Annotated in this window: 51 protein-coding genes and 1 other annotated feature (1 of these 52 running past the window's edge); of the genes, 38 read left to right on the forward strand and 13 right to left on the reverse strand. The window is 36.8% G+C overall.

Annotation, left to right across the window (positions count from 1 at the left end):
- Positions 1-408 (forward strand): group II intron maturase-specific domain-containing protein (locus tag WQ54_RS13450; protein WP_046517383.1); only part of this gene is annotated, 408 nt, incomplete at its 5' end.
- 73 nt (positions 409-481) lie between these two features.
- Here WQ54_RS13450 and cysK read toward each other — a convergent pair.
- Positions 482-1,408: a cysteine synthase A gene (cysK, locus tag WQ54_RS13455; protein WP_046517385.1), complete on the reverse strand. Its 927-nt coding sequence runs from the start codon at positions 1,406-1,408 to the stop codon at positions 482-484.
- 271 nt (positions 1,409-1,679) lie between these two features.
- On the opposite strand from cysK, the gene thpR reads away from it, so the two are divergent.
- The 4 genes from thpR (at position 1,680) to WQ54_RS13475 (ending at position 4,173) form a co-directional block, all read left to right on the forward strand.
- Positions 1,680-2,255 (forward strand): RNA 2',3'-cyclic phosphodiesterase, encoded by a 576-nt coding sequence (thpR, locus tag WQ54_RS13460; RefSeq protein WP_046517387.1) that lies wholly within the window; start codon positions 1,680-1,682, stop codon positions 2,253-2,255.
- Positions 2,255-2,641 carry a CidA/LrgA family protein gene (locus WQ54_RS13465; RefSeq protein ID WP_046517389.1) on the forward strand — a complete coding sequence of 129 codons (387 nt, stop codon included), beginning with the start codon at positions 2,255-2,257 and terminating at the stop codon, positions 2,639-2,641. Before thpR ends, WQ54_RS13465 begins: the two co-directional genes overlap by 1 nt.
- A complete protein-coding gene (locus WQ54_RS13470) occupies positions 2,638-3,327 on the forward strand; it encodes an LrgB family protein (RefSeq protein ID WP_046517390.1) in 690 nt (229 codons plus the stop codon). The genes WQ54_RS13465 and WQ54_RS13470 overlap by 4 nt, the downstream gene beginning before the upstream one ends.
- 177 nt (positions 3,328-3,504) lie before the next feature.
- A complete protein-coding gene (locus tag WQ54_RS13475) occupies positions 3,505-4,173 on the forward strand; it encodes a hypothetical protein (protein WP_052737786.1) in 669 nt (222 codons plus the stop codon).
- An 85-nt stretch (positions 4,174-4,258) separates the two neighbouring features.
- Here WQ54_RS13475 and WQ54_RS33600 read toward each other — a convergent pair whose 3' ends face one another.
- Positions 4,259-4,429, reverse strand: a complete 171-nt coding sequence (locus tag WQ54_RS33600; protein WP_156177945.1) for a hypothetical protein — start codon at positions 4,427-4,429, stop codon at positions 4,259-4,261.
- Between the two features lie 608 nt (positions 4,430-5,037).
- Between WQ54_RS33600 and WQ54_RS34720 the strand changes: the two genes are divergently transcribed.
- The 3 genes from WQ54_RS34720 (at position 5,038) to WQ54_RS13490 (ending at position 8,651) form a co-directional block, all read left to right on the forward strand.
- Complete coding sequence (locus WQ54_RS34720; protein WP_231597528.1) at positions 5,038-5,457, forward strand: hypothetical protein; 420 nt, start codon at positions 5,038-5,040, stop codon at positions 5,455-5,457.
- Between the two features lie 36 nt (positions 5,458-5,493).
- On the forward strand, positions 5,494-7,617 hold the full coding sequence (gene pulA, locus WQ54_RS13485; RefSeq protein ID WP_046517394.1) for a type I pullulanase: 2,124 nt from the start codon (positions 5,494-5,496) through the stop codon (positions 7,615-7,617).
- A 233-nt stretch (positions 7,618-7,850) separates the two neighbouring features.
- Complete coding sequence (locus WQ54_RS13490; RefSeq protein ID WP_084822048.1) at positions 7,851-8,651, forward strand: phosphotransferase family protein; 801 nt, start codon at positions 7,851-7,853, stop codon at positions 8,649-8,651.
- On the opposite strand, the gene WQ54_RS13495 is transcribed toward WQ54_RS13490, so the two are convergent.
- On the reverse strand, positions 8,648-8,926 hold the full coding sequence (locus WQ54_RS13495; protein ID WP_046517397.1) for a YtzH-like family protein: 279 nt from the start codon (positions 8,924-8,926) through the stop codon (positions 8,648-8,650). The two genes, WQ54_RS13490 and WQ54_RS13495, sit on opposite strands and share 4 nt — an antisense overlap.
- 469 nt (positions 8,927-9,395) lie before the next feature.
- On the opposite strand from WQ54_RS13495, the gene trmB reads away from it, so the two are divergent.
- The gene (gene trmB / locus WQ54_RS13500) at positions 9,396-10,046 is read left to right on the forward strand and encodes a tRNA (guanosine(46)-N7)-methyltransferase TrmB (RefSeq protein WP_046517399.1); all 651 of its coding nucleotides are present in this window, start codon (positions 9,396-9,398) and stop codon (positions 10,044-10,046) included.
- Between the two features lie 279 nt (positions 10,047-10,325).
- The gene (locus WQ54_RS13505) at positions 10,326-11,174 is read left to right on the forward strand and encodes an MBL fold metallo-hydrolase (RefSeq protein WP_046517401.1); all 849 of its coding nucleotides are present in this window, start codon (positions 10,326-10,328) and stop codon (positions 11,172-11,174) included.
- A 230-nt stretch (positions 11,175-11,404) separates the two neighbouring features.
- On the opposite strand, the gene WQ54_RS13510 is transcribed toward WQ54_RS13505, so the two are convergent.
- Positions 11,405-11,716, reverse strand: coding sequence for a PepSY domain-containing protein (locus tag WQ54_RS13510; RefSeq protein ID WP_046517402.1), 312 nt, complete (start codon positions 11,714-11,716; stop codon positions 11,405-11,407).
- Between the two features lie 170 nt (positions 11,717-11,886).
- Between WQ54_RS13510 and WQ54_RS13515 the strand changes: the two genes are divergently transcribed.
- From WQ54_RS13515 to murC, 8 genes are all read left to right on the forward strand, one after another.
- Positions 11,887-12,960: a M42 family metallopeptidase gene (locus tag WQ54_RS13515; RefSeq protein ID WP_046517404.1), complete on the forward strand. Its 1,074-nt coding sequence runs from the start codon at positions 11,887-11,889 to the stop codon at positions 12,958-12,960.
- Positions 12,961-12,978: 18 nt separating this feature from the next.
- On the forward strand, positions 12,979-13,506 hold the full coding sequence (locus WQ54_RS13520; RefSeq protein WP_046517406.1) for a DUF84 family protein: 528 nt from the start codon (positions 12,979-12,981) through the stop codon (positions 13,504-13,506).
- Between the two features lie 241 nt (positions 13,507-13,747).
- Complete coding sequence (locus WQ54_RS13525; protein WP_046517464.1) at positions 13,748-14,245, forward strand: hypothetical protein; 498 nt, start codon at positions 13,748-13,750, stop codon at positions 14,243-14,245.
- Positions 14,246-14,548: 303 nt separating this feature from the next.
- The gene (locus tag WQ54_RS13530) at positions 14,549-14,866 is read left to right on the forward strand and encodes a thioredoxin family protein (protein WP_046517466.1); all 318 of its coding nucleotides are present in this window, start codon (positions 14,549-14,551) and stop codon (positions 14,864-14,866) included.
- Between the two features lie 35 nt (positions 14,867-14,901).
- Positions 14,902-15,705: a DUF1444 domain-containing protein gene (locus WQ54_RS13535; RefSeq protein ID WP_046517407.1), complete on the forward strand. Its 804-nt coding sequence runs from the start codon at positions 14,902-14,904 to the stop codon at positions 15,703-15,705.
- Between the two features lie 538 nt (positions 15,706-16,243).
- Positions 16,244-19,417, forward strand: coding sequence for a DNA translocase FtsK (locus WQ54_RS35285; protein ID WP_046517410.1), 3,174 nt, complete (start codon positions 16,244-16,246; stop codon positions 19,415-19,417).
- Between the two features lie 39 nt (positions 19,418-19,456).
- Positions 19,457-20,110: a hypothetical protein gene (locus WQ54_RS13545; RefSeq protein WP_046517412.1), complete on the forward strand. Its 654-nt coding sequence runs from the start codon at positions 19,457-19,459 to the stop codon at positions 20,108-20,110.
- A 326-nt stretch (positions 20,111-20,436) separates the two neighbouring features.
- Positions 20,437-21,735: a UDP-N-acetylmuramate--L-alanine ligase gene (gene murC, locus WQ54_RS13550; RefSeq protein ID WP_046517413.1), complete on the forward strand. Its 1,299-nt coding sequence runs from the start codon at positions 20,437-20,439 to the stop codon at positions 21,733-21,735.
- Positions 21,736-21,802: 67 nt separating this feature from the next.
- Here the strand turns inward: murC and WQ54_RS13555 are convergent, their stop codons facing one another.
- Complete coding sequence (locus tag WQ54_RS13555) at positions 21,803-22,477, reverse strand: FHA domain-containing protein (RefSeq protein ID WP_052737787.1); 675 nt, start codon at positions 22,475-22,477, stop codon at positions 21,803-21,805.
- A gap of 120 nt (positions 22,478-22,597) precedes the next feature.
- Here WQ54_RS13555 and WQ54_RS13560 point away from each other — a divergent pair, with 120 nt between their 5' ends.
- The 3 genes from WQ54_RS13560 to WQ54_RS13570 are packed head-to-tail and all read left to right on the forward strand — an operon-like array spanning position 22,598 to position 25,293.
- Positions 22,598-23,578, forward strand: coding sequence for a glycerophosphodiester phosphodiesterase family protein (locus tag WQ54_RS13560; RefSeq protein ID WP_046517415.1), 981 nt, complete (start codon positions 22,598-22,600; stop codon positions 23,576-23,578).
- 24 nt (positions 23,579-23,602) lie between these two features.
- Positions 23,603-24,529: an ABC transporter ATP-binding protein gene (locus tag WQ54_RS13565; protein ID WP_046517417.1), complete on the forward strand. Its 927-nt coding sequence runs from the start codon at positions 23,603-23,605 to the stop codon at positions 24,527-24,529.
- Complete coding sequence (locus WQ54_RS13570; protein ID WP_046517419.1) at positions 24,529-25,293, forward strand: ABC transporter permease; 765 nt, start codon at positions 24,529-24,531, stop codon at positions 25,291-25,293. Before WQ54_RS13565 ends, WQ54_RS13570 begins: the two co-directional genes overlap by 1 nt.
- A 180-nt stretch (positions 25,294-25,473) precedes the next feature.
- Here the strand turns inward: WQ54_RS13570 and WQ54_RS13575 are convergent, their stop codons facing one another.
- Positions 25,474-26,589 (reverse strand): aminopeptidase, encoded by a 1,116-nt coding sequence (locus WQ54_RS13575; RefSeq protein WP_046517421.1) that lies wholly within the window; start codon positions 26,587-26,589, stop codon positions 25,474-25,476.
- 371 nt (positions 26,590-26,960) lie between these two features.
- Between WQ54_RS13575 and WQ54_RS13580 the strand changes: the two genes are divergently transcribed.
- From WQ54_RS13580 to WQ54_RS13605, 6 genes are all read left to right on the forward strand, one after another.
- Positions 26,961-27,389 (forward strand): DUF948 domain-containing protein, encoded by a 429-nt coding sequence (locus WQ54_RS13580; protein WP_046517423.1) that lies wholly within the window; start codon positions 26,961-26,963, stop codon positions 27,387-27,389.
- Positions 27,390-27,422: 33 nt separating this feature from the next.
- A complete protein-coding gene (locus WQ54_RS13585; RefSeq protein WP_046517425.1) occupies positions 27,423-27,932 on the forward strand; it encodes a YtxH domain-containing protein in 510 nt (169 codons plus the stop codon).
- Positions 27,933-27,974: 42 nt separating this feature from the next.
- Positions 27,975-28,304 (forward strand): bacillithiol system redox-active protein YtxJ, encoded by a 330-nt coding sequence (gene ytxJ / locus WQ54_RS13590; RefSeq protein WP_046517426.1) that lies wholly within the window; start codon positions 27,975-27,977, stop codon positions 28,302-28,304.
- Between the two features lie 384 nt (positions 28,305-28,688).
- On the forward strand, positions 28,689-29,765 hold the full coding sequence (locus WQ54_RS13595; RefSeq protein WP_046517428.1) for a bifunctional 3-deoxy-7-phosphoheptulonate synthase/chorismate mutase: 1,077 nt from the start codon (positions 28,689-28,691) through the stop codon (positions 29,763-29,765).
- Between the two features lie 405 nt (positions 29,766-30,170).
- Complete coding sequence (gene ccpA / locus WQ54_RS13600; RefSeq protein ID WP_046517430.1) at positions 30,171-31,172, forward strand: catabolite control protein A; 1,002 nt, start codon at positions 30,171-30,173, stop codon at positions 31,170-31,172.
- A 96-nt stretch (positions 31,173-31,268) separates the two neighbouring features.
- Positions 31,269-33,095 (forward strand): dihydroorotate dehydrogenase, encoded by a 1,827-nt coding sequence (locus WQ54_RS13605; RefSeq protein ID WP_046517431.1) that lies wholly within the window; start codon positions 31,269-31,271, stop codon positions 33,093-33,095.
- A gap of 75 nt (positions 33,096-33,170) precedes the next feature.
- On the opposite strand, the gene WQ54_RS13610 is transcribed toward WQ54_RS13605, so the two are convergent.
- Positions 33,171-34,325, reverse strand: coding sequence for an acetoin utilization protein AcuC (locus tag WQ54_RS13610; RefSeq protein WP_046517433.1), 1,155 nt, complete (start codon positions 34,323-34,325; stop codon positions 33,171-33,173).
- 156 nt (positions 34,326-34,481) lie between these two features.
- Positions 34,482-35,114, reverse strand: a complete 633-nt coding sequence (locus tag WQ54_RS13615) for a GNAT family N-acetyltransferase (RefSeq protein ID WP_046517435.1) — start codon at positions 35,112-35,114, stop codon at positions 34,482-34,484.
- 430 nt (positions 35,115-35,544) lie between these two features.
- Here WQ54_RS13615 and acsA point away from each other — a divergent pair, with 430 nt between their 5' ends.
- On the forward strand, positions 35,545-37,260 hold the full coding sequence (gene acsA, locus WQ54_RS13620; protein ID WP_046517437.1) for an acetate--CoA ligase: 1,716 nt from the start codon (positions 35,545-35,547) through the stop codon (positions 37,258-37,260).
- Between the two features lie 164 nt (positions 37,261-37,424).
- Here the strand turns inward: acsA and WQ54_RS13625 are convergent, their stop codons facing one another.
- Positions 37,425-40,328 carry a transglycosylase domain-containing protein gene (locus WQ54_RS13625; RefSeq protein WP_046517439.1) on the reverse strand — a complete coding sequence of 968 codons (2,904 nt, stop codon included), beginning with the start codon at positions 40,326-40,328 and terminating at the stop codon, positions 37,425-37,427.
- 314 nt (positions 40,329-40,642) lie between these two features.
- Positions 40,643-40,865, forward strand: a binding site (T-box leader).
- Between the two features lie 75 nt (positions 40,866-40,940).
- Between WQ54_RS13625 and tyrS the strand changes: the two genes are divergently transcribed.
- On the forward strand, positions 40,941-42,203 hold the full coding sequence (tyrS, locus tag WQ54_RS13630) for a tyrosine--tRNA ligase (RefSeq protein WP_046517441.1): 1,263 nt from the start codon (positions 40,941-40,943) through the stop codon (positions 42,201-42,203).
- Positions 42,204-42,399: 196 nt separating this feature from the next.
- Here tyrS and rpsD read toward each other — a convergent pair whose 3' ends face one another.
- Positions 42,400-43,002 (reverse strand): 30S ribosomal protein S4, encoded by a 603-nt coding sequence (gene rpsD, locus WQ54_RS13635; RefSeq protein WP_046517442.1) that lies wholly within the window; start codon positions 43,000-43,002, stop codon positions 42,400-42,402.
- A 431-nt stretch (positions 43,003-43,433) separates the two neighbouring features.
- Here rpsD and WQ54_RS13640 point away from each other — a divergent pair, with 431 nt between their 5' ends.
- Entirely contained in the window at positions 43,434-45,239 is a 1,806-nt protein-coding gene (locus WQ54_RS13640; RefSeq protein ID WP_046517444.1) for a GGDEF domain-containing protein, read from the forward strand.
- 180 nt (positions 45,240-45,419) lie between these two features.
- On the opposite strand, the gene WQ54_RS13645 is transcribed toward WQ54_RS13640, so the two are convergent.
- Positions 45,420-45,899 carry a GAF domain-containing protein gene (locus tag WQ54_RS13645; RefSeq protein WP_046517446.1) on the reverse strand — a complete coding sequence of 160 codons (480 nt, stop codon included), beginning with the start codon at positions 45,897-45,899 and terminating at the stop codon, positions 45,420-45,422.
- Positions 45,900-46,019: 120 nt separating this feature from the next.
- Here WQ54_RS13645 and refZ point away from each other — a divergent pair, with 120 nt between their 5' ends.
- Positions 46,020-46,670: a forespore capture DNA-binding protein RefZ gene (refZ, locus tag WQ54_RS13650; protein WP_046517447.1), complete on the forward strand. Its 651-nt coding sequence runs from the start codon at positions 46,020-46,022 to the stop codon at positions 46,668-46,670.
- Here the strand turns inward: refZ and hisJ are convergent.
- Positions 46,653-47,462, reverse strand: a complete 810-nt coding sequence (hisJ, locus tag WQ54_RS13655; protein ID WP_046517449.1) for a histidinol-phosphatase HisJ — start codon at positions 47,460-47,462, stop codon at positions 46,653-46,655. The two genes, refZ and hisJ, sit on opposite strands and share 18 nt — an antisense overlap.
- Positions 47,463-47,854: 392 nt before the next feature.
- Here hisJ and ezrA point away from each other — a divergent pair, with 392 nt between their 5' ends.
- The 6 genes from ezrA (at position 47,855) to WQ54_RS13685 (ending at position 56,216) form a co-directional block, all read left to right on the forward strand.
- A complete protein-coding gene (gene ezrA / locus WQ54_RS13660; RefSeq protein ID WP_046517451.1) occupies positions 47,855-49,552 on the forward strand; it encodes a septation ring formation regulator EzrA in 1,698 nt (565 codons plus the stop codon).
- A gap of 358 nt (positions 49,553-49,910) precedes the next feature.
- Positions 49,911-51,056, forward strand: coding sequence for a cysteine desulfurase family protein (locus WQ54_RS13665; RefSeq protein WP_046517452.1), 1,146 nt, complete (start codon positions 49,911-49,913; stop codon positions 51,054-51,056).
- A 4-nt stretch (positions 51,057-51,060) separates the two neighbouring features.
- On the forward strand, positions 51,061-52,260 hold the full coding sequence (gene thiI, locus WQ54_RS13670; RefSeq protein ID WP_046517454.1) for a tRNA uracil 4-sulfurtransferase ThiI: 1,200 nt from the start codon (positions 51,061-51,063) through the stop codon (positions 52,258-52,260).
- An 88-nt stretch (positions 52,261-52,348) separates the two neighbouring features.
- On the forward strand, positions 52,349-52,561 hold the full coding sequence (locus WQ54_RS13675; protein WP_046517455.1) for an alpha/beta-type small acid-soluble spore protein: 213 nt from the start codon (positions 52,349-52,351) through the stop codon (positions 52,559-52,561).
- Between the two features lie 335 nt (positions 52,562-52,896).
- Positions 52,897-54,480: an acyl-CoA synthetase MbcS gene (locus tag WQ54_RS13680; protein ID WP_046517457.1), complete on the forward strand. Its 1,584-nt coding sequence runs from the start codon at positions 52,897-52,899 to the stop codon at positions 54,478-54,480.
- A 137-nt stretch (positions 54,481-54,617) separates the two neighbouring features.
- On the forward strand, positions 54,618-56,216 hold the full coding sequence (locus WQ54_RS13685; RefSeq protein WP_046517459.1) for an amidohydrolase: 1,599 nt from the start codon (positions 54,618-54,620) through the stop codon (positions 56,214-56,216).
- Between the two features lie 220 nt (positions 56,217-56,436).
- Here the strand turns inward: WQ54_RS13685 and WQ54_RS13690 are convergent, their stop codons facing one another.
- Entirely contained in the window at positions 56,437-57,237 is an 801-nt protein-coding gene (locus WQ54_RS13690; protein WP_046517461.1) for an NAD kinase, read from the reverse strand.
- A gap of 156 nt (positions 57,238-57,393) precedes the next feature.
- Between WQ54_RS13690 and sppA the strand changes: the two genes are divergently transcribed.
- Positions 57,394-57,671 carry the 5' end (the start) of a signal peptide peptidase SppA gene (gene sppA, locus WQ54_RS13695; protein WP_046517462.1) on the forward strand. 727 nt of this gene lie beyond the right edge of the window, so the window shows 278 of its 1,005 coding nt (coding positions 1-278); its start codon is at positions 57,394-57,396; its stop codon lies off the right edge, out of view.

Consider the following 57,671-nt stretch of genomic DNA (forward strand, 5'->3'; position numbering starts at 1 on the left):
AATGAAAGTATCAAAAGACTAAAGTCTAGGATAAGACAGATCACATCTCGTTCAAAACCTAGTCCTATGGAAGTTAGAATTGAAAAACTAAACCAATATCTAACAGGGTGGTGTGGATACTTCGCTTTAGCTGATACACCAAGTAAGTTCAAAGAATTTGAAGAGTGGATAAGAAGAAGACTTCGTATGGTTGAATGGAAACAATGGAAAACACCTAAAACAAGAGTTAGAAAACTAAAAGGTTTAGGTGTTCCTGATAACAAGGCATACGAATGGGGAAACTCAAGAAAGAAATATTGGAGAATCGCCTGTAGTCCAATTCTACACAAAACCCTTGATAACTCCTATTGGAGTTCCCGTGGGCTTAAAAGTTTATATCAAAGATATGAATTTCTACGTCAAACTTAATTGAACCGCCGTATACCGAACGGTACGTACGGTGGTGTGAGAGGTCGGGGGTTAGTCACCCCCTCCTACTCGATTAATGAAACACATCACTTGATAAATAACGCTCACCTGTATCAGCAATCATACATACAACAACATCTTCAGGTGTTAATCGTTTTGCGACTTCAATTGCTCCATAGCAGGCAGCACCTGAAGAAGGGCCAACTAAAATTCCCTCCTCACTTGCAAGCCTTCTAGTTATTTCATATGCTTGTTCGTCCTCGATTTTCAGAATTTCATCATATACCTTCTGATTTAAAATGGAAGGAATAAAGCCTGGGCTTGTCCCGACTAATTTGTGCCTTCCCGGTTTACCTCCTGAAAGTACTGGTGAACCTGCTGGCTCAACAACATGAACTTTTAGGTGCTTAAAATGCTGCTTTAATGCTTCGCCTGTTCCGGTTATCGTTCCTCCAGTTCCTGCAGTCGAAATAAAAGCTGATAGCGGTTTGCCGATCTCAGCCATCGCCTCAATAATCTCCTTTGCCGTCGTCTTGCGATGTGCATCAGGATTTGCTTTGTTATCAAACTGCATAGGCATAAAAGCATTTGGTATTTCTTTTGTTAGCTGCTCAGCCTTTCTGATTGAACCTGGCATCTTTTCGTCACCAGGTGTCAATACAACCTCTGCACCATATGCCTTTAGTAGGTTTATCCTTTCTAGAGTCATTGTATCAGGCATAACAAGAATGGCTTTATATCCCCGAGCTGCTGCATTCATAGCAATCCCGATTCCAGTATTTCCGCTTGTTGGTTCAATGATGGTTGAATTCGGTTTTAAGTATCCTTGCTTTTCTGCCTCAATAATCATATTATAGGCCGCACGGTCTTTTACACTTCCGCTGGGATTAAAATATTCAAGCTTTAAGTAAACTGCTGCACCACCTTTTGGCTGCAGTCGATTTAATTTAATCAAAGGAGTATTTCCAATTAGATCTGCTACATTGTTTACTACTTTCAATTCTGGTCACTTCCTTTTTTTGCTTAGGAAATTATCCTTACTAAAGGAGCTTTCGCCATTGTTCATCCTTTATTAAAAATCATAGCATACCAAGATCGATATTCCTATTTTATTAGTAGGATATCTTCATTTCTGAGAATAAATTATTTAACAATCACTGATCGCTTATTTGACCCTTACAAGAAGAGGGGGTTTTACTGCAAGTTAATGTGGGATAGAATAAATATTAAAGATTAACGGTTGCCGCATTCGGATATTAGGGGGGAACTTATTGAACACTCAAACACATTTTTTTATTGCTGTACCTATTGAAACTGAACAAAAAAAACGTATTCACCATTGGGTTACCGAAAATAGGAACAATCTTCCATTTAAATCATGGGTCCATCCAGAAGATTATCATATTACCTTAGCATTTTTAGGTCATGTTGAATCAAAGGATCAACTTAGCCAGTTATCAAAACGTGTAAGTGAAAAAACAGAAGACATCCAGCCATTTACTCTTTCTTTAAAAGGATTGGATACTTTTGGAAAAAAAGATTCACCGAGAATCTTTTGGGCTGGAGTTGAAGAATCTTCTTCTCTTCATTATGTGCAAAAACAAGTTTTTCAAGCTTGTAAGGATGCTGGATTTAAGCTTGATACAAAACCGTTCCGTCCTCACATCACTCTTGCTAGACGATGGAAGACTGAGACCCCATTTATTAAGCCTGAAGCTTTCGAACATACATTTAGAGATGACAGCAATACGTTTACGGTGCAAAAGATACACTTATATCAGACACACCTCGATCGTGTTCCAAAGTATGAAACCGTAGGACAATTTGCGCTTTATGGTGTGTTGTGATGAAGTTTGTAAAAATAGCATTTCAAATTTTATGTTTATATACGATATATTTAATAGGAGTTTATATAAAATCAGTTTTTGATTTGTTTGTTCCTGGTAGTATTATTGGGATGATTTTATTATTTGGAGCACTTCATTTCCAATTATTAAAGCATGAATGGTTTTTAATGGGAGGTTCCCTCCTATTAAAGCATCTCCCGCTATTATTTATCCCGGCAACAGTTGGAATTATCGATTATCTTGATATATTCAAGGGGAGCGGGGTTATCACGATAGGAATTGTCTTAATAAGTACATGTATTGTTATGGCTGTTTCTGCCTTGATTAGTGATTGTTTAGTTGAAAGAAGTCAGGCAGTGAATAAAGATAAGGGGTTACACTTATGAATATGTTTCTGCCGATCTTATTTATCTTTATTACGATTTTAATCTATATAGTAATGAAGCATTTTTATCATGGAGTCAAACATCCATTACTTGTTCCAATTTTTACTTCAAGTCTGCTCGTTGCAGTCTTATTACTTTTAACAAAAACTCCATATGGCACTTATATGAGCGGTGCCAAGTGGATAGATGAGCTGCTCGGTCCGGCAGTAGTGGCATTAGCTATCCCGCTATATGAGAATCGGGAAACTATAAAGAGAAACATGCTTACCATTTTGCTAAGTGTTTTTATAGGTTCAATTGTTGGAATGATTAGCGGAATTGCTTTAAGTATGGTTATACATGTTCAAAACGAGCTGATTTATTCATTGGCTCCAAAATCTGTTACAACGCCAATTGCTATGGAAATAAGTGAAATTGTAGGGGGAGCACCTGCTCTTGCAGCTGTTTATGTAATGATTGCCGGTATTTCCGGTGCCATGTTTGGTCCCTTTTTAATGAGGGTATGTCGGATTAAACATCCAATTTCAAGAGGGATAGGCTTTGGTACAGCCTCTCACGGAATTGGAACCGCGAGAGCTTTGGAAATGGGAAATGTCGAGGGTGCCCTTAGTTCAATTGCTATGACTCTAAGTGCTGTAGTCACAAGTTTTCTATGTCCTGTCATTTTATCGATGTTTTTATCCTAATCTTTACGGGCATAAAATCACTGCTTCAAGTTCCAAGAGAGGCTAAGGTGATTGTAGGAGGATAACTACCAGTAAAGACCAAACAAGGGATTGGTGGACATGTCAGACAAGCCATAAGGTTGTATGGGGGAAGCGTGATAAGTCTAGCTTTATAAGTAAAAAGGAGCTGATAAATGGTTGGCACAATTAATTAAACTCTACGATTATATTTCACTCTATGAACATGATGTTTATCGATATCCAAGTCAATTTATCCATTTGAAAAAACAACAATGGGACAAGGTTTCATCAGCTTGGGAAAATGATTCTTCCCATTCAGTTATGAAAGTTAGTCATGCTCCTGATCTTAACACTGAAGATGGGAATGAAAAAAAGCCTTTCCTAAAGAGATTTAAATCAAAAAGAATCAAAGCTGGAGAAGAAACGCCTAAGCTAAACCCTCTTGTGAATGACACTGCTATTGAAGATGAAGAATTGCAATTTCCCTTTACTACGATTCCAAAAACAATGGAAGATCTTAAGCTTTTGTTCCTTGATTATATTTATCGTTTTCAAATTCGTTGGGCAAGTTCAACACTAAGGGAGAAATCAATTGTTGATCAATCGGTTTATCGAGACCAACTGCTGAGGAATTTTGTACAGCGTCTTCCTGATCATTATCTTTTGCTGTATCGGCCAGTTTTTCAGTTGAAAAATGCTCAGGTTGAACTGGATATCATCCTTATTGGAACGGCAGAAATTTATTGTATAACACTTATTGAGGAACTAGATGATACAGTTTTTACCGGGTCAAAGGAAAAGTTTTGGGTTGCCCGAAGAGGGGATCACGAGAAAAAATCTGCTTAACCCCATTTTAAGCTTAAATCGTACGGGTACTGTTGTTCAAAAGCTCATATCGGGCAAGTAGAGAGTCCTGTTAGAAAGTTCATTATCAGCCGGAACGGATATATAGATTATCCTTTTGCTCCTTACGATATAACCATCCTTGATAAACGAACATTTGATCAATGGTTTCAGCACTTAAGAAAAGGATCTGCTCCACTATAACATATTCAATTAAAGGCAGCTCAGGTGCTGCTTTCTCATTGTTTAGCAACTTCATATTACCGTTCAGAATGGAAAGCGGAATCGGATGAGTAGGGGAAGAGACCTAAGGTTAGTCTTTTTTATTATTGCCGCTCATCTTCATAGAACACAATAGACATACGTACATAAACTAGTAGTGATAACGGAGCTTTGGGTATAAAAGATTCTTCTTTATTGTAAATCCAGCTGCTTGCCAGGGAACAACAATGAAAATGTAGAAGAAGGTTAAAAAAGAGCTTGTGAGAAAGACTGTTTCGGATCGTACGTTTTTAACAGATTAGCCAGATGATGCATAACTTCTTGGAAGACAAATTGCAACCATACAAAATGACCAATTAAAAACTGTCGTTTGTGCAGGTGGCGATGGAACGAAAATGGATTGTATTTGGTCTGAGTTCTTTTCGAAAAATTCAAACAGGTTTTATAAATACAGGAACTGGGAATTACTTTGCTAAGGGAAATCAACTCTTTCTCAATCTGTTAAGACAATAGGGAAAATCTAGAAAAATATAAATAAGGCTATTCAGAAAGCTGCCATCAATGAGATTCAGCTTGAGGGAAAGTAAAATAGTCAATATTATATCAATTATTTCGTTGACTATCTAAAAAACATTTAGAACTGAATTGTTCCTTATTGATTTTTTTAAAACAGTCTCACAATATCAACCCGCATCATTAAAAATAAGCGTTAATGAGGAGTTTGCAACGTATAATAAAGTATGGTTTATAACGACAACCCATTCATCGAAAAATCAAGGGAATTCGTTAAAGTTGAGCTCGAATTGTACTGGAAATGAAGGATGTCTTGAGGTGACAATTGTGTTTACAATTAGTCGCTTTGAACTTGTTATGTCTGTGATTTTTAATCCGGCAGTAAGAAAAACAAGAAAAAATGTGATTCATACTTTTTACTGTGAATCACTTTCCATTACTTCAAACAACCCGGCAACTATCCATGTTGATGGAGAAAATGCGGGGGAACGACCAGTTACAGTTAAATTAAGAAAATCTCGTGTTGCCCTTATAACAAAATATCATTTCTAAATGAAAGAAAAAGACATCCATATGGGGGTGGCTAGATTGTTAAAAATAAATCGGCAGTTTGAAGCTTTTTTAGATCAAATTGATGAAATCGCTATCCTTTTTCCGAAGAGTTTGGATAAAGAGGGTAAAGCGTTTTATATAGAAAATGACAATACCAATCAACTTAAAATAAAACAAAAATTAAATATTGGCAGTCATATGAAATATGTTTGCCAGCTTACGAGTGACATCGAGTTTGGAAAAACCTATACCATTTTAGATGAAACAGATATGAAGACAGATTTACAAATTGGCTCAGTTATCCGTTCAAACATTTTTGATGAGCTATTTGCCTATCATGGAAATGATCTGGGAATCGCTTATTACAAAGATCATACAGCTTTTAAAGTATGGGCACCTACGGCAACAATCGTAAAACTAAGATTATACCACCAAGATAAAACCGAATTTCAAACATTTACCATGATAAGAGGAGAAAGAGGAGTCTGGTCTATTTCAATAGAAGGTGATTTTGAAGGCTTTTTTTATACCTATCTTGCATGCGTAAATTTGGTGTGGCGTGAAGCCGTTGACCCTTATGCAACTGCGGTCTCAATAAATGGTGAATATGGTGTTATTATTAATAAACAAAATACAGCGGTTCCTGCAGTGAAGCTTCAGCCTTTTGCAAATAAAACTGATGCAATCATTTATGAAGCACATATCCGCGATTTTTCCATCCACGAAGATAGCGGCTTGAATAATAAAGGGAAATATGATGCCTGGTCAGAAACCAATACAATGAATAAGCAGGGTGATTCAACTGGAATTACCTATCTAACTGAGCTGGGAGTAACACATATAGAGCTATTGCCTGTAAACGATTATGAAGAAGTGGATGAAAGGAAACCATTTGAAGCCTACAATTGGGGCTATAATCCATTGCACTTTTTTGCGCCGGAAGGGAGTTACTCCAAGCAGCCAACAGATCCTTATAAGCGGATAATTGAATTAAAGTCCTTGGTGCAGTCCCTTCACCGACATCAATTAAGAGTGATTTTAGATGTTGTTTTTAATCATGTATATTCTAAAGAGGACTCTTCCTTTGAAAAGCTTGTGCCAGGATATTATTTTAGATATGATGCAAATGGAATTCCATCCAATGGCACAGGAGTCGGTAATGATCTTGCCTCAGAGAGATATATGGTAAGAAAATTTATTATCGATTGTGCAACTTACTGGATAAATGAATTTAATGTTGATGGCTTCCGTTTTGACTTGATGGGAATACTTGACATCGATACAATGCAGCAATTACAAGAAAGAATATATTCAATAAAACCGGATGCGATTTTATTAGGAGAGGGTTGGAATCTAAATACCCCTTTACCAATTGAGAAGAAAGCAATTATTCAAAATGCTAACAAGATACCTTCCATTGGATTTTTTAATGATCAGTTTCGCGATATTATAAAAGGAAGTACATTTAGTGTTCAAGATTGTGGATTTGTCTACACTAATTTAGAAAAAAATGAACGTTTAAAGCTGTTAATAAGTGGATCGCCACACATGTTTTCGGAACCGCACCAATCAATTAACTATGTGGAATCACATGATAATCATACAATGTGGGATCGATTCTATTCTTTTTCTCCTTATGAAGAGAATGGGATTAGAATGGCACGACATCGATTAGCAACTAGTATTGTCATTCTTTCACAAGGAATACCGTTTCTCCATGCTGGGCAAGAATTCTTTCGAACAAAAAATAATGTTGAAAATAGTTATAATTCTCCAGATGAAATAAACTGGATTGATTGGAGAAGACGTTCCAGCTTCAAGGAAAATGTTGAATATATAAAAGGATTAATTCACTTGAGAAAGCTTCATGCAGCCTTTCGTTTACCTACCTCTCAATTGATTCAAAAGCATGTCATATTCAATGCCGATCATCCACAACTGTTTTCCTATAGATTAGAGAGCGTTGGTCATCTAGGTCCTTGGAGCACAATTTATGTTGTTCATAATAATCATTTCCATCAAACGTTTACATTTTCCTTGCCTAACGGAGATTGGCAGATGGTAGTGAACTCTGAGAAAATTATCTTAGAAGATCCAAAAATTGTAAAAAATAGTGTGGAAATTTCAAAAATAGGAACGTATGTTTTTTGTAAAAACTAGGTTTTTTAGTTTTTCTTGACTAGTCTTATCATATGGGGATAAAATTTAGTAGGATGGCTATTGTGCAAGCTTCTATCATCACGAATAGCTATCCTTTTTATTTCAAAATAAAATGTTGATCATGACACATCTAGATTTGGTCTATAGTCATTGCAAACCATACCTGAAAAACGGGTATAAGTTGCGCTTGGCTTTTCTAAATACTTTTATGAAATGTTGGGTTGAAATTGAAGGTGAACTGGTTGGAACAAGTATTAGGTAGTGAGTGGAAAATTACACCGGCTGGAGGAGCAACAGGTGATGCTTATTTCGCAGAGCGTGATGGACAGGAGCTTTTTTTAAAGCGAAACAGTTCACCGTTTTTAGCTGTGCTTTCTGCAGAAGGAATCGTTCCAAAGCTGGTTTGGACAAAGCGGATGGAAAATGGTGATGTCATTACTGCACAACACCGTTTAAACGGCAAGGAGCTAAAACCGATAGATATGAACGGTTCAAATGTGGCTCAGCTGCTGCAAAAGATTCATCGCTCCAAGGAACTATTGGATATGTTAAAAAGATTAGGAAAGCAACCGCTCACTCCTAACTCCATAATTGAAGATATACAGCAAGCAGTTGCTTTTGAAAGGATTGAGCAGCCGGAAATACATCAGGCAATTGCCTTATTACTTAGCCAGCTTCCAGAGGTTCAATGTGATGAATTTGTTGTTTGTCATTGTGATGTTAACCATAATAATTGGCTTTTATCAGAAACAAATCAATTATATTTAATTGATTGGGACGGTGCGATGATAGCTGACCCAGCTATTGATATCGGGATTCTTTTATATTGGTACATAGATGAAGCCGATTGGGAAGACTGGCTTGCTTCGTATGGCCTTGAGTTAAACGAGCGTTTGCTGACAAGAATTTACTGGTATGTGCTTTTGCAGGCTTTAACCTCATATCTATGGTACCATGCAAAACAAAATAAAAAAGAAAAGCACGACTGGCTTGAGCATATAAGAATGATGTTAATTAAAATGAATGGTAATTAAGAGAAAGAATCAATATCCTGAATCCATTGTGACAATTGGTTCTGGTGTGACTCGATATGCTGATCAAGTGAGGCAGAGTTTATTCCAGCTTGACTATAAGAATAAATATTTTCAAGAATTCCCTTTACGTTTTGATCAATGTTTGTATTAACCATTAGGGATTTAATTAATCTTTCAAGCTGTTCACATTCTGCAACTGTTCCACAGCACTCACTTTGATGTTCAGATAAGATATCTTTTAATAAATTAACTTGATCATGGTATTGAATAGGCAAATTAATCACTTCCTTTTATAAAGTGAGACTTCCATCAGTGGGGATTCTTCATCCCCGCTGAGACTTAGCGAAAATTATTAAAGCTTAATCGACCACCTCGTGTGGCTTTCTCATGACTTGGACAACAACAATTTCTTGTATAATCTAATCTTTCTTGGCAGTTACCCCACTAATCTTTTAAGTTTTTGTTGAATTTAGAAGAAGTGGTATTACTGCCTTTATGATTTGGTTGAGCGCCAAAATTAAACGTCCTGCAGCGATGGCAATATTGCTGTAAACCATATAACTATAACTTGTCTTTTATAAAGATGAATTATTCTAAGGCTGACATAAAAGGTAAAAATCCTTTTGTCAGCCTTTTGTATTTACTTTTCATCTTATTTTCGCTTTTTGACCTTTACAAAGTCTTGCATGCTTACTTATTTCATGATATTGTTTAGAGCGATATTAAATCGATAGAGGTGTCTTCATGCGTTTACGTAATAAACCTTGGGCAAAGGATTTTATTGCCGAGAATTCACAATATGTAATAGCTAATCCTGAAGAATGTAAAGGAAAGTGGCACGAGGTATTCGGTAATGATCATCCCATTCATATAGAAGTTGGTACTGGGAAAGGACAATTTTTAGCAGGTATGTCCGTACAAAATCCTGGGGTAAATTATATAGGAATTGAACTTTTTGATAGCGTGATTGTTGCTGCATTACAAAAAATTGTCGACCAAAAGCTTCCTAATATGAAGCTTCTTAATGTAAATGCAAATAATTTAGCCGACTATTTTGATGACAATGAAATTGAACGAGTATATTTAAACTTTTCAGATCCTTGGCCAAAATCACGTCATAGTAAAAGACGCCTTACGTACAAAAGCTTTTTAGAATTATATGAAAGAATTTTGGTGAAAGGCGGAGAAATCCATTTTAAAACAGATAATCAAGGGTTATTTGAATTTTCATTAATAAGTTTTTCTGAATATGGAATGCGCCTGAAATTCTTAAGTCTCGACCTCCATAATAGTAATTTCGAAGGAAATATCATGACAGAATATGAAGAGAAATTCTCTGCAAAAGGCCAAAGAATTTACCGCGTTGAAGCGAAGTTTATGAACGAAGAAGAATAGACAATATAAAGGATCATAGTAAATAAGAAATGAACAAGGAAAATGACCAGAGAATGTCATTTTCTTTTTTTTGCCCGTGAAATGTTAAAATGCTTTAAACTTTGGATATATGCTTACGTCCAACTCTAGGGGCTAGCTCATTTGGAATAGAATGCAAAGAACGTATTCTATTCCAAATGATTCTGTTTAAGGAGCTTACGCTTTTATTCATGTAAGCCTCTTCTTTGCCATACGAGTTTATTCTTATGTTAAAATAATAGTAATGTGGGAGGGATGAAATTGGATACACTTCAATTTGGTGAAACAAAAATTACTTGGTTAAATGGAGGGGTAACACATTTAGATGGGGGAGCAATGTTTGGAGTTGTTCCAAAGCCGCTATGGTCCAAAAAGTATCCTGTTAACGAACAAAATCAGATTGAGTTAAGAACAGATCCTATGCTTATTCAGAAGGACGGTTTAAATATTCTAATTGAATCAGGAATAGGCTCTGGTAAATTAAATGAAAAACAGTTAAGAAATTTTGGTGTGACAGAGGAATCAGCTATTGAACAATCTTTGCATGAGCTTGGGCTATCGCCTGGAGATATTCAAATTATCTTGATGACACATATGCATTTTGATCATGCCTGCGGGTTGACTAAATGGGAGGGGAATAGGCTCATATCGGTATTCCCTAACGCAAAAATTATAACCTCTTCTATCGAATGGGAAGAAATGAAGAAACCAAATATTCGCTCGCGAAATACATATTGGAAAGAAAATTGGGAAGCCATTGAGGAGCAGGTGTCAACATTTGAAAAATCGCTAGAAGTTATTAAAGGTCTTGAAATACACCATACAGGCGGTCATAGTGAAGGCCACAGTATTGTCATCTTGCAAGATGGCGGAGAAATGGCTGTACATATGGCAGATTTAATGCCAACACATGCGCATAAAAATCCATTATGGGTGTTAGCATATGATGATTATCCGATGACCTCAATTGAAAAAAAGCTAAATTGGCTAAATATTGGAGAAACTCATCATGCATGGTTTATCTTTTATCATGATGCCTATTATCGGGGAATAAAATGGAATGATCAAGGTGATATTGTAGAAAAGGTCTTACGTGAAAAGCGAAAATGAGTGATAAGAAAACAGTGGGACTGCAATAAGTAGGAGTTTTAGGTGAGAGAGATCGGGGCTTTTGACATTCAATGCCCTTCATACTTGATCCCAATTTTAACGGGCAGTGAAAACCCATTTCAAGATTCTGTAGAAATGGGGTGAACTGCCCGTAATGATCTGACGAAGGACCGGACATCCATGTCAAGACACACTTAAGGATTTGGCGGTTAAGCGTAATAAGTTTCACATTATGCAATTTTTTCAACATGGACAATGGCACCTGTCTTTGTATCAACAAAGGCTTCATATTGCTCAAGATGATCATTTACTGTACGAGAAATGCCAGTTTTATAAACTTGATAGGACAAATGGTCATTTGAGAAGGTTTCAGGTATGGTATAAATCCAGGAACCATCAATTGGGCCCTTCTCTTTAAATGCTTTTTTAACAAGTTCCAAAGCTCTATCAGAAGAGATTGGACACTGCTTTAATTGACTGCTTAACAGGTAAGTCGAAGCAATACCGAGCCCTAAGCCAAGCAAGAAATATTTCCCCTTCACATTGTCACCCCTTAATCGAATAAAGTAACAAACACAGTTGATTTTCTTACATATTTAGTATACAAAAACCATTATAGCATATAAGCAGACATGCTTTTAAATGCTTCATTTTAATCATATTAATAAGCTAATAGAAAAAGACGCAGAGTGCGTGGAAATGAGGGAATCAAATGAATAACGAAACATTAGAGTTATTTAAAACATTAACAGAGCTCCCAGGTGCATCTGGAAATGAACATCAAGTAAGGGCGTTTATGAAAAGTCAGCTTGAACAATATTCCGATGAGCTGGTTCAGGATAAGCTGGGCAGTATTTTTGGTGTTCGCCACGGAAAGGCAGACGATCCAACAATCATGGTAGCTGGTCATATGGATGAAGTTGGTTTTATGGTTACCGCAATTACTGATAATGGGATGGTTCGTTTTCAACCGCTTGGAGGTTGGTGGAGTCAAGTATTGCTCGCGCAAAGGGTGCAAATCATAACTAAAAATGGTCCTGTTATTGGTGTAATTGGCTCAATTCCTCCGCATTTGTTAAGTGAGGCTCAACGCTCAAAACCAATGGAAATAAAAAATATGTTAATTGATATCGGGGCAGATGATAAAAATGATGCAAAACAGCTGGGAATTAGACCAGGCCAGCAGATTGTACCGATTTGTCCATTTACACCGTTAGCAAATCCCCAAAAAATCCTTGCAAAGGCTTGGGATAACCGCTACGGCTGCGGCCTTGCAATCGAGCTTCTTAAGGAATTAAAAGATGAAACGCTGCCAAATACACTTTATTCAGGCGCAACCGTTCAGGAAGAGGTTGGCTTGCGTGGGGCACAAACAGCAGCTACCATGATAAATCCTGATATTTTCTTTGCCTTAGATGCTGGCCCTGCCAATGATATGAGCGGTGATAAAAAAGAGTTTGGGCAGCTTGGGAAAGGTGCAGTATTGCGTATTTATGACCGGTCAATGGTTACACATCGCGGCATGAGGGAATTTATTCTCGATATGGCTGAATCTCATGATATCCCTTACCAATATTTTGTCTCACAAGGCGGCACTGATGCAGGGCGTGTCCATGTATCAAACCAAGGAGTACCATCAGCTGTTATTGGGGTATGCTCACGTTATATCCATACGTCAGGATCCATTATGCATGTTGATGATTATGCTGCGGCAAAAGAACTTCTAATTCGTCTAGTAAAGGCATGTGATGCAGCAACCGTTGAAACAATAAAAAGCAATTCGTAAGTTTAGAGGAGAGTAGAAATGAAGATTGCCATTGGAACAAAAAATCCTACAAAGGTGAATGCTGTAAAAGCAGCCTTTGCTTCCCACTTGCCAGGTGAATTTAGATCAATAAACGTCCCATCTCATGTTTCAGCACAGCCTTTGACTGATGATGAAACGATGACCGGTGCGATAAATCGTGCAAAAAATGCTCTTGAAGCAGAAGAGGCTGACATTGGCGTCGGTTTAGAAGGCGGTCTTATCAAGACAGAGCATGGCTACTTTTTATGTAATTGGGGTGCGCTTATTTGTAAGCAAATGAAACCGATTGTAGCTGGCGGTGCGAGAATCATTGTCCCAGATGAAATTGGAAGAGACGTATTCAATGGAACTGAGCTAGGTGATGTAATGGATCAATATGTGAAAAAACATAATGTTCGTCATCACCAAGGAGCAATTGGAATCTTTACCAATGGCCTTGTCGACAGAACGGAAATGTTCACCCAGCTTTCCCGGCTCTTAGTTGGTCAATATCTTTATCAGAAGAAAATAAAAAAGCAGCTGTAAAGTATTTTTAGGTACGTAAGTAAACATTCATATAAATAGGACCACATCTCTACAAAGTGGTCCTATTTTTTATGGTTTCCCCTTTTATTCAAATCAGCAATCTCACGGTATCAGCACATCCCTCTATTTCCCAGTATTAACAATGTTAACCTTTAGTCTTATTTTCCTTGTCAAGGAAAAAACAATAGAGTTATTATAAATAAAGTCCTATGTATCTAGTAAATTTGTGAGGGGGATTGATTTGAAGCAAGTATCTTTTGTATTAATTGTTTTGGTAACGCTTTTTTTAGCAGGCTGTACAATATCAGATGAAGAGTTAACGAAAACGACAATAGATGCAACAAAGCAGTCATTTGAAGGCAAATCGATGAATGTAAACGAAAAAACAGCGTTATTCTCATATTATTTGCCTGAAAAATTCTCAGTGAAGGAAACAAAAAAATATAATATTTTGCTTGAAAAAGGGAATCAAAGCTATATTTTATTTGTTAATCAAAACGAAGAAGCAACAAGTGAAGTTTCATATGAGGCTTTAGCTAAACAATACAAAAATCCATTTATCTCTGAAACCTTTAAAGATTCTAAACGTTTCGGCTATCTAAATGTTAATAAACTTGAAAAAAATAGTTACGAGGTTACAGTTGGGATCGGTGGTACAAAATTAACAACTGAAGCAAAAGCGAATGATGTTGCTGAGGATGCAAAACACATGATGGACATTGTTGCATCAGTTCAATAAAATAGTAAAAAAAGCTGAAATCAAAGGGGAAAGTGAAGACTTTGATTTCAGCTTTTTTTACTATTTAGGAAATGATTAAATTCTAGAAATGTTGATAGTGCTTGGATTTCAAGCTCCAAATCACAAGACATGCAAATTCAGTCAGCCGCTGAACGTCGTATTTGTTTTAGGCTGATCAAGGCGTCCTGAGCTTTTGCTTTTGGGAAAGATTTTTGCTTATATAAGCTGGCAAAGTGGAAACCTGATATGGAATCATATAAACTAGAGTGGAAAACAGCAGAGAGAAAGATGGAGGTCTTATTTATGAAAAAACTCAATTCTATTGATGAATATAAACAAATCATTCAAAAAGAAAATGTGATCCTCATGTTTTCAGCAGATTGGTGTCCCGATTGCCGTGTCATAGAACCGGTTTTACCCGAGATTGAAAAAGAAAATAGCATGTACACATTTTTTTATGTCGATCGTGACGAATTCATTGATTTATGCGGTGAATTAAATGTGTTTGGAATCCCGAGCTTTGTTGCCTTTAACAAGGGAGAAGAAACAGGTCGATTTGTTAGCAAGGATCGAAAAACACAGGAAGAAATACAAGATTTTATTGATAGCCTTAAAAGCTAAAAGCTTTATTTTCACCAGGAAGGAGGGGGATGATAATGAAAATGACTTCAAGAAAAATGGCAGAGCTTTTAAAAGGAAAATTGAATAATCCTGAGTGGCGCTTTGATTTTGATCGGGAAAAGGATTCCCTTCGAATAGAGGATTTCAATACTAAGAAGGGTGTGACACTGTCACTTCCAGGCATTATTGCAAAATGGGAGACCTTAAAAGATAAGGCAATAGATGAAGTGGTCTATTATGTAGAAGAAGCGCTGACAGTTATGAATAAAAAACAAGAGTTAACAGGGAAGGAGAAATCCATTTTTCCTGTTATCCGATCAACTTCATTTCCTTCTGAGAGCAATGAGGGGATCCCGCTATGCTTTAGTGAGCACACTGCTGAAACAAGGGTCTATTATGCACTAGATTTAGGCAAGACGTATCGTCTTATTGATGAGAAAATGATGGAAAAAGAAGGATGGACAAGAGAGCAATTAAAAGAAGTTTCATCCTTTAATATAAGATCATTAAAGACTAAAGTAAACGAAGATAAGGTTGCCGGAAACATTTTTTATTTCTTTAATGCAAATGATGGCTATGATGCCAGCAGAATATTGGATGAAAGTTTATTACATTCTTTCGCAGCAAAGATCGAAGGGAAAATGGCGATTGCTGTTCCACATCAGGATGTACTTATTATTGCCGATATTCGCAATCATACTGGCTATGATATTCTTGCGCAATTAACAATGAGTTTCTTCGCGAGCGGTACTGTACCAATTACTGCATTATCGTTTTTATATGAAGATTATAAGCTTGAACCCATTTTTATTTTAGGGAAAAATAAACCTGTAAATTAATCTAGTGGTACTCTCTACTACCACATATCCCCATAAATCGATAAAAGGAACCGTACAGTTTAAGTGAAAATAAAAGAGGATGCTGATTTAATTTCCATGAATCGGTAACCCTCTTTTTTATTTTTATTCTAACTTAATGGCAAGTAAACTCTCACTTCAAGCTTTAAAAGATGTAAGGATATAGAGGGAATAACTGGTTCGTAAAGACCAATAAAGGATTGTTGTCCAAGTTCGGCGAGACATTAGGATATAACGGTCTAAGAGTGAGAAGTTTTGCAAACTTTCAGTGGGGAATGCTGAGCACCACCGCCATTGGATTTCACGTTATATGCAATATTAGGAATAGGGGCTCTTTCGAAGAAAAAATTAGAAGAAAACGCAGAAGAAGGATATAAAGGTGTAAAACCTTTTACCTACTATGGTGATGTGTCAAAATAAGGATTTGTTTATGAGTCACATTGAATTTATCTACAAATCCAGACATTTATTGATACAATAGTGTTAAAGAAATCTTTGAAATTTGAAAGAGTGATGAAAGATGAATTGGATAACAAAATTAATGTCCTTTCTTACTGGAGAAGAAGATAAGGAATATGAAAACAGCCAAAATCAACCGCAAAACGATCATATAGCCCGAAACGTTATGAGCAATCCCTCAAGCGCTGAAGGACAAACTCATCGTAAAAACATAGCAGAAGCAAGAGTTGCCTATCAGTACCCAAAAGGCAACTTCAGGTTTCCGATTATTCCAGATGAGAAACGATCAAGCATTGAGGATCGTCCTAGAAGCATAACACGTACATATGAACAAAAGACTCATAAGAAAGAGTCAGTGAATACTCAGCGGCAAAAACAACAAATCAATAAGCCGAGAGTAAAAGCCCGTCAAACGGAAGAGGAGAAACCAAAACGTCCTTTTAGTCCGTCAGCCATCCCGTCACCAGTATTTGGCTTTCAGCCGAGGGAAGAAAGTATGCTGTATCATCGCAGATTGGAAAAAATTCAAACAGAAGAGATGTTAAATTCTAATAAAGGCGAGATGAATGTATCTGATACAACAGCAGAATTAGATCATACAGTTAAACAAGTATCGGTCATTAGAAATAATCATATTGATATAGAAAAGCAAAAGCAACAACAAGCAAGTCTTTTAACGAATGGACATGTATCAGCAGCACATACTGCTGAGAATCCGCAAATAAAGGTTTCGGCAAATGAAGGACAGCTTGATAAAGATGTTAATCAATTGACCCGTATGCTTGAGGAAGATTGGCCAAACGAGAAGGTTAAAAATCCAGCAGAATCAAAATGGACATTAGAGAATGAAAACACGCTTGAGTTCTCTCAAAACGATCAACAGGCTGAAACGATAAAGGATGCCGAAGAAGTCCATGAAGTGAGAAGCCCTTCTATTTGGCAGCGCCTTTTAGCTTATGATCCCAATGAGACTCAACAGCCTGCAAACCATCGTCAAGAAGAACAATCTGCGGTGACAGAACTAAAATTTGAAGTGGCTGGTCAAGATGAACAAGTAAAAGAACTGCAACAAGAATTGAATAAGCCTGAACAAGAGGAAGAACGTGAAGAAGCAGAACGAGAACTACAGGATTATATTCAAGAAGAACAACATAGTGAAATAGACCAAGAACCAGACCTTCAATCTCATGAGGGTCAATTGAAAGAACCGGAACTAGAATCAGTTCACCTCGGTCATGATGAAGAACAAAAGGAAGTAGAGCAAGAATTGGGGCAGCATAGTCAAGAGGAAGTACACCAAGATATAGGCCAAGAATCAGTTCTTATTGGTGATGAGGAACAGCGAACAGAACCAGTTCAAGAAAGAACTTATCAAGGTCAAGAGGAAGTACGCCAAGATATTGGTCAAGAACCAGTTCTTCTTGCAAATGAGGAACAGCTAACAGAATCAGAACAAGGATTAACTTATCAAGAGAAAGAACGAAATGAAATAGACCAAGAACCAGATCTTATTGGACAAGAGTATCAGCGAAATGAATCAGAACAAAAATTAGTTCATCTAAATCAAGTAGAAGTACGAGAAGAGATAAAGCTAGAATTAGAAGATCAGAATCAAGATGGACAGCAAAAAGTGCTGCAACAAGAACCAGTTCATGCTGGTCAAGTTGAACATCGAAAAGAACCGGATCTTCCACATCAAGAAGAGCGTTCAAAGGAAGAGAATCAGCAAGTAAGTAAAAGAGTAAATTCAGGAAACAAGACATTGCCGTTCAATGTGATGATGCTTGGGCGTGATAAGCAGCGGATGAGAGCTAGAGAAACTAGCTATCAATTTCCATCACTGGTTTATTTGAATATACCAGAGAAAGAAGTTTCAGAGGATCGATCATGGTTGAATGATCAAAGAGAGCTCTTAGATGTAACCTTCAAAAATTTCAATGTTCGTGCCAGTGTCGTTAATGTGACGCAAGGTCCTGCTGTTACAAGGTTTGAGGTTCATCCTGAGCCTGGTGTAAAAGTAAACAAGATTACTAACCTTAGCGATGATATTAAATTAAGCTTAGCGGCAAAGGATATTAGAATTGAAGCGCCTATACCCGGAAAAAATACCATCGGAATAGAAGTGCCAAATAAGGTAAGTAAGATGGTTTATTTACGTGAAATTTTACGTAGTTCAGAATTTAGAACAAATCTATCACCAATGACGGCAGTATTAGGGTTAGACATCTCAGGACAGCCTGTTGTCACAGATCTCAAGAAAATGCCGCATGGCCTTATTGCAGGTGCTACAGGGTCAGGGAAAAGTGTTTGTATTAATACAATTCTTGTAAGTTTGCTTTATAAGGCAGCTCCACAGGAAGTCAAGCTGATGCTGATTGACCCGAAGATGGTTGAGCTAGCACCTTATAATAATATTCCGCATCTAGTAAGCCCTGTTATTACCGATGTAAAAGCGGCGACCGCTGCATTAAAATGGGCAGTAGAGGAAATGGAACGTCGCTATGAATTATTCGCCCGTTCAGGAACAAGAGAAATTACGAGGTATAATCAGCTTGTCAACGAACATAAACAAGGTGAGCATTTACCATATTTAGTGATTGTGATCGATGAGTTAGCTGACTTAATGATGGTTGCACCGAATGATGTCGAAGAAGCAATTTGCCGTATTGCACAAAAAGCGCGGGCATGCGGTATTCATTTAATCGTGGCAACACAACGTCCCTCTGTTGATGTCATTACAGGATTAATCAAAGCGAACATCCCAACAAGAATTGCCTTTTCGGTTTCATCCCAAGTGGACTCAAGAACGATTATTGATGTAAGCGGAGCTGAGAAGCTGCTTGGAAAAGGGGATATGTTATTTTTAGAAAATGGTTCATCAAAAGCTGTTAGGCTGCAAGGGACGTTTGTATCTGATGAAGAAATCGAACGAGTCGTTAAACATGTGAAGCTCCAAGCTAAACCTAATTATTTATTCCATCAGGATGAATTGGTGAAAAAAGCAACGATCCAAACCGAGGAAGATGAACTCTTTTTAGAAGCTTGTGAATTTGTGGTAAATCAAGGTGGAGCATCAACATCCCTTCTTCAAAGACGTTTTCGAATCGGCTATAACCGGGCAGCCAGATTAATAGATATGATGGAAGAGCAAGGGATTATTTCAGAAAATCGTGGCAGCAAACCAAGGGATATTTTAATCTCTGAGGAAGAATTAGAAACGATTCATGGAGAATAGATAAAGAAAATAGTATGATATGATAAAAAAGAGGTAAATTTGGCAACCATGAATAATATTATTCATTTTCAAGCGCTGCGTAAAGAAAAGGAAAAACAGCTTTCCAGTTTCATTTGTCAACATGCTGCTTCTCTTCATCACTATGTTGCGCGTGATGTCAACATTAGGGAGAAAGTAAAGGCTAAGCATATTTTTAGTGAAAAAGTCGGATGTGTCCCTACTTCTATTTTCTCTAAAATGGAGGAGCAGCTTTTTCTTGATTGGTTTGCATATGACTATGCAACCATTCGAGGAATAACCATTTATCAAACATTTGTCGAGCAATTAAGTAAGAAGGGACATCCTTTAGACAGGATCGTTCATGCGCTTTTTATGGCTAGTGTACTTGAACCGTTTAAAGTAATAAAATGTGATGGAAATCATATATATGCAGAGAAATTAATTACTGGTGAAAAATGCACTATAAAAAGCGCGGCCAATAAATATGTGGCACAAGAAGAAATCATTTTTTTACGTTCTATCCCAGTATTTGACCAGCTTTTATGTATAAGTGACCTTTATGTTCAGCGGGATCAAAAATCAATTGTCAGCATGCTTCAGCATTTTGAAGGAAGTTCGAATAGTTGGCGTACATTTTTGAAGAAATTTGCCATAAACTATAGTTGGACCAGTCAACCGCTAAAAGAAAAATAAATATCTAATTACCGAAGGGTTTCCACTATTTTCATGGTCAATCTAAATGGCAAGTGATATAATATACAACCGTAAGCTTATACATATGTTTATGAAAAATAAGGAAGTATAAGTGTAAAACGAATTTTCGCTTCCTTGAATGCAGGTGCTGCTGTGCAAAAACCTGATTCAATGCAGAGAGTGGAGTCTTTCTCCAAAGCGAATTTGTTGCTTAGCCACCGGTTAGGAAACTGTGCTTTTCTTATTCGATTCATATAGATGGGTTGCAAATCTAGATGAGCGTCATATACTGTCAATCAGATAGACGTTTGTTGGAGGTTCTAATTATGACTGTTTATCATTTTGTTGGAATTAAAGGGACTGGAATGAGTGCCCTTGCACAGATTTTACATGATATGAATTACGTCGTTCAGGGTTCGGATATTGAAAAGAAGGTTTTTACTCAAAAAGCTCTGGAAGCTCGTAACATAAAAATATTACCCTTTGCTAAGGAGAATATTAGAGAAGGTTTAACTGTTATTGCAGGAAATGCTTTTCCTGATACACATCCGGAAATTGAAGAAGCTAATAGCCTTGGATTGCCTGTCATACGTTATCATCGATTCCTGGGTGAATTTATGCAAATGTATACAAGCATTGCGATAACAGGTGTTCATGGAAAAACATCTACAACCGGATTATTATCACATGTAATCCAAGGTGCTGAGCCAACTTCTTATTTAATTGGTGACGGAACAGGAAATGGGATTCCTAATAGTAAATATTTTGTTTTTGAAGCATGTGAATATCGCAGACATTTCTTATCGTACAAACCAGACTATGCGATCATGACAAACATTGATTTTGATCATCCGGATTATTTTTCGAATATTGAAGATGTCTTTAGCGCGTTTCAAGAGATGGCTCTTCAAGTGAATAAAGGGATTATAGCTTGTGGTGATGATGAGCAGCTTCAGCAAATACAAGCTAAGGTACCTGTTGTTTATTATGGCTTTGGGGATGACAATGACTTTCAGGCGAGAAATGTTGTGAAATCTACGGATGGCACTTCATTTGATGTGTTTGTACGAAACACTTTTTATGCCTCTTTCAAAATCACGACATATGGCGATCACAGTGTATTAAATGCCCTATCTGTTATCGCACTTTGTCACTATGAAGGAATTGATGTTGAGATTATTCAACAAAGGCTGCAAACTTTTGAAGGTGTGAAACGACGCTTTAATGAAAAAAGAGTCGGCGATCAAATCATTATTGATGATTATGCCCATCATCCAACTGAGATTAAAGCAACAATTGATGCAGCAAGACAAAAGTTTCCTGACAGAGACATTGTCGCTGTATTCCAACCTCACACCTTTACAAGAACTCAATCTTTTTTAGATGAGTTTGCAGAAAGCTTGCAAAAAGCAGATTATATTTATCTATGTGATATTTTTGGCTCTGCCAGAGAGAATGTTGGAAAATTGACCATTAATAATTTAATTGAGAAAATAGAAAATTCCCACCTTATTAATGAAGATGATACGTCTGTCTTAAAAGCACATAAACGTGCCGTTTTAGTATTTATGGGAGCAGGGGATATTCAAAAATACCAGGAAGCATATGAAAAGGTTTTAGCGTAATAAAAAAAGCTGACCATAAATAAGAACATTTTTTGAATGAATGTTTCTTATTTAAGTCAGCTTTTTATTATGTTTTTAAATAGTAGCCTTTTCCCCTAATGGTTTCAATAACAAGAGTTTCTGGCAGTTTCTTTCTTAATCGGTAGACGAGAGCATTTATTTCCTCTAGACTTACCATTGGCTCCATCGTATTGGAAGAGAACCTTTCAGACCAAACATATTGAATAACTTCCTCCTTAGAAACGAATTGATTATTTTGAAGCAATAGCTCTATAAATTTATACTCCTTTTCTGTGAGAGTATAACAATTGCAATCAACTACCACCTGTTGTTTCAAGCGGTCGAGAGTAGGTGTTGCTGAATTACATTGAATGTCATCGAGAGTAATGGGTAAAAAATCACTAGTTTCTTCAAAGTTATTTATCGAGAATGTCATTAGGACTAAATCTTTTGCGAATGAAATTTTGTCATTTGCACGAAGTTTTTTCTGTTTATGGGGTTCTAGTTTTTTACCATTAATAAATGTGCCATGCTTACTTTGTAAATCTTTTATGAAGAAGGCATTAGTGTCAAAATAAATCGTAAAGTGCTTCCGCGACACAAAAATATTATTGAATGTAATATCGGGTTTCCAATCTATTGACTCCCTGCCAAAAACCATTTTTGTGTTCTTTAATGGCAGAATATCTCCTGGTTGATAGTATGGCGCTTGTTCAATGACAAGAAACGAAGAAATATCCATACGTTAACTCCTTACTTCCTGCATTATCAGAATCTTATCATTTAATTATTATCTCATAGCTATTGTTTGCCGACAATGAAATGAATAAGATAGGTGTGAAAAAAGAAATGGAGGTATAGAGTGAAAACTAGGAAAAAGAGAACTAAAAACCTTCTTGTATTTTTTATCATCCTGTTATTATTCGTCGTACTAAATAATACAGATCTATTTTCAAGGCAAGCAACAAGTGGTCCTAAGTTACTTGCTCATCGGGGAATGGGACAAACTTTTGATATAAAACATGTAGAAAATGATACTTGTACTGCAAAAATGATTTATAAACCAGAGCATTCCTTCTTAGAAAATACGATTCCATCTATGGAGGCAGCGTTTAAGAATGGGGCAGATTTGGTAGAATTTGATATTAAACCAACAAAAGATGGACAGTTTGCAGTATTTCACGATTGGACGTTAGAATGCCGCACAAATGTACAAGGTAAAACAATTGACTATACGATGGCTGAGCTTAAAAAGGTTGACATTGGTTATGGCTATACATACGATAATGGGAAAACATATCCTTTTCGTGGCAAAGGGATAGGCTTAATGCCATCCCTTCAGGAAGTATTAAGCTTTTTTCCAGAGAAGCCCTTCTTAATTCATATTAAAAGTAATGATACTGAGGAAGGGGTGCAGTTAGCTAAAGTTCTCGCAAAACTTCCGAAAGAACGCTTAAGTCTTCTAACAGTTTATGGAGGAGATAAGCCAATTAAATCTTTAAAAGAGAATTTACCTGAGGTTCGGGTTATGTCAAAGGAGAAAATGAAAAGCTGCCTTATTCCCTATATAATAGTTGGGTGGACTGGTTTTGTTTCTGGTACATGTAAAAATACGCAGGTACATATTCCTGAAAAAATTGCTCCCTTTTTATGGGGTTGGACGGGAAAATATATAAATCGTATGGAGAAAGCAAATACAAGAGTAGTAGTTGTAGCCGGTGGAGGAGGTTTTTCTGAGGGATTTGATACATTAGAGGATCTCAAACGGCTACCGAAGAATTATTCAGGCTGGATTTGGACAAATCAAATTGATAAAATTGCACCTATTATCAAGAATAAATAAAAGAGTCAGGTGAAATGTATTGTTATGATAAACAATGAAGTAGTATTAAAAGTAAACAATTTAAGTAAAAAAATCGGGAAAATATCCATTATTAAAGATGTTAGCTTCGAACTGAACCGGGGAGAAATTCTTGGTTTACTTGGACCGAATGGTTCAGGAAAAACAACGATATTAAAAATGTTAGTTGGCCTCATTAAGCCGACACATGGGACAATTTACATAGAAAATATGAATTTGAATAAAGAATTTGAAAAGGCGATTACAAATGTTGGAGCCATTATTGAAAATCCTGTCATGTATGATTATTTAACCGGGTATGATAACCTGCTCCATTTTTTCCGAATGACAGATCATTTTTCATACCAACGTATGGATGAGGTCATTGAGCTCCTTGGAATGGAAGGATATATTTCAGATAAAGTGTTTACCTATTCATTAGGGATGAGGCAAAGATTGGGATTGGGTCAGGCCATCCTTCATCAGCCCTCCATTCTATTTTTAGATGAACCGACAAATGGATTGGATCCTGAAGGAATCATCAGTTTAAGGAAGATATTAAAAAAGCTTTCAACAGAAAAAGACGTCTCCATCATCATCTCAAGTCATTTATTGGCAGAAATAGAATTGATTTGTGATAGCGTATTGGTAATAAATGATGGAACATGCATCGAACGTGGCTCGTTGAGTGATTTACAAAATGGGTCAACTAAAAAGCAGACTTATTCCTTTAGAATAATAAATGTTGGAAAAGCAAAATCCTTTTTAATAAACCAACCTGATTTAGAGATCACCGAATTACATTCCAGCGGGTTTTCCATTAAATTAGAGACACAGCAAGTAGCAGATGTAAATAGACTGCTTGTTGAAGCTGGAATAGATGTTGTCGGAATCGAACGTCTAGGCAGTCCGCTTGAAGAGATGTTTCTACATAAATTGCGAGGTGAAGAATAATGGTGCCATTTCTTCATTTAATTAAAAATGAACACATGAAGCTCTTCAAGCGCCCTCGAATCTGGATCATGATCGGCATAATGGGAATCATGAATCTTATTGTCAGTATCTTTTTTATGTTTCTATTCAAAGGAATTGAATTTACGTTTTGGGATTATATCCAAGTAAGCTCATACTTACTGCTAGTGATTCAATTAATGTGTATCGTTATTGCCGGTGATATGGTTTCCAGTGAATTCGAAAAAGGGACAATTAAGTTTTTGTTTACACGTCCGGTCAAAAGGGTTAAAATTTTACTTTCAAAATATATAGTTGTGGTATATACGATTATTTTCCTTGTCTTATTACAACTATTTATGTCTGTGCTTCTTGGGATTGTTTTTTATATGGATACAGTTTTTAATCTTGATCATCGAGTTTTAGTTGGTTTAGGAGGCTATTTTTTTCAATTAATTGAAATTTTCGTGATGGGGACGATCGCTTTTAGCTTTTCTGCGTTAACAAGAAGCAGTGTGTTTTCCATTTCCGTGCCCTTCTTTCTTGTCTTTACATCAGATGTAGTGATCACTCTATTAGAACATTATCAATATGAGGCAGGAAAGTATTTGTTATTTACGAATACGAATTTAATGCCTTATTTCTTCGGAGAACCTTTGTTCGAAGGGATGACATTATCTTTTTCTATAATAAATGTTGTTATTCATTTGGTATTTTTTCTAGTTATATCTTCTTTAACGTTCACTAAAAGAGATGTACACGTATAAATATAGCCATACTAAAATGACGCTTGGGAACAAAGAATCCAAGCGTCATTTCTTTATAATTCTTGCTTTATCCCCATCTTAACGGGCAGTAAAACCCCAATAACTGCCCGTAAAGATCCGATAAGTCTCAGCACAACCATTAGTGGGGATGAAGAAAACCCGCACCAATGGAGTCTCGCTTTATTTTAAGTTTTCTGGATTCAGGCTTTCCAGTTCAGAAATGACAAAGCGGCCGTCTTTTCGGATCAGCACATCATCAAAATAAATCTCACCGCCTCCATATTCAGGACGCTGAATCATGACCATATCCCAATGGATGTTAGAGTTATTGCCGTTATATGCATCATCATATGCCTGCCCTGGTGTAAAGTGGAAGCTTCCATCAATTTTTTCGTCAAAAAGAATGTCTTGCATAGGATGAAGAATATATGGATTGACCCCAATTGCAAATTCTCCAATATACCTTGCACCTTCATCGGTATCAAATATTTTGTTGATTCGTTCGCTGTCATTTGCTGTTGCTTCTATAATTTTTCCATTCTTAAAGGTTAATTGAACATTTTCAAAGGTAAATCCGTTATAAGGTGACGGTGTATTATATGTAATTTGTCCGTTAACTGAATCACGAACAGGTGCAGTATAAACTTCACCGTCTGGAATATTCATTTGCCCGGAGCATTTGATAGCCGAAATGTTTTTTATGGAGAAGGTTAAATCTGTACCTTTACCAGTTAATCGAACTTTATCTGTTCGATTCATTAAATCAACTAAAGGATCCATTGCCTTATCCATTTTGCTGTAATTCAAATTACATACATCGAAATAAAAGTCTTCAAATTGCTCTGTACTCATTTTTGCAAGCTGTGCCATCGATGTAGTTGGATATCGTAAGACAACCCATTTTGTTTTTGGAACACGAATTTCGCGATGTACCTTTTGACCGACTGTTTGTCCATGCAACTTCATTTTTTCATCAGGTATGTCAGCAAATTCATTTATGTTATTACCGGATCTTAAACCTATGTATGCATCCATTTTCTTCATTACTTCTGCTTCAAAGTCAGCAATCATATGATACTGTTCTTCTTGTCCCCCCATCATTAAAGCCCGATCAACCTGATGATCCTTTAACGAAACAAATGGGAAACCTCCTGCTGCATAGGCTTCTTTTACAAGCTCAATAACCAGCTCTTTTTGTAAGCCGAAATTTTCAATTAAGACCTTTTCTCCCTTTTGCAACCGGATTGAGTAATTAATTAAATTCTTTGCTAATGTTTCAATACGTGGATCCTTCAAAAGAAATCCCCCTGTCCTTATAATATTTTTGCGCTTTTAAACGTGCCTTGTCCGTTTCAGGAGCTCAGCTATAGCGAGTGTGGTTATTAAGCATCCTTAACGTTTCACACCTAATGCTCCAATCGGCAAAGTTTACAAAAATCAACAATGAGCTTTTTCATTGCTAACCTTTAATACTCTTATTGTACCCGAACCTAATAAAGAAACGTCATAATTTATCTTCATCAAATTGAAACATTCTTTTATTCTTTTTGCAAAAATTGACAAAGGGAATGTCAAATTGAATGGAGAATTTAGCTATAATGTAAATTTTATGTTTATAATAGAATATAATGGGTAATTGTACAGTATTGATTTAGGAGGTGTTAGACATGATTATCATTTTATACTTAAGTATTGCGCTAATCGCAATCGCTTTTACGATTTTAGTTGTGTACGTGTCAAAAACATTGAAGGCCTTGCAGGAAACGTTAACAAATGTAGCAAGTACTTTATCAGGGCTTGAAAAGCAAATGACAGGGATCACGACGGAAACAACATTATTACTACATAAAACAAATGAACTTGCAGAAGATATTCAACATAAGTCAGAAAAATTAAATTCGGTTGTCGAATCGGTAAAGGATGTTGGAACAACAATTCAACAGCTGAATCAATCTGTTAAAAAAGTGACAACCTCTGTTTCAACAAATTTGGAACAGAATCAAGATAAAGTAAATCAAGTTGTTCAATGGAGTAATGCCGCAATGGAAATCTGGGCAAAATGGAAGCAAAAGAATGAAAAAAAGACATCCATTTAAGACAATGTCTATATTTACAGGAGGTAGATCAAAATGGCAAAAAATAATAAGGATTTTCTAATGGGTTCACTTATCGGAGGATTAGTAGGTGCAGCAGCAGCTTTATTTTTAGCACCTAAATCAGGGAAGGAAATTCGCGAAAACCTTGGACAACAGGCAAATGTCATGCGTGACCGTACTGGCAAATTTACTAGTCAAACGTTAGAAAAAGGCACAGGTCTTGCAAATGTTGCGAAAGAAAAAACGGCTTCTTTATCTCAAGTGGTAACTGAGCAGTCTTCACAAATCATGAATAAGGTCCGCGACATTACAAGTGCCTCAAAAGGGCAATCTGAAGTGGTTCAAAAGGAAGTAGCGGAGGCTTTAGAACAAGTTTCCGATGGTGCATCAGCTCCTCAAGGTGATGGAAAAATGAATGATGAAGCTATTTCAGCTTCTATTGCAGAAGCAGTTGATGCGATTGAGCAGGACGAAAACAAGGACAAGGAACAATCTGCGGGTGTCAATACAGTGATAAGAGACGAAGTAAATACAAACTCATAACATTGAAAAGCAGGCAGTATTCTGGATGAAAAGGTGAAAAACGTGAGTAAACAAACAATTGAAACAATCGAACAATTTGAAGAATTATTTAATAAACATGAACAATTTCTGTTTGTAAAAAACAGCTTAACCTGTCCAATTAGTCAGGCTGCGTTCGAGGAATATCAAGAATTTGCAGAAAAACATCAAAACTTTCCGAGTTATCATTTGCATGTTCAAGAGTCCAGACCGTTATCTACTTATATTGCTGAAACGTTTGGAATTAAACATGAATCTCCACAAGCGCTTTTATTTAAGGGGCGGGAAGTAGTGTGGAATGCCTCGCATTGGAAGATCACAAACGAAGCATTGGAAAAAGAGATCACACAGTAAAATGTGAAGGTGTTTGAGCTTCATTTCAAGAGGCCAAACACCTTTTTCTTTAATTTACATAGAAAATAGAGGAGAATTAATGTATCTTTTCATGTTATAATGAATGATACTTTATCACTTAAAAGCTTAAAAGCTTAAAAGCGTTTAAATGTTAAAGTTTTTCGTGACAAGAGGAATTTTATCGTTTATAATTACAACTAATTAAAGAAACAGCTCCACACTTTTCATGAATGATAATATTGATAAAGAATCTTCGTCTATTACATTATAGACTCCTAACTTTTTATGTTAGTATTCTGTGATTTTATTATTCTTATTTCAAGTTTATTCAATGAGATGTGGGTTAGTGATTTTCGATATTTTACTTCGGAAGGGATGAGAGAGATGAGTAATGCAGAATTAGAAGCATTGAGAGAGAGAGTAGATGAGATTAATTTACAAATTCTAAAGCTGATTAATGAGCGTGGAAGACTTGTACAAGAGATTGGAAAAGCGAAGGAAGCACAAGGTGTCAACCGATATGATCCAGTTCGTGAACGCAAAATGTTAAACAGCATTAAAGAATATAATGATGGCCCATTTTTAGATTCAACCCTGCAACATATTTTTAAGGAAATTTTTAAAGCTGGCCTAGAATTGCAAGAAGATGACCACAGCAAGGCATTGCTTGTTTCCCGTAAGAAAAAGCCTGAAGATACAATTGTTGAGGTTAACGGTGTGAAAATTGGTGATGGAAGCCAATCGTTTATCATTGGTCCTTGTGCAGTTGAAAGCTATGAGCAGGTTGCAGCTGTAGCTGAACAAGCAGTTAAACAAGGAATTAAAATTTTACGCGGCGGCGCTTTTAAACCGCGTACAAGTCCTTACGACTTCCAGGGTCTTGGTCTTGAAGGGTTGAAAATATTAAGAAAAGTTGGAGATGAGTACGGGTTAGCGATCATAAGTGAAATTGTAAATCCTGCTGATATCGAAGTTGCGTTGGATTATGTTGACATCATTCAAATCGGTGCACGTAATATGCAAAACTTTGAACTATTAAAAGCGGCAGGTGCTGTTAGAAAGCCGGTTCTTCTAAAACGCGGATTAGCGGCAACAATTGACGAGTTCGTAAATGCAGCAGAATACATTATCTCACAAGGAAATGACCAAATTATCCTTTGTGAGCGCGGTATTCGTACGTATGAGCGTGCAACCAGAAATACATTAGATATTTCTGCAGTACCAATTTTAAAACAAGAAACACACTTACCGGTATTTGTGGATGTTACACACTCAACAGGCAGAAGAGACTTATTAGTTCCAACAGCTAAGGCTGCTTTAGCTATAGGTGCCGATGGTGTAATGGCTGAGGTTCATCCTGATCCAGCTGTTGCTTTATCTGACTCAGCACAGCAAATGGACTTTGAACAATTTGATCAGTTTATTACTGAATTAAAGCCTTTAGTGAAAGTGAACGTATAACCTAATTGTCATCAACTTAAGGTTGGCTCACTGGATTTTCTTAAAAACTCATCTAAATGATGAAGGAAAATCTGGAAAATGGGCCAATCTTTTTATTTGTTTGTTTTTTATAAATAAATGTTATATTTTATGGTTAAAATATTTGTATAAAGCATTTTAAGGATAGGATTTATTTATAAGCTTATAAAAAGTGTTTGTGAAAAAATGAACAAAATGTGACAACAAGGTAAAAATCGATTGAAATTGATTGCAGACGAATTCAGAGTATCGTATGATAAGTTTACATAGAACGCGCTTAAATCTGGCTATTTGACAAGAGAAACCAATTTTCTACATAAAATATAGCGAAATTTAAAGTGGAAATTTTAAATAAACGTCTTGAAAGTATTTGAAGGAGTGTTCAAAATGACAAGTGTAACAATATATGATGTTGCCCGTGAGGCAAATGTATCGATGGCAACTGTTTCTCGTGTAGTAAACGGTAATCCTAATGTAAAGCCAACTACAAGAAAAAAAGTATTGGATGCTATTGAGAGATTAGGATATCGTCCTAACGCAGTTGCAAGAGGATTAGCGAGCAAGAAAACAACAACGGTCGGGGTTATCATCCCTGATATTTCGAGTATCTTTTATTCAGAGCTTGCTCGAGGAATCGAAGATATTGCGACAATGTATAAATACAACATCATCCTAAGCAACTCTGACCAAAATAAAGACAAGGAGCTTCATCTTTTAAACACTATGCTCGGAAAACAGGTTGATGGTATTGTTTTCATGAGTGGAAATGTAACAGAAGAGCTTGTCGATCAATTTAAGCGTTCACCAGTTCCAATCGTGTTAGCTGCTTCTGTGGATTTAACAGAAACAACACCTTCTGTAAATATTAATTATGAACAAGCTGCATTTGACGTGACTTCAATGCTAATTGAAAAAGGTCATAAAAAAATCGCATATGTTGAGGGACCTGCTGAAGAGCCGGTAAATCGATTGAAAAAGTCTGTAGGTTATAGAAGAGCTTTAGAGGAAGCAGGTATTGCTTTTGATGAGGCATTGGTAGTTGAAGGTGATTATACGTACGATTCAGGAATTGAAGCCTTTGAAAAAATCGATGAATTGAGTGAAAAACCAACAGCTATTTTCGTTGGAACAGATGAAATGGCATTAGGTGTCATCCACGCTGCACAAGACAGAAATTACTCAATCCCATCTGATTTTGAAATTGTTGGTTTTGATAATACCCGTCTTGCGACAATGGTGCGCCCAACCCTTACAACAGTCGTGCAACCAACTTATGATATAGGTGCTGTTGCGATGAGATTACTTACAAAATTAATGAACAAAGAAGAAGTCGATAATCATATCGTCGAGCTTCCTCATCGAATTGAGTATAGACAATCAACGAAATAATCAAAAAACGAGCGAGCCTGTCAAAGGTCAGCTCGTTTTTTCTTTGTTATGGTATGATGTAGGAAAGGAAAAACATGACAGTAAAGGTGATGAAGAATGCCTGATTGGTCTTACCATCCATTATTTCGACCTCTTTTTTGCAAATTACCAGGACATATTAGTCGTGAGCTAATCCATAAAAGCATGAGCATGATTGCTTCGGTTTCAGGAGGAAAACAGCTTATAAGGTTCTTAGGCCACATCGAAACAGCACCGGAAGTTGAAGTGAAAGCTGGTGATTTGATTTTTTCATCTCCAGTAGGATTGAGTGGCAAGGTTGATCCAAATTTATCGGGAACCGCAGCCTTCGTCAATTTAGGTTTTAGTTTCATTGAAATTGGCCCAGTAACCATGAATCCTTCTCATTCAAATGTGAAGCCGTATTATAATCGTCAGGAACAGCGTATTACATTCCCTGCTGAAGCAGAAACACTAGGATTAAAGAAAACAGTTGAGAAGTTAGAGCAGTTTTCGTCATTGTCAATGAAAAAAATCATTCGCATAAAAGGATCGGAGAGCGAAATGGTTGAATTGGCTGCAGCATTAGGAATGTACGGTGATATCATTGTGTTGGAATATTCGGAAGCCTTACGTCCAGAGCTTATATCAAAAATTCAGAAGCAGCTCGCTGGTAAAAAGATTTTTTTATCTGTACAGACTGACCTACTTAAAGAGGCCTGCTCTACATTTCTATCTTTTTTTTATAGTAATAATCTTGATGGAGTTATTTTAGATGAAGACAAATCAAATAATCCGTTTCTAGATTTATTAACTAGCTTGAAAATCCTTAGAATGGAAATGGATAAAACAGTACCTATTATAACATCTGGTGGTGTTCATGAACCAAAGGACGCGATTGCTCTTTTAGACAGCGGGGCAACACTGCTTTTATTATCCTCCGGATATATTACAGCAGGACCTGGTTTACCGAAGCGAATAGGGGAATGTTTATATAATCTTATGGATGGCATTAACCAAACGATATTTCCTGGATGGCGCTGGTATTGGTTATTTGGTTTATGTATTTTAATAGGTGGCTTGCTGGCACTTTTTTTTAGCATGACAAGAGTTGTTTTGCCCTATGATGAAGCTTTTCTTGGAATCACAAGAGCAGATTTGCTTGCTTTTAACGAGAATATTTTATATTTTATGGCACATGATAGAATGACCCTTTCAGGTACGATGATATCTGGAGGAATACTATATATGAATTTAGCGAAGCATGGCATTAAGTACGGAATTCACTGGTGTAGAAAAATTTTTAATATTGCAGGGATTACCGGGTTTTTAGGGATACTGCTTTTTATCGGATATGGTTATTTTGATTGGCTTCATGGACTTTTTTGGCTTATTTTACTGCCTTTGTTTATGACAGGTTATATAAAAACCAAAGAAGCAGTCGATACACCAAAATCACGAAATGATTCAAATCATTTTGCATGGAAACTTTCTTTGTATGGACAGCTTGCATTTATTATTCTAGGTGCAGCTTTTAGCGTTGGAGGTATTGTCATTTCCTATTTAGGGGCTACATCGGTATTTGTTTCTACTGATATAGGTTATTTATGTCTCACATCTGAAATGCTTACTCAATATAATGAAGAATTAATCCCTGTTATTGCCCATGACCGTGCAGGCTTTGGCAGTGCCCTGTTAAGTGTAGGCCTACTTGTATTCTTACTCTCAATATGGGGATTCCGTGAAGGAGAAAAATGGGTGTGGTGGAGTCTATTTATTGGCGGAATTCCGGCTTTTTTAGCAGGTATTATCACTCATTTTGTTATTGGATATACGACATTTATTCATTTATTGCCTGCGTATATAGCTATTATTTTATATGTTTTTGGCTTAATACTGTCTTTTCCATATCTAATGAGAAGATAAATTATATGGTTATTAAAAAATAGCAACCTTTCTGCTAAAACAGTAGGTTGCTATACTAATAGACTTAGTTTATTCTTAATTTTGCCGAATGGAATATAGAGCTTTTGCAACAGTTGCTGCATTTTTTTCTTCTATCTCTTGCTTACGGGGAATTGGCTTGTATAGGTCGGCAGCGTCATACCAGTTCTCAGGAAGAGTTACAGGAGCCTCCGTTTGCCATTTCTCAATCCAAGACTTTGGCAGTTTATTTGGTGCTTTCATGTTGATCATTTCAAGCCAAACCAAGCTCCAAGCTCTAGGAACAACCCGCCAAATGTCATAGCCTCCGCCACCAACTGCAATCCAGCGTCCATCACAATATTTATGAGCTAATTCATGTGCAAGACGTGGGATTTCATGGTAAATCGCCATTGATGCTGATAAATGTGTTAATGGGTCAAAATAATGTGCATCAGTCCCATGTTGCGTGAGAATGATATCAGGTTTGAAAAAAGCTGCAACCTCTTTTGCAGATGTACGGTAGGCATGAAGCCATGATTCATCCTCTGTAAAAGCGTCCAATGGAATATTAAATGAATAGCCATATCCTTTGCCGGAGCCTCGCTCGGTGATATTCCCGGTCCCTGGAAATAAATATCGCCCTGTTTCATGAATGGAGAGTGTACAGACAGTTGGATCATCATAAAATGTCCACTGAACTCCATCACCGTGATGGGCATCAGTATCAATATATAACACTCTTGCACCATATTTTTCTTGTAAATATTTAATGGCTACAGAGCAATCATTATAAATGCAAAATCCTGATGCTTTACCGCGAAAACCGTGATGCAGACCGCCTCCGAAGTTAGCAGCATGCTTTGCTTTCCCTTTCATTACATATTCGACAGCCGTTAAGGTTCCGCCTACCAAGAGGGAGCTTGCCTCATGCATATTTGTAAAAATGGGCGTATCCTCAGTTCCGATTCCATAATTAAGTGCTTCTTCTTCATTTAATTGTCCTTGTCCAGCTCGTTTAATTGTTTGAATATACCTCTTATCATGGACAAGTGCTAATTCATCCTCTGAAGCGATCTTAGGTGTTATGATGTCTTTATCCTCTATGGCATTCATTTGTTTCAATAAGTCAAAGGTAAGTTCAACTCGTAACTGATTAAAGGGATGATCTTGATGAAACTTATAAGCTTGATATTGAGGAGAATAGATAAATACGGTGTCATTTACTGCCATTTACTGTTCCCCGCTATTTTGGGCCATATAGCTAAAATTCCTAAAGCTCGTAAATTAGTCAACATCATCAACGAAACGGTTGTTATTTTCATGTAAGCACGCCTCCTCAACATTAACGAATATTCCCTTATTAAAATTGGTAAAAGTAGATAGATATTAGTACATAAAACGGTTTTGAAAGCGTAGACGATCAAATTGTTCAATCGATTCAGGTTTAACTCTTTTTCCGATTCTCGCCATTAAGCAGTTAGCAGGGTGTGAACTGATTTCCGGATCATCTGTTGCATACCATTCTAAGCCGCCTGCATTCATCATTTTTTCCATAATTTTCCTGTATTCCCATACATTTAAACCAGAGCCTTTTAGGTCCCAATGCCAATAATATTCTGTTGTAATAATAATGTAGTCTTCCATGGCATCATCCATCATAGAAACCTTTAGCAGATTTTTTCCTACTGAATAACCGCGATATTCAGTTGCCACCTCTATGGCTCCTAATTCTATTAGCTCTTTCATATTTCCTTCAGACCATCGTTCTAATGGGTCTGGATACAAATAGGTGACATAGCCAACAATTACATCTTGGACTCTAGCAATAATGATTCTACCTTCAGGAAGTCCTGCTATTTCAACCAAGGCCTTATGCTGCTGTTTTGGCTGCCTAAATGCTACTAAACCTTCATGAAAATCATAGCTAGCCAGTTTTTCTTGAGAGACCGGCCCTTCAATAAAAATACTTCCATTCTGTGTTTTAATTTCTTTTGCATTATATGTTTTAAGGTGTATCATTAGGTCACCGCCTTTAAAGAGTAAGAAAGTATGTAGTCAATTTTATCCCAATCATAACGGGCAGTAAAACCCCTGCATCAAAGCGAAGCATGGGGATAATTGCCCGCAGTGACCCGACGAGGGATAGTTTGTCCCAGTCAGGCGCAAACCACAGGATATGGCGCTTTAAGCATAAAAAGTCTCACCTTATTTTATTGTTCATAGATATACTGAAAAAAATAGTCTTTTATCAAGCCATATCTGTTTAATATAATAATAGATACTATGAAAGGTGTACAATTGCAGGAAGACCTGTAACTCTATTATACAAGATTATTTACAAAATGAAGCGATTACATTATGATTAAATTATATAAATTTCAAAAATTGAGAAAAATGAAGTATTGTAATATAATAGTCTTATCAAGACTTACATAAGGGGGAGTATATGATGAAATTGGAAGCGTTACCATCCGTGAAGGGGAATTTTAATTTGCATGATTATGATGCTGTCTATCATTCATTTGATTGGTCAGAGGTAGAGAAGAATTTTACTTGGTCTGAAACTGGCCGTATGAATGCAGCATATGAAGCCATTGATAAGCATGCAGAAACATTTCGTAAAAATAAAATCGCCCTTTATTATCGCGACCCTGAACGTGAAGAAAAATTCACGTTTAAAGAAATGAAGGAACTTTCTAATAAAGCAGCAAATGTTCTTAAAACAACTGCTGATGTTGAAAAGGGAGACCGCTTATTTGTTTTTATGCCGAGAACGCCTGAATTGTATTTTGTCATTTTAGGTGCTGTAAAACTTGGGGCAATTGTAGGTCCTTTATTTGAAGCATTTATGGAAGGTGCGGTAAAAGATCGTCTTGAGGACAGTGATGCAAAAGTTATTGTCACAACTCCTGAATTACTTGAAAGAATCCCAGTAAGTGAATTGCCATCATTAAAACATGTCGTTGTCGTTGGTAACTCTGTTGATACCTCAAAGCATATTGACTTTTTAGCTGAAATGAAAACAGCTAGCAAGGAACTTGAGATTGAATGGGTCGAGAAGACAGATGGACTGCTGCTGCACTATACATCTGGTTCAACTGGCAAACCAAAGGGAGTCCTGCATGTCCACCAGGCAATGGTTCAGCATTACCAAACGGCTCAATGGGTATTGGATTTGCAGGAGGATGACGTATACTGGTGTACGGCTGACCCAGGCTGGGTAACCGGAACGGTTTATGGGATTTTCGGACCTTGGTTATCTGGTGCATCCAATGTGATCGTTGGCGGACGATTCAGTCCTGATAATTGGTATCAAACAATTGAGGATTATGGTGTAACAGTATGGTATAGTGCACCAACAGCTTTTAGAATGCTGATGGGCGCAGGTGATGAGCTTGTAAAACAATACGACACCAGCTCCCTTAGACATGTTCTAAGTGTTGGTGAGCCATTAAACCCTGAGGTTGTACGCTGGGGAGTGAAAGTATTTAATAAACGCATTCATGATACTTGGTGGATGACAGAGACTGGTGCACAGCTTATTTGTAATTACCCATGTATGGAAATTAAGCCAGGATCTATGGGAAAACCAATTCCAGGAGTAGAAGCTGCGATCGTTGATGATCAAGGCAACGAGCTGCCTCCTTATCGAATGGGGAATTTAGCGATTAAAAAAGGCTGGCCATCCATGATGTATACAATTTGGAATAACCCGGAAAAATATGAATCGTATTTTATGCCAGGGGATTGGTATGTATCAGGTGATTCAGCGTATATGGATGAGGATGGCTACTTCTGGTTCCAAGGAAGAATTGATGATGTCATTATGACGTCAGGCGAGCGCGTTGGTCCATTTGAAGTTGAGAGTAAGCTTATCGAACATCCGGCAATAGCAGAAGCAGGAGTTATTGGTAAACCTGACCCGGTAAGGGGAGAAATCATCAAAGCATTTGTTGCGCTTCGTGAAGGATATGAAGCATCTGATGAGTTAAAAGAGGAAATACGCACATTTGTGAAAAAAGGGTTAGCAGCCCATGCTGCACCACGAGAAATTGAGTTCCGTGATAAGCTTCCTAAAACACGAAGCGGAAAAATTATGCGCCGTGTCTTAAAGGCTTGGGAGCTTGATTTGCCGACAGGCGACCTTTCAACAATGGAAGATTAATATAAAAACAGTAACCTAAATAAAAAGGCCAAAGATGATCACAGAATATCTTCGGCCTTTTTATATTTGATTAGATAGCAGACCTAACATTTTAGGATGGAATGCTGGTAGAACCTATGTTTACATAATAAGACAGCCTTGATGGCTGTCTTATTGTGTTTGGACTATGTCTCACTAGGCTTGTTATCAGCAGGAGCTGGTTTTGTATCAACAGGAGCCGGCTTGGTATCAGGCTCTTCTTTTTTTGGTGGTGCAGGTTTGTTGTTTTCCTTTGTTTCTTTATTAGCAGGACTAGTGTTTGCTGGGACAGAAGCAGGTTTTTTCTCAGCGTATTCCCCAATTTTGATAATGTTTGATGGTGCCGATTCGCGGCCAGCCACATCGACTGCAACAACATAATATGCCGCTGGTGATTGACCGACTGTTACAGCTAAGGAATTTGAGGCTGGAACACTAGCAACCTTCTTATAATTTGTTGAATAATTTGATGCTGCATATACACGATAGCCAATAACATCATTGTCAGGGTTAGCCTTCCAGCTTAGTTTCGAATCACTTGCAGAAATCCCGCCGACCTTTGTTGGAGATGCCCCATTATCAGCTATTTCATTTCCTTCAGTTATCACAAGATTTCCTAATTTTGATGAACTTGGCAATAATCGTTTTAAGTCACCAAGACTTGATATACCGTGCTTCTTAAGGATTTCCTTCTTCAGCATAACACCTTGCTGAACAAATTCTGCCGGTGCTGATGAAGGGACCTTATAAGCTCGATCTTTTACGACTACATATTTCCCGCTTGTTAAGCTATCATCTACTGTTCTCGGAACATATTTAACATTAAATAGGTCTGTTGCCACTAAGCCTGCTTTTTGGCAAAGTTCTGACGGCAATTCACCTGTTAATGTGCAATACGATCTCGAAACAATTCCATCCGGCCTTTGGAAACGAGTTTTTGGAGCAACCAATTCTGGATTCGCATCATAAGCAGCATTCATTAATTTAGCCCATAATAGAATGTTGCGTTTACTGTATGACATACCTTTGTAATTTTGCTCCAGCGATTTAGGTGTATCATAACCAATCCAGGTTCCAAAAGTTACATTTGGATTGGTGGCAACGAACCATGCATCTTGATAATCTTGACCAGTTCCGGTTTTTCCAGCCCAGTCAGCACTGAATGATAGATAGCCATTTAATGAAGCTGCTGTTCCGCTGCTAATAACATCACGCATCATATCGAGCGTTAAATAAGCAGTTTGCGCGGAAAATACATCCGTTTCTGTTTTTTCATGCTGATAGATCATTTTCCCGTCATTTGTTTCAATCTTTTCAATCATATAAGCATCGATAAATTTCCCTTTATTCGCAAAGGTTGTGTAAGCATTTACGTTTTCTTCAACCGTCACACCAATTGTCATTCCGCCTAAACTTAATGAAGGAGCTCCATAATCTTTTTCATGGAGAGTTGTAAAACCCATTTTTTCTAAGTAACTTAACGGCTTTTGATCCATAATTGTTAAATATGTTTTAACAGCTGGAATGTTATAGGACTGCTTTAAGGCTGTTCTGGCACTTGTTAATCCATGGTAGCCGCCGCCATAGTTTTGCGGTCTCCATGATCCTAATGAAAATGGAACATCTGCAATCACAGACCCAGGTTGTGATTTTCCTAATTCCATTGCAGGTGCATATACAAGTAATGGTTTCATTGTAGAACCATTTGGCCGTTCAGCACGTGTAGCATGATTTAAATTTTCCCGATCAAAATCACGTCCTCCCACGAAACTGATAATCCTTCCGGTGTTATTTTCAATTAATACTCCGCCGGTTTCGACTGGTTCCTGGATCACTTTTGTTTTTCCTGTATCAGGGTCTTTAATATTTTCGGGCTTGTCACTGCCGTAATACTTGTAATTTGCCACAACATCCTGCATCTTGTCGTAGATGTCTTTATTGATTGTTGTGTGAATACGGTACCCTTTATGTCGAATTGCTTGGTCAGCTAAAGCATAGTATTGGTTTTTTAGCTCTTCATCCTTATTCAGTTCTTCCTTTGTATACCCATCCTTATTCGCAAGCTGTGCCATGATAATTTCCTTTGCACGGGCCTCAACTTCATATGTTAGAAAAGGATATTGTTCAATTGAGGAAGGTTTTTTAGGTGTTAAATTGGCCCTTAGATCATAGGACAAGGCCTCCTCGTATTCTGCCTTTGTAATATATCCTCCAGAATACATCCGGTTTAAAACTGTTTTCATTCGGTTAATACCAGGATTAAGGTTCTCCTTAACAGTACCGCCATCATTGGAGAATGGCGTGTAGCCGAACGGGCTTTGCGGCAAGCCTGCAATAAACGCAGATTGAGGAATATTTAAATCCTTTGCTTCAACTCCAAAAATACCTTTAGCAGCAGCCTGGACTCCTGCAATGTTTCGGCCATTTGAATTACGTCCAAAATCTGTTACATTTAAATATGCTTCAATAATTTCATCTTTTTTAAAGAATTTTTCTAGACGTAATGCAAGCAGAATTTCTTTTGCTTTTCTGTCAAAAGATACCTCATTTGTTAAGATTTGATTTTTGATTAACTGCTGTGTAAGTGTGCTTCCGCCTGTTTGCACTGCTGCATTTGTAAACTCCTGAAACAGCGCTCGCATGATCGCTTTGGGCACAACGCCATCATGCTCATAAAAAAGCTCATCCTCAGTGGCGATAACAGCATCAACCAAATGCGGTGATACATCTTCTAATTTTACCTCTTCACGATCAATGTCTGCTCTTAATTTTCCAAGATAGACATTGTTTGCGAAATAAATCTCTGATGTTTCTTCATAATTGTATATATCGTTCTTCAATGCTTCATACGAACGAATTGGTTCTTCCTTAACTAATGAAGCAAAATATCCAGCACCAACACCCCCGGCAAAGCAAATACCAATGAGCCCAATCACAAGGAATAATAAGAGAAGGTTTCCGATAACGTTATAGGATATCCGAAAGCTTCTAGCTAAATCTTTGTTCATGAAAGGTGAGAAGCGCCTAAGTTTTTCATCCTTTTTTTTCATTATGCAATCCCCCCGAATCTTAAATATTATACCATAAGAAAACGCAAAATTTGTATGGTTTTGTCATAAAGTGAGACTTCCATCAGTGGAGACGTACTATCCCCACTGATGGTTAGCGAAACTTATCGGATCATTACGGGCAGTGATTCTTACTAATCCTGATAGCTTTGCATAATTTTTGAACTGGATAAAGGAGTGGTTGATGTCTATTTGTCTGCTAAGAAGATATATGGTTTTCTTCTTCGGTGTTTCACTCTCAGTATTGACTTTCGGTGTAGATTATGGGTAAAATGCATGTAGTTAATTCCATATAAGATATGGCTAAGATTGGTTTTAGTAGTGGTGATCTCCCTTTTATAGAGAGCTGATGGTTGGTGGAAATCAGCATAAAGATTATCCATGAATTACGTCCATGAGCTTCTTTTTTGAAAGGGAATCCTGAGTAGAAAAAGACGGTTAAACCGTTAAAGAACCGAGTGAGGATTAGTAATGACACAATCCTAAGTAGGGTGGTACCGCGAAACTTTCGCCCCTTCAGTATTGAAGGGGCTTTTTGGCGTCCATTCTATAATAGGGTTGAAACAAGAATAAATTAACAAAGGAGATCCAAAAATGAGTGAATTATTAGGTGATTTACAATTTAGAGGCTTGATCAACCAGGTTACAGATGAGGAGGGTCTTGCCAAATCATTAGACGAGGGGAAAATTAAGCTCTATTCCGGCTTTGATCCTACAGCAGATAGCCTTCATATTGGTCATTTACTTCCTGTATTAACGCTTAGACGTTTTCAACAGCATGGTCATCATCCAATTGCACTTGTCGGCGGTGCTACGGGATTGATTGGTGATCCAAGCGGGAAGAAAGCTGAGCGTACATTAAATACCGCAGATATCGTAAAGGAATGGTCAGATCGAATTAAAGGACAATTATCAAGATTCCTTGATTTTGAGGCTGAGTCAAATCCAGCTATTATCGTGAATAACTATGATTGGATTGGCAGTCTTGATGTTATTTCATTCCTGCGTGATGTTGGGAAAAACTTTGGAATAAATTACATGCTTGCAAAAGATTCAGTTCAAACACGAATTGAATCAGGGATTTCCTTTACAGAATTTAGCTACATGATTTTACAATCGTTTGATTTCTTAAAGTTATATCAAAACAATGATTGTAAACTGCAAATTGGCGGAAGTGATCAGTGGGGGAATATTACAGCTGGATTGGAGCTAATCCGTAAATCAGAAGAAAATGCGAAGGCGTATGGTTTAACAATCCCTCTTGTAACAAAGGCTGATGGTACAAAATTCGGTAAAACCGAAGGCGGAGCGATTTGGTTAGATCGTGAAAAAACATCACCATATGAATTTTATCAATTTTGGATTAATACAGATGACCGTGATGTAGTGAAATACTTAAAATACTTCACGTTCCTTTCCAAACACGAAATTGAGGAATTAGAACAAGAAGTAAAAAATGCACCAGAAAAACGCCTTGCGCAAAAAGCGCTAGCTGAAGAAGTAACCAAGCTTGTCCATGGTGAAGAGGCATTAGAACAAGCAATTAAGATTTCTGCAGCATTATTCAGCGGGGATATTAAACAATTAACAGGCAATGAAATTTTAGAAGGATTTAAGGATGTTCCATCTACAAACATTGAAGAAAAAGAATTGGGTATAGTAGATTTGCTGATCCAAGCGAAAATCTCACCTTCAAAGCGTCAAGCAAGAGAGGACATTACAAATGGGGCTATTTATATTAATGGTGAGCGAGTTCAAGATCTGGCGAAAATTCTTTCAGAGGAAGATAAAATTGATGGGCAGTTTACTGTCATCCGCAGAGGGAAGAAAAAGTATTTCCTTATCCGTTATGTATAAATTGACGATTAATGAGAAGAGGGCTGTCTCAATAGGGACAGTTCTTTTTTGCTGCATAGGTAATGATAATTCGCTTTAAACTGTGAAGAAGTGTGCTGATCCAGCTCCTGCGCTTAGCCGCTCATGGGTGATTTAATTGTCCTAGCCGCTTTTGCTAATAAAAAAATCCTGGACCAAATGGCCAGGATTTTTCTTATTAACGAGAGTAGAACTCAACGATAAGAGCTTCATTAATTTCAGCAGGTAATTCAGAACGTTCAGGTAAACGAGTGAATGTACCTTCTAATTTGTCTGCGTCGAATGTTAGGTAATCAGGTACGAAGTTGTTTACTTCGATTGCTTCCTTAACAATGTCAAGGTTGCGAGATTTTTCACGTAAAGTGATCGTTTGACCAGGTTTTACTTGGTAAGATGGGATATCTACACGTCCGCCATCTACAAGGATATGACCGTGATTAACGATTTGACGTGCTTGACGGCGAGTACGAGCTAAACCTAAACGGTACACTACGTTATCAAGACGAGAATCAAGAAGGATCATGAAGTTCTCACCATGTTTACCAGCCATTTTGCCAGCTTTATCAAATAGGTTACGGAATTGGCGCTCATTTACACCATACATATGACGAAGCTTTTGCTTCTCTTGTAATTGTAAACCATATTCAGAGATTTTTTTGCGTTGTCCCGGACCGTGTTGTCCTGGAGCATATGGACGCTTTTCTAATTCCTTACCTGTACCGCTTAATGAAATACCTAAACGACGAGAGAGTTTCCAGCTTGAGCCTGTATAACGAGCCATGCTAACTCCTCCTTTATGTTTTTATTTTGCATAAAATAAAAACCAGACTGACTGCACAATTTTGCACATTTTGTTTTCATGTATCCTCGCTCCAGCAGCATAGAGTTACTCGATACACCTCCTTTATTAAAAAAGGGGAACAAAATGAAATCAAGATTGCTTCATCAATAGGCTGCATATTTTATACACAACGAACATTATATGATCTTCCATGTATAAAGTCAAGAGCCTTTACATAAAGGAATAAAAATAATCATAATTAAAGGTTCGTTCTTAAAAGCTAGTTATTGATTAATAGGAAATACGATGGAGGACAAACTTTCCAACTTTATACAAAAATGAACGGATTTTATGATATAATGAAATAGAAATTCTTTTGTTTGTAGTAAAAAAGTCACGTGTTTTGCAACTTGATAGTGTGGGTGAGAGATATGGATGATCATGATCAATTCGTTATAATGTCAATAAAAAGTGCCTTCTTTGAATATTTAAGGAACGATCACCAACAGCATTCAGTAAACGAAATAATTGAAAAACTGACATTTGTTATAAAAAAGGAACTATCAATTGAACAAGCTGTGTTTATTCCAAAAGATAATCTACCAAGGTATGTATTACCATTTATGAAAATAAACAACGAAGAATTTTCCTCTTTAAAACACAATTTTATAGAAGGGAAATGTTATCTTTTTGGAGAGCAAGCTTTTATTCCAGTTTATTACCAGAATGTGCTGCATGGTATAATCCATTTAAATGGATTAGAAGCCAGTCAATTTTCTAGCGCGGTATTAGACGAAATGGCAAAATCGTGTTCATTTTTCTATAGCCATAGTTTAAATTTAATAGAAGTCATTCAAAATGAACAAAAGTATGAACTGCTATATCATTTAACCGATAAACTGCATTCACTTATGAATAAAGATGCAGTTCTTACTGAACTGATTACGGTTTTACAAAAGATGTTTTCTGACTATCATTTTTATTTGTTTTTATCACAGGATCATGAAAACATTCGTGATTTGCCGATTAAAAACTTGGATTTTGATTATCAAACAGGTAATGAGCTGGCAATGGAGGCTTATGTTACTGGAATTGCCCAGCTGACAAGGGATAATAAACAGAGTCAAACAAAGCTCTATACCCCATTAAACGGAAAACAAGGGGTATATGGTGTCTTACAGGTTATTGCAACTAACGGACTGGAGCTAAGTGATAAAAATGGAAATTTTATCACAATGCTAGCAAACGGAGCAAGTAAAGCATTAGAAAATGCTCACTTATATGAGCAGTCCAAACGACTAATAAAGGATTTGCAGCTTATTAATGAAACGTCTCATCGCTTAAATAAGAATTTAAGATTAACAGACACGATGACTTATATGTCATTAAGTATTATGAATTCATTTAATGCTGATGAGGTGGGGTTTTTTTATCTTGATTCAAATCGATCGGTACATATCTTTCCAGGAAGTACGGGTTTTTTTCATACAGATGCTGCTGAGACCTACATTGAGTACGTTCGGGAAAAAATCGAAAAGGATTTAGAAGGATTATTCATCGGTAATATAACAACTTCTATAAAGACTGCTTTATTTTCCTCCGTAATGGCTGTACCGATGGTTCAAAGTGAGAATCTTAAAGGATGTGCACTGGTTCTTCACAAGGAGCCATATCATTTCTCATTTGATATGTTTAAGTTACTGCAATCACTTATACATCATTCAACACTTGCTCTTACTAATTCTTTGTTAAGAGAAGAACTGGAAACAATGGTTAAAACTGATCATTTAACACAGCTTTATTCTCGCAATTATTTTACTAGTTTTATAGAGAATTCCATGAAAATGGATCGCCAAGGAACCTTTGTTTTAATTGATATTGATAATTTTAAAATGATCAATGACACATATGGTCACCAAATTGGGGATGATGTTCTCGTCCAGGTCGCAAATACTATAAAGCTTAATATACGCGAGAATGATATTGGAGCAAGGTGGGGCGGTGAAGAACTGGCAATTTATCTTCCGCAAGTAAATTTGCAAGCAGGAATAACGGTAGCGGACAGAATCGTGAAACGGGTAAGAGAGAATACAAATCCGACAATCACTATATCATGCGGGGTATCCTATTGGAATGTTACGATGAACGAAAGCTTTAAACATCTTTTTAGCCGAGCTGATAAGGCCCTGTACACGGCAAAAAACGAAGGGAAAAATCAAGTTATCGTACAAGTATGAAAAAAGTGAGCTGGATGAACTCCAGCCCACTTTTGTTTTAATTAAGCAGTATTCTATTTGTACTTAGTTGATGTGTTTAGCGCATGCGTCCAGCCCAGATAGTCTTGCATTTTTAGAATTAAAGGTAAAAAACATCCTCTATACTGCCTGTGCTAAGTAAGGCGCTTGCTTCCACATTTTTTATATATAAGTAACCAATGTCTTAACAAATTCCTCTAATGAAGCTTCATCAACTTCATCAAATCGATTTTTGTTTGGACTATCAATATCTAAAACGCCGATAAGTTCATTATCCCTAATAAGGGGAACAACAATTTCTGAGTTGGAAGCAGCATCACAGGCGATATGCCCCGGAAATTGGTGAACATCAGCAACACGTTCTGTTTTTTTGTTTGCTGCTGCTGTACCGCACACACCTCTTCCTAATGGAATGCGTACACAAGCTGGCAAGCCTTGAAAAGGTCCTAGTACAAGCTGACCTTCTTTTAATAGATAAAAGCCTACCCAGTTAATATCCTCTAAAAATTGATTTAATAATGCTGAAGCATTAGATAAGTTTGCGATCAGGTCATCTTCACCTTCTAAAAGGGCTTTCAGCTGTTTTATCAATAATTGATATTGTTCTTCTTTACTGCCTGCATATTTTTCGACATGAAACATCTTGATTACCTACCTTTAGCTAAGAATAAACAAAGTCATCAGAACTTTGTCGAGCGATTGATAAAGGAATCTAGCGCTATTAATGGAATGTATAGTTATATGAGAACGGAGGTGATCCAAATGACTAAACAACCATCACGTGATACAAAGCAAAAGATTCTTAATGCAGCGATTTATTTATTTAATTCAAAGGGCTTTACAGGTACGTCTGTGAGGGAAATAGCCAATCGAGCAAATGTTAATGTTGCTCATATTTCCTATTATTTTAAAGGGAAGGGCGGTTTACTTGAATACCTTGTTTCACACTATTATGAGGAGTATATTCGAGTAATCGAAGAAAATTATTCCCAATTAAAATACGGTAATGCCCACATCGTTTTAAGTAAAACTATTTTAGATATATTAAATTATCAGCATGAGAACCGTCAACTTTCAAGACTTGTATACCGTGAAGTGACAGTAGATTCTGTCCTTATTCGAGAAGTAATGACGACCTATTTAACGAAAGAAAAATATTACATCAAATCTGTCATTGAACAAGGGATAGAGGAAGGATCTATTCGAAAAGGTTTTGTACCACATATGATTATCCAATTACGAAGCCTTTTGCATATGCCATATTTGCAGCCGCAATATATGAGTGAGGTTCTTCATATCCAACCGCACGAAGCCTATTTTGTTCATCAATATTATAAAGAATTAAAAATTTGGCTAAACTCATTGCTGGCAGAGAATCTATCTCTGGAGGGAAATCTAGCTGCCGTTCGTTAATTGATCATAATGTGAGTAATTCTTCCCAACATCCCTTGCACTGTGGGCATCTGAGCCATAGATAAGAGGGATTTTTTGTTTTTCTGCAAATTTAGCAATTGTTTCTCCTGGATACGTTTCCCCGCAAAATTCTTTTCTTAATCCAGCAACATTAAAGTCAATCTCTAATCGATGATCCTTTATTGCTTGAAGTACCTCAAAAATAACAGACTCAGTAGAGAATGTAATTGGATATAGCTTTTGGAATTTATGAACCAATGTTAGATGCCCAATACGCTTCGGTTTATAGGATCCTAAGTCACTTTTTATCGAATGTAATACCTCCTGATAATAGGCATGATGAAGTTTTTCTAAGGAACCGGCAACTTGAACCATTTTACCGAATATTTTTTCGTCAAAATCCATACAGAAGTATGTATCATTCAGTTTTAAGAAATGAACAGAAAGAATAGAATCATCCAGAAATTTACCAAATTGATTTAGAAATTGTTTTGTTTCATGTTCATATTCCTTGATATAATCCACTTCCAACCCGATGTTGATCTTGATAAGATGCCGATACTTTTCTTTTAAAAATTCTAGATCTGAAATATAGGAATCAATGTCTTCTAATTTCATGGCACTGTCTTCATTTGGCGTCGGGTCATTAAATCCAAATGGAAGCGGCGCATGCTCTGTGAAGGTTAAAATGTCAAACTCTTCTTTTATCGCCTGTTCGATATATTCTTCTAGTCGATCCGCTGTCCCATGCGGACAATAAGGGGAATGAACATGTCCATCTTTTTTCTTCATCGTCATTATCCTTTCTTAACTGTGGTCAATAAAACGTCATATCCCTTGTTTATCAGTCAGATATTTGCTTTCCAAGCCAACCTGTCAATCGAGTACAAATAATGTAAAAAAATTAAAATTTCTGGTCAAAAAATGTCGTTTACATGGTATCATAAATACATTGAAATAACATTAAAAATGTGTTGCTTATATGATAGGAACCTTTTTCAAAAGAAAAAGAAATTAAAGGTATTTTCTTTTTTATTTGGCAAATTCAAACATAATTAAAATGAAGGTTTCATTTATACATAGATTTAAGAAAAACGCTTATCAGCATGATATTGTAAAACTTTCATCAGTGGGGAGTTTTTTTCCTGTCATGAGGATTTTGTGTAACAACGAGGGGGCTCATTATGGAAGTTATTATTGGATTAATTCTTTTAGTATGTATTCTCTTTGGGGCAGGATACATGTTTAGAAGAAAAATTTATAAAGATGTTGATCGCTTGGAAGCATGGAAAATTCAAATTATGAATCGGTCTATAGTAGATGAATTATCTAAAGTGAAGGAATTAAAAATGGTCGGACAGGCCGAAGAGCTGTTTGAGCAATGGAGAAGTGAATGGGATGAAATAATTACTACTCAGCTTCCAGAAGTAGAGGAACTCCTCTTCGATGCTGAGGATTTATCTGATAAATATCGATTTACGAAATCCAAAAATGTTCTTCAGCATGTTGAAATGGTATTAAAAACAATTGATGAAAATATTGATAAAATCATTGAAGAAATTAATGAATTGGTCTTCAGTGAAGAAAAAAACAAGATTGAAAGTGAAGAGATCAAACAGCAATATAAAAAAATAAAAAAGACATTAATTGCTCACAGCCACCAATTTGGCAAGGCACATGTCAAATTAGAGGAGAAATTAGCAGAGATTTCTGAGGAGATAAAGAAGTTTGATTCGGAAACGAATGAAGGAAATTATTTATCCGCAAGGGACATTTTAATCAAGCTAAGGCAAGAGCTTGACCTTCTCCAAGAAAAAATAAATGAAATTCCTAAGTTATTAACCGAATGTAATATTACATTACCTAATTTAATTAGTGAATTAGCAGAAGGTTATAAGGAGATGAAGGCTAATGGTTATTATCTTGAACATATTCAGGTGGAGGCAGAGCTAGAGAAATTTAACAAACAATTGGAATTATTCCGGAAACAATTAGAAGAAACGGAAATTGAGGATATTGGAGAAAGTCTTCAAGCAACTCAGGAATCAATCGATACCATCTATGATCTATTAGAGAATGAAGTAGAAGCAAATCATTCTGTAAAACTAGCAAAAGAATCAATAAACAGTAAATTAATTGACTTTGCAAAACAAAAAGCAGCAACCGGAGAAGAGGCTGATCTTGTTAAGCAAAGCTACCAATTGTCAGAAACAGAGCTTGATAAGCAAAAGCTAATTGAAAAGCAGCTTTCGCAAATTGAAAAGAAATTTGCACATATTGAGCAAAATTTACAAAATGATCATGTTGCTCACTCAATTATCAAGGAAGAGTTGCAAGAAATAGAAACACAAATTAATAAGCTGTTTGAAGACCATAACGACTATCGCGAAATGCTTCAAATGTTAAGAAAAGATGAGCTTCAAGCACGTGAAAAATTGAACGAGCTGAAAAAAGTATTGCTTGAAACAAGCAGAGCTGTTCACCATAACAATATACCTGGATTGCCTGCTGATTTGGTTGAGTTAATTGATCAATCAAAAAGAGCTGTTTCAAAAGTAACTGTAAAATTAAATGAAATTCCATTAAATATGCTTGTTGTCAATCAATTATTGGAGGAAGCCGTCCAATCCGTAGAAACGTTAAAGCGCGTTGCGGATGAATTAATGGAACAAGTTTATCTGGTTGAACAGGTTATTCAATATGGCAATCGATATCGAAACCGAAATCCTCAGGTTGCAGAAAAATTTTTAGAGGCAGAAAAACTTTTTAGAAGATATGAATATAATCAATCATTAGAAACGGCAGCGGCAGCTCTTGAGCAAGTTGAACCGGGCTCATTACAAAAAATCCAACAAATGATTAACGAGGAAAAACGAATTTAGAAAGAAGAGACAGGGATGGCTATAATGAAATGTATTATGTGAAGGCACGATAGGATGCTTACATAATCATTTCATTAGCATTCCTGTTTTTTGTTTTATGAGATTAAGAAAAGTATAACTTCTTGTATTTAGTCTTAGTGCCTAGCTCCAGCGCCTAACTCCGAAGAATAGGACTGCAAGGTAAGGGATAAGGCTGCAGTATTTATGACTGCTTCACAGAAACAAGAGGATATATTTTTATTTCCTTTTTTGATATGGTATTATTACAACCTGAATATAAGAAAACTAACTGTTGATTTTAAACAAAATGTAAGGATTTAAACAAATTCTAACTTTACATATGGAAAGAGGAAACAAGATGTTGTATTTAGACAACAGTGCGACAACTATGCCATATCCAGAGGTTATGTCAGTCTATGCAAAAGCAACAGAAGTTTATTTTGCCAATCCTTCTTCATTACATAAACTTGGCAGTGAGGCTGAGTCGCTGCTAAATCAATCGAGAAAGCAAGTAGCTCTTCTATTAGGTGTAGAGCAGCAGGAGGTTATTTTTACTTCAGGGGGCACTGAGGGAAATAATCTTGCAATAAAGGGAGCTGCTCTAGCGAATCAACATAAAGGAAAGCATTTGATTACATCGATGGTTGAGCACCCATCTGTTTTAGAATCGTTTCGGCAACTTGAACGGTTTTTTGATTTTGAAGTTACCTATCTCCCTGTTGATGGGGACGGTTTCGTCTCAATTGAACACATGATAAGGGCATTGCGTGACGATACTATTCTTGTTTCAATTATGCATGTAAATAATGAAGTAGGATCGATCCAGCCGATAGCGGAGATTGGACAAATTTTAAAATCTTATTCAAATGTACTCTTTCATGTTGATAATGTGCAAGGAATGACAAAGGTACCTTTAAATTTAAAAAATGCGAATATTGATTTATGTACGATTTCTGGTCATAAATTTCATGGATTAAATGGTACAGGAGCTTTGTATGTAAGGGAGGGAGTGCAGCTTCTGCCTCTTTTTTCGGGAGGTTCTCAAGAACGGCAGTTAAGATCTGGAACGGAAAGCCTAGCAGGAAACGTAGCTTTAGCTAAAGCTCTTAGAATGGCAAGTGAAAAAGCGGAACATCACTCAATTAGACTAAAACAAACTCGCGATAAACTACTAGAAGAACTTATGAATATAGACGGAGTCATTGTTAATACACCAATAAAGCATGCCGCGCCACATATCATAAATTTTTCAGTGCCGGCAGTGAAGGCGGAAGTACTGATTCATTTTCTTGGAGAGCATAATATCTTTGTATCAACAACATCTGCTTGTTCATCAAGAAGAAAAGCTATAAGCAATACTCTGATTGCAATGAATAAGCATCAGGATATTGCAAAAAGTGCAATTCGGGTAAGTTTATCTCTTGAACAAACTGAAGAGATCATTCCCCCTTTTATAACGACGCTATCAAAGGGGATCGAAAAATTAGCAAAGGTTATGAGGTAAAAAGATGAAATTTGATCACATATTAATTCGATTTGGGGAAATATCTACTAAAGGGCGTAATCGAAAAAAATTTGTTGACCGATTAAAACGGAATATTAAGGAAGTACTAGCAGACTATCCAGAATTAGGATACGAAAGTACACGTGATAGACTTTATCTTCATTTACATAATGAAGATCATGAAGGAATCGTTGAAAAGCTGAAAAACATCTTTGGTATCCAATCATTCAGTTTAGCTATTAAATGTGAAAGTGATATAAACCAAATAAAAGAATCTGCATTAGAAGCCATCAGAAGTCTTTACCATCCGAATGATACATTTAAAGTTACAGCTAAACGCGCAAACAAGCAATTTCCGCTTGATACAAACGAATTAAATTATCAGATTGGAAGACATATACTTAAAAACACGGATGATTTAACAGTTGATGTAAAAAAACCGACCATTAACCTGCGGGTTGAAGTTCGGAGTGAGGCTACATACTTAACCTGTTATGATTACAAGGGGGCAGGCGGTTTACCTGTTGGTTCCAGCGGCAAAGCAATTCTTTTATTATCTGGCGGAATTGATAGCCCTGTTGCTGGTTACTTATCTTTAAAACGGGGAGTGGAATTAGAAGTTATCCACTTCTTTAGTCCGCCTTATACAAGTGAACGTGCTAAGCAAAAAGTTATTGACTTAACACAAGAACTTACTGCTTTTGGCGGAAGTATAAAACTGCATATTGTCCCATTTACAACGATACAAGAAAAAATTCAATCGCAAGTACCTGAAAATTATACCATGACATCTACGCGCAGAATGATGCTTAAAATTGCTGATAAATTGCGGGAAAACAAGCAAGCACTTGCCTTAATCACAGGCGAAAGCCTCGGACAAGTGGCTAGTCAAACATTAGAAAGCATGGTTGCAATAAACGATGTGACCAGCACTCCTATTTTAAGACCGTTAATTACGATGGATAAAACAGAGATCATTGAAATTGCTAAAGTAATTGGGACTCACGATATATCAATTCGCCCATTTGAAGATTGCTGTACAATTTTTACACCAGCAAACCCAAAAACGAAACCGAAGCTTGAAAAGGTTTCACGCTTTGAAAGTTTCGTTGATTTTGATGAACTCGTCGATGACGCAATAAACAATATCGAAACCATCCTTGTGACAAAGGAGCAGAAGGACGAGTTCAGCAATCTGTTTTAATAACAAAAGTTTCTAATAATTACCAAAAATAATTATGAATGAAGCCATGTGTATTTACACATTCTATACTCACAAGGAGGTGATACACATGGCACAAAACAGATCAAGCAACTCTAACCAATTATTAGTAGCTGGTGCACAACAAGCTATCGACCAAATGAAGTATGAAATCGCTACTGAGTTCGGTGTTAACTTAGGTGCTGAAACTACTTCACGCGCTAACGGTTCTGTTGGTGGTGAAATCACTAAACGTTTAGTATCTTTTGCTCAACAACAAATGAGCGGTTCAGTTCAACGTTAATAAATGAATAAATAATGGCTACTGAGGGCGGGGGCATCCCCGCTCTTTCTTTTGAATAAGAAATATCATCTTTCATTCAATCGCTCACAAAAAAGTGGGCTTTTTAATTGGTTTGGAAAGTCTAGCTTTTTTACATAGTTTTGATGTCTAGCTCAGCACCTAGCCCCCTCGAGTTATAAGCCAATTTAGAATTGAAGGCAATGAACGCCTTCTATTCTAAATCGTCTTATGCAAGTCGGGGCTGTTCGAGGTGCTTCCGCTTTTCTTAGTTAATATTTAAAATATTGACACTATTAGGTATAATATTATTGTACAAACATGAAGGAGGGGGAAGAATGGTAAGAGAAGAACTACTTGCACCATTAAGCTATAACCTTGTAGAAGAATTTGAAAAATATGCAGCAGATTCAACTAAAGTTGCATTATTATGGGAAAGTGAACAAGGTGAAAAAAAGGAGATTACCTATCGAGAGTTATTACAAAAGGTAAATCAAATTGGAAACGCTTTAATTAGTGAGGGGTTAAAATCGGGTGATAAAGTTCTTGTAGTCATTCCCAGGGTTATAGAGGCCTATGCAGTTTATCTTGGTGCTTTAAAAGCAGGCTTAGTAGTCATTCCTAGCTCTGAAATGTTACGAACAAAGGATTTACAATATCGAGTGTCACATGGAGATGTTAAAGCTGTCATCAGCTACGGTTTATATACAAGTGAGTTTAGGCAGATAAAAGAATATAATAATCTCATAAAGATAGTTGTGAATGGAAATGAGAAGGATTGGCTCTCTTTAGATGACCTCATGGCAAATCAAAGCACAACGATGGAAATAGCAGAGACAACATCAGAAAGTATGGCATTCCTTTCTTATACATCAGGCACCACAGGCAATCCTAAAGGTGTCGTACATACACATGGGTGGGCGTTCGCCCATTTACGAACTGCAGCAAAAAATTGGCTTAGCATTAATGAACAGGATATTGTTTGGGCTACGGCTGGTCCAGGATGGCAAAAGTGGATATGGAGTCCGTTTTTATCTGTGTTGGGGTCAGGTGCTACCGGTCTTGTCTATCATGGGAAATTTGATCCCGAGAAATATTTGCTGCTGTTGGATGAGTACAAAGTAAATGTTTTATGCTGCACGCCGACTGAATATCGAATAATGGCAAAGGTCGAGAACCTAGAAAACTATTCTCTTGCAAATCTTCATAGTGCTGTATCTGCCGGAGAGCCGTTGAATCGTGAAGTGATTGACACGTTTAAGCGTTATTATAACGTAAAAGTTCGTGATGGCTATGGCCAAACAGAGAACACACTTCTAGTGGGTGTAATGAAAGAAATGGACATTAAGCCTGGGTCAATGGGGAAACCGACACCTGGTAATGATGTCATTATTATTAATGATGAAGGTGAGCCTTGCTCAATAAATGAGGTTGGAGATATTGCCGTCCATAAAGATACTCCAGCATTATTTAAAGAATATTATAAGGAGTTTGAACGGACGGCGATGCAGTATCGCGGAGACTATTATATTACAGGAGACAGAGCTAAAATGGATGAAGACGGCTATTTTTGGTTTGAAGGCAGAAGCGATGATATTATCATCAGCTCTGGCTACACCATCGGTCCATTTGAGGTAGAAGATGCACTTGTCAAGCATCCATTAGTTAAAGAATGTGCGGTTGTAGCTAGTCCTGATGAAATAAGAGGAAATATCGTAAAAGCGTATATTGTGTTACGAGATCCTTCTCATCAAACAAATGCAGATCTCATTCAAACTTTACAGAACCATGTTAAAGAGTTGACCGCACCATATAAATATCCAAGGGAAATTGAATTTATTAATGAATTACCTAAAACAACCTCTGGCAAAATTCGCAGGATTGAGCTTAGGCAGCGTGAGCTTGAATTGAAGCAAGCGTAAATCAAAAAATTTAACTCTCTCTTTAGTAATCAGCGAAGCAGCCCTTGCAAAAACCAGGTACCATTGCCTGGTTTTTTTGATCTGTTGTTCATTATGGTACCATGCTGATAGAAACAAAAAATTTGGAGGAATGGTATTTGGGTACATTGTGGTTCGGTGGAAACATCTATACGTTAGAAAAAGAAGGAGAAAAAGTTGAAGCAGTATATGTACAAAATGGCTATATTATTGATACAGGGAGTTATCAGCAATTATTAGAAAAATATAAAAAAGAACTTAAGGAGAAGAATCATTTAAATGGAATGACGATGATACCCGGACTTATCGATAGTCATCTTCATTTAATCGGACATGGTGAAAAGCTTTTACGACTGGATCTTTCTAAAGCCACACGTTCAGAGGATATCGTCGAAAGTATTAAACAGCGAGTTAAGGACCTAAAAAAAGGAATGTGGGTAATAGGGGAAGGCTGGAATGAAAATCAATTAACTGACCAAAAAATTATCCATAAAACGGAACTGGATGAAGTAGCCCCGCATCATCCGGTTGTCCTTAAAAGAATATGCCGACATGCGGTCATCGCAAATTCACTAGCTTTAAAGCTTGCGGGGATTAAAGCTGATACTGATAATCCGCAAGGAGGCGTTATCGTCCGCGATGAGAAGAATGAACCGACAGGCTATTTACTAGATCAAGCCCAGGAGCTGATTTATCAGGTAGCACCATTTCCGACTCAGGAAGAGCTCGAACTAACACTTAAAACATCAATTAGGGATTGCCTGAAAAAGGGACTTGTTGGTGCTCATTCTGAGGATTTGTCCTATTATGGAAGTTTAGAAAATACATTAGGCGCCTTCCAGAATGTTTTAAGCAATGAGATAAAATTTCGCACCCATCTTCTTGTCCATCATCATGTTGTTGAGGAGTTCCAGGAAAAAGAAAGAATTATGGGACATTATGTAGAATTTGGAGCAATGAAGATTTTTGCTGATGGGGCATTAGGAGGAAGAACAGCGCTGTTAAGTTTTCCATATAAAGATGATCCAAGCACCTCAGGAGTGGCGATTCATTCGAAAGCAGAACTAGCTGAACTGATTAAAAAAGCACGATCTTTCAAAATGGAAGTAGCCGTTCATGCCATTGGCGATTTAGCATTTGAATGGGTACTTGAAGTTATTGAAGAGCATCCGCCGCTTAAAGGGCAGCATGATCGATTAATCCATGCTCAAATATTAAGAGAAGAGTTAATTGAAAAAGCAAAACACCTTCCAATCATTTTAGATATTCAGCCGCGATTTGTCTCAAGTGATTTCCCTTGGGTGATTGATCGAATTGGTCAGGAACATATGGATACATGCTATGCATGGAAAACCCTCCTCCAAGAAGGAATTCATTGTGCTGGTGGATCTGATGCACCTATAGAACCAGTTGATCCTCTATTAGGTATTTATGCTGCAGTGACAAGAACGAGTCTGTATGACCAATCAGGAAAAAGCTATTCTCCTGAACAGAAGCTTTCCGTTTACGAGGCAGTTGAGCTTTTTACAAAAGGAAGTGCATACGCTATTCATCATTCACATGATCGCGGTATGATCAAGAAAGGTTTTAAAGCAGATTTTACTGTTTTTAATCAAGATATTTTTGAGATTGCAGACAAGGATTTGTTAACGACAAAAGTCGTGATGACGGTGGTAGATAATGAAATCATGTATCAAGCTGATAGCCAGATTAAGTAACAAGTAAAAGGAAGCAGATCACTGCTTCCCAATTTTAATAACATATTCTCATAACCAGAGTAAACTTCTCCTTATATAAGCCCTTTTAAATAGAATACATTTTTATATGGGCAAGCCTCCAGTACCATCAGAGAGGTGCAATTATTCGTTGACGCCATAGTTTTTCACTGCTCCGAGGGTCTAGCCCTATTCGTCTTATGCTTGTCGTTTTGAGCCTTTTTTATAAGAAAGTTCTTTTTACCTTCTCCCAATATGAATTATCTTTAAGCTTTACGGTTTTTATTGGGAGCTCGCTTAGTCCGAATTCGAGCTGTTTCACATTTTGGATGCTTAATGCTTCATTATCCATTCCAATTACCGGATAGTCATTGCCATCTTGTACAATTTTTAATATTAATTTTCTTTTGTCACTTAAAATAAAGGATGAACCTAGTGTGCGGTATAGATTGTTATTTAAGGATGCCAGCTCACTAACCTGCAAACATGGCAGCATTGGATCGACAACTGCTCCATTTACAGATTTATTATAGGCAGTACTGCCTGTTGGAGTTGCTATTAGCATGCCGTCCCCTCTAAATGTTTCAAAATGAAGATCATCTATGTATACATCTATAACAAACGTTTTAATAATACTTGATTTAACGGAACATTCATTCAGGCATTTAAATGTTGTCGTTTCATCTACCTTTACTTCTAAGACCGGATAACGTCTTACTTCGATTGTAGATTCAGTTATTGCCTGGATCATTTTTTGTCTGTCATCAAGATGAAAATCACAATACAAGCTCAAAGTATCATCAATTCCAATTCCTACATACAGACAGTCTGAACGAAAGTTTGTTTTTCGAACAGCTTGTAAAAAGGCTCCGTCTCCGCCAATACTCACAATAATATTTGCTTGTGCATGATCTTCGACAACACGAAATTCATGTTCCCTTGCAAAATTAATTAATGATTCAACTTTCTCTATTAGTTTATCTTCTTTTTTGTAGAAAAAATAAACATTACGACGATCTGACACAACGATTCCTCCTCAATATAGGTAAAATCTCCACTTTTTTCCTTAGAAGTGTTACAATACTTTATGTTGTTTAGTTTACCACTTTTACATAATTAAATGTTAAAAGCTATGTAAATCATATCATATCAGTTCATAATTAAGGAGGAGACAAACTCAATGAATGGTAAACGCTGGGGAGCATTAGCGATAGCTGGTGTATTATTCGTCTTTTCGATTATTATCAGCTCAACAATGTTGTTTATAAACCAAAGTGAGATGTTTAAAGAAGCATTTGCAACAACCTCTGGCTTTTCGGAGGAAATAATTGAAGAAGGGTCTTCCTTTGATAAAATTCTTGTCTTAGATGTAAATGGTGTCATTCAAGATACCGGTGAAGATGTTTCCTCTTTTTTTAGCACAGCAGGCTATCATCATCAAACCTTTTTAGATATGGT

Origin of the sequence: Bacillus sp. SA1-12, from assembly GCF_000981385.1 — a bacterium.
In the GTDB taxonomy this organism is placed as follows: domain Bacteria; phylum Bacillota; class Bacilli; order Bacillales; family Bacillaceae; genus Metabacillus.

Coding starts and splice junctions, on each gene's coding strand:
- WQ54_RS13465 (WP_046517389.1), top strand. CDS start 2,255: ATGAAGTTTGTAAAAATAGCATTTCAAATTTTATGTTTATATACGATA.
- WQ54_RS13470 (WP_046517390.1), top strand. CDS start 2,638: ATGAATATGTTTCTGCCGATCTTATTTATCTTTATTACGATTTTAATC.
- WQ54_RS33600 (WP_156177945.1), bottom strand. CDS start 4,429: ATGAAGTTGCTAAACAATGAGAAAGCAGCACCTGAGCTGCCTTTAATT.
- trmB (WP_046517399.1), top strand. CDS start 9,396: ATGCGTTTACGTAATAAACCTTGGGCAAAGGATTTTATTGCCGAGAAT.
- WQ54_RS13515 (WP_046517404.1), top strand. CDS start 11,887: ATGAATAACGAAACATTAGAGTTATTTAAAACATTAACAGAGCTCCCA.
- WQ54_RS13520 (WP_046517406.1), top strand. CDS start 12,979: ATGAAGATTGCCATTGGAACAAAAAATCCTACAAAGGTGAATGCTGTA.
- WQ54_RS13530 (WP_046517466.1), top strand. CDS start 14,549: ATGAAAAAACTCAATTCTATTGATGAATATAAACAAATCATTCAAAAA.
- WQ54_RS13535 (WP_046517407.1), top strand. CDS start 14,902: ATGAAAATGACTTCAAGAAAAATGGCAGAGCTTTTAAAAGGAAAATTG.
- WQ54_RS35285 (WP_046517410.1), top strand. CDS start 16,244: ATGAATTGGATAACAAAATTAATGTCCTTTCTTACTGGAGAAGAAGAT.
- murC (WP_046517413.1), top strand. CDS start 20,437: ATGACTGTTTATCATTTTGTTGGAATTAAAGGGACTGGAATGAGTGCC.
- WQ54_RS13555 (WP_052737787.1), bottom strand. CDS start 22,477: ATGGATATTTCTTCGTTTCTTGTCATTGAACAAGCGCCATACTATCAA.
- WQ54_RS13565 (WP_046517417.1), top strand. CDS start 23,603: ATGATAAACAATGAAGTAGTATTAAAAGTAAACAATTTAAGTAAAAAA.
- WQ54_RS13570 (WP_046517419.1), top strand. CDS start 24,529: ATGGTGCCATTTCTTCATTTAATTAAAAATGAACACATGAAGCTCTTC.
- WQ54_RS13580 (WP_046517423.1), top strand. CDS start 26,961: ATGATTATCATTTTATACTTAAGTATTGCGCTAATCGCAATCGCTTTT.
- WQ54_RS13585 (WP_046517425.1), top strand. CDS start 27,423: ATGGCAAAAAATAATAAGGATTTTCTAATGGGTTCACTTATCGGAGGA.
- WQ54_RS13595 (WP_046517428.1), top strand. CDS start 28,689: ATGAGTAATGCAGAATTAGAAGCATTGAGAGAGAGAGTAGATGAGATT.
- ccpA (WP_046517430.1), top strand. CDS start 30,171: ATGACAAGTGTAACAATATATGATGTTGCCCGTGAGGCAAATGTATCG.
- WQ54_RS13605 (WP_046517431.1), top strand. CDS start 31,269: ATGCCTGATTGGTCTTACCATCCATTATTTCGACCTCTTTTTTGCAAA.
- WQ54_RS13610 (WP_046517433.1), bottom strand. CDS start 34,325: ATGGCAGTAAATGACACCGTATTTATCTATTCTCCTCAATATCAAGCT.
- WQ54_RS13615 (WP_046517435.1), bottom strand. CDS start 35,114: ATGATACACCTTAAAACATATAATGCAAAAGAAATTAAAACACAGAAT.
- acsA (WP_046517437.1), top strand. CDS start 35,545: ATGAAATTGGAAGCGTTACCATCCGTGAAGGGGAATTTTAATTTGCAT.
- WQ54_RS13625 (WP_046517439.1), bottom strand. CDS start 40,328: ATGAAAAAAAAGGATGAAAAACTTAGGCGCTTCTCACCTTTCATGAAC.
- tyrS (WP_046517441.1), top strand. CDS start 40,941: ATGAGTGAATTATTAGGTGATTTACAATTTAGAGGCTTGATCAACCAG.
- rpsD (WP_046517442.1), bottom strand. CDS start 43,002: ATGGCTCGTTATACAGGCTCAAGCTGGAAACTCTCTCGTCGTTTAGGT.
- WQ54_RS13640 (WP_046517444.1), top strand. CDS start 43,434: ATGGATGATCATGATCAATTCGTTATAATGTCAATAAAAAGTGCCTTC.
- WQ54_RS13645 (WP_046517446.1), bottom strand. CDS start 45,899: ATGTTTCATGTCGAAAAATATGCAGGCAGTAAAGAAGAACAATATCAA.
- refZ (WP_046517447.1), top strand. CDS start 46,020: ATGACTAAACAACCATCACGTGATACAAAGCAAAAGATTCTTAATGCA.
- hisJ (WP_046517449.1), bottom strand. CDS start 47,462: ATGAAGAAAAAAGATGGACATGTTCATTCCCCTTATTGTCCGCATGGG.
- ezrA (WP_046517451.1), top strand. CDS start 47,855: ATGGAAGTTATTATTGGATTAATTCTTTTAGTATGTATTCTCTTTGGG.
- WQ54_RS13665 (WP_046517452.1), top strand. CDS start 49,911: ATGTTGTATTTAGACAACAGTGCGACAACTATGCCATATCCAGAGGTT.
- thiI (WP_046517454.1), top strand. CDS start 51,061: ATGAAATTTGATCACATATTAATTCGATTTGGGGAAATATCTACTAAA.
- WQ54_RS13675 (WP_046517455.1), top strand. CDS start 52,349: ATGGCACAAAACAGATCAAGCAACTCTAACCAATTATTAGTAGCTGGT.
- WQ54_RS13680 (WP_046517457.1), top strand. CDS start 52,897: ATGGTAAGAGAAGAACTACTTGCACCATTAAGCTATAACCTTGTAGAA.